Genomic DNA, 45,123 nt, shown 5'->3' on the forward strand with positions numbered 1-45,123 from the left:
CTTCGCGCATCGATCGGCAAATACGCCGAGCCGCCGAACGCCGCGTTCGAACAGTACAGCTCGCTGCAAGAGAACCTTCCGGGCGTTCTTGCCGCGTTCGTACCGTTCGGCTTTAACACGCCGGGCCACACGGTTCGTCCCGCAACCTCGATCAACGCGGACTTCTCGCTCGAGCACCACATCAAGAACACGGACTGGTCCTTCAAACTCTCCCCGTTCCTACGCAAGACGAAGGATCAAATCCAACAGTTCTTCCTGGATCAGCAGAGCGGATTCGTCTCCGGCCTCAACGTCGGCCGTCAGACGAGCGAAGGTCTCGAGTTCCAATTGAACAAGGGCGACTTCTCGCGTAACGGTCTCTCCGGTCAGCTGGCGTTCACGTACACGCACAGCGTCATCAGCTACGACAAGCTGGCGAACGGAAACACCGTGCTCGCGGGCATCAACTCCGACATCGACTCGTTCAATAAACTGACCCAGGCCGGCGGCGGCGCGGCGTGCTACGATTCCACCGGTGCGGCTGCTCCTTGCAGCGCGGCAACGATCGCGAATCCGTACTATGGCGCGACTCCTCAAGGCCACATCAGCGCTGACAACGTTCCGACCTACGACCTGCTGCCGGGCCCGATTGGCGCTTCGGCTGCATCGTACGGCGTACCGTACTTCGCAGCGTTGATCCTCAACTACAAACACGACAAGTTCGCGATCACCCCGACCGTCCAATTCCAGGGCGGCGGTCGTTACGGATCGCCCGAGTCGAACTACGGTATCGACCCGACCGCAGGCTGCAAGCCGCTTGCGGGAACTGTCTCCACCTCAGATCCGCGCTACATCTACGGCGGCCAGCCTGGCGCAGCCGGTTACGATGCAACGTCCTGCGCGGGCGTGCTTCCGGTTCCGAACACGTTCACGAAACAGTTCGATAACCTGGGCGCGTTCGTTCAGCCGTCGCAAATCGTAGCGAACGTCCAAGTGAGCTATGAGGCTTCGCCGAAGATCACCCTGATCGGGACCTTCGCGAACGTCGTCAACAGCTGCTTCGGCGGTTCGAAGACCGCGTGGACCTCGAACGACCACAACGTCTGCTCCTACAACATCGTAGGCGCCGGCGCAATTCCCCCGGTCGGGAACGTCTACAATCCGGGTACGCCGATTTCACAGTTTGTGAAGTATCCGTATCTAGCGAACCTCGGCAGCGTCAACGTTGACGGCAGCTCCACGAAGACGCCGTTCAACTTCTTCCTCGAAGCGAAGATCAAGCTCTAAGCTTCGATCCACCCTCGCGAAGAATGAAAGGCCTCTGCAAACGCAGAGGCCTTTTCATTTGCAGCGGTGTAGGACGCTCGCCGATGCAGTATGGATACTTTTGCGAGGATTGTGAAGTCTCGGTCTGGCCGAGCACCACGCGCTCGGAACTCAAGTGGCTGCGCGATCGCACGCACATCGTAACCGAGGTCTCAAAGCACACCGCCACCGGCCTCGACACCTGGATCGTCGAAGGCCTAGACTTCCTCGACACCCACCACGGCCACAGCGTCATGCTCGTCAGCAAGAAGTAACCTTTGTCATGCTGAGCCCGTCGAAGCACGAGCATGCTCCGGGCTTGTCATGCTGAGCCCGTCGAAGCACGAGCGTGCGACGGGGCCTGTCATGCTGAGCCTGTCGAAGCACGAGCGTGCCACGGGCCGTCCTTCGATAGGGCGTCGTCCTTCGACAGGCTCAGGATGACAAGGGGCGTCCTTCGACACGCTCAGGATGACAGGGGGCGGGGCTTTGCTTTTGTCAGGCTGCCCTGAGCGAGGTGTTGACGGGTCGAGGGACGACCTCGTCGTGATAGAATCGGCGTGGAGAGGTTGGTATGCGCGAGATCGTTTCGGATCGGACGGAGGTCGAGTACCTCGACGGGCGTCCCTACCCCAAGGTGAGCCCTAAGTGGTCGCACGGCGCGGCGCAGATGGCGATTGCGATGGCGCTCGCGCGCTGTGGTGAAACACTCGGGCATGTCGTCACCGAGGTTCGCTTTAAGCTGGAACCGGGTACGGAATTCGTGCCCGACGTTGCATTCGTTTCGTTCGATCGGTTGCGTGAACTGGGCGACCGCGACGCCGAAGAGCCGCCATTCGCGCCCGATATAGCGGTCGAGGTTCGCTCGCCATCGGCGCGAGGTACCTACGAGGCGCGCAAGGTTCGTGCGTACCTCGCGCATGGTGCGGTCCTCGTGTTGGATGTGGATCCGCAGAAGCGGCAGGTGGTGGCGTATGCGCGCGATGGCGGCGCTCGCACCTATTGCGAGGGTGAATCGTTCGAGCACGAGATCGTACCGTGGCTGCGGTTCGAGGTTGGCGAGGTGTTTGCGAACGTGCGCCGTCCTTCGACAGGCTCCCGTCCTTCGACAAGCTCAGGATGACAAGGGGGTCCTTCGCCGAGCTCTGTCCTTCGACGAGCTCAGGATGACAAGGGGAAGAAAAAAGAACCGGGGGCGGGAGGGTGCGACCCGGTTCTTTTTATCTGGGCGGACGCGCTATGCGTTAGTCCGGGATTTGGAGGTGCTCGCCGGGTTGGAGTGAGGCGGCGCCTAGGTGGTTGACTTCGGAGATGCGGTCGATCGTTTCTTGGACGTCGCCCGAGCCGGTGTGCGCGGCGGCAATCGTCCAGAGCGTGTCGCCCGGGTGCACGGTGACGGTCGTGTAATGTTGGGCGCCGGCTGCGTAGAGCCGCATGCCCGAGAGCGCCGGCAACGTGACCATCAAGCTGAGCGCGACCAGCGCGATCGCCGGCATCAACGTGAACTTCTTGCGCTTACCCACCGTGCTTGTCTCCTTACTCTATCTTGTGCCAAACATACGTTCGTGCCGGATTCGATCTACATGTTGTGCCAAACGCCTGTTCGTCCACTAGATTTTAGCATACCCATTCGAGCGGGTGTCAAGCGGTTCTCGAACATATGTTTGCCTTGCGGGTCGGTTTATGGTAGGGTTGTATGCAATGCAGGTGCCATACGGGTGGCATTTTACGGAACAGCTAACCAAACGGGGGAGTCATTGATGGAGGGAACGACCGAGCGCCAGCAGCGCATTCTCGAAGTCATCCGCGAATTTACCGCCGAGCAGGGCTATCCGCCCTCGGTTCGCGAGATCGGCGAGCGCGTCGGGCTCTCGTCCTCGTCTACGATCCACTCGCATCTCAAAACGCTCGAGCGTCACGGCCTGATCAGCCGCGACCCGACCAAGCCTCGCGCGCTCCGCTCCGACTTGGGCGTGAAGCGGCCTGCCGGTCCTGAGACCGTCACCCTGCCGATCGTCGGCAAAGTCGCCGCCGGCGTGCCGATCACCGCGACCGAGAACCTCGAAGGCGAGTTCGTGCTTCCCGCCTCGTTTACGCGAACCGCGGACGGCTTTATGCTGCGCGTCGCGGGCGATTCGATGATCGATGCCGCCATTCTCGACGGCGATCTCATTTTGGTCCGGCCGCAGCGTAATGCCAACAACGGCGAGATCGTGGTGGCCATGCTCGAAGGCGAAGCGACCGTCAAGCGCTTCTACAAAGAAGAGGGCCGGGTGCGCTTGCAGCCGGAGAATTCCGCAATGGCGCCAATCTACGCGAACGATGTTACCATCGTCGGACGCGTCGAAGCCGTGGTCCGTAAACTCTAGCCCGGAAACCACCTTCGTCCGCGTTCTGCGGCGCATCGGCGATGCGCCCGCGATGCTGGCGATCCGCGAGAGCCTGCCCTGGAGCTTCGTCGGCTTACTGGCCGGGCTCGTCGTCTTTCTCGCGATCGTTCGCGTGCCGCACGGATCCTTCGGCACCATGCTCGTAAAACGGCTCTCGCTCGCCGAATTGCCGGCCTTCGGCATCATGGGCTGCACGCTGGTCGTCATTCTGGCCGACCGGCTCGCCCGCAAACTCGATCTTTCGCGCCGTTGGGTGGTGCCGGTGGCGTCGATTGCCTTCGTGCTCGCCCTGCCGCGGCCGTACGCATTACGCGAGCCGATCGCGTACTTACATCGCGTCGGCGAGAGCGGGCTCTTTCTCGCGATCGTGGTCGCGCTGCTCGTCGCGGGCGCCTTCGTACTGGCGCGGCGCGCCGGTGCGCGCGGCGCGATCGTCAACATCGCGCCGGCTTTCGCGATTCTCGCGCTCGCGGGCGCGCTCTTTCTCGCGCACGTCTCGCTCGGTAACGCGCTTATCGCCTTGGTGCGTCCGCTCGGAACGCTCGGCGATACGTACGTCGCGCTCGTGCTCATCACGCTTGTCGAAACGCTGCTCTGGACGATCGGCGTACACGGGCCGGCGACGCTCGCCGCGATCGTCACGCCGATCTATTTTACGCTGCAACTGCAGAACACCGACGCATACGCGCACCATCGGCCGCTGCCGCACATCGTGGTCGTCTCGCTCTTTCTCTTCGTGTTCCCGGGCGGCGCGGGCGGTACGCTGCCGCTTTCGTTCATGTTGCTCTTTAGCCGGGTGCGGCGACTGCGCAAGATCGCGCGCTTGACGATCGTGCCGGCCCTGTTCAATATCAACGAACCGCTGCTCTTCGGCCTGCCCATCGTGTTCAATCCGTTTTTGGCCGTGCCGTTCGTGGTCGCGCCGCTGGTGCTCGCAACGGTCACCTATCTCGCCGTCGCGCACGAAGCGGTCGCGCGTCCGGCGTTTTACATTCCGTCGGGCGTTCCCACGGTGTTATCGAGTTATCTCGCCACGCTCGACCCGCGGGCGGTGCTCCTCGCGCTCGCGAACATCGCGATTGCAACCGCCATCTATTTTCCGTTCGTGCGCGCGTACGAACGACACGAGGAGCGCCGGGCCGGATGATCGATCTTCTCTGCGAGCGTTTTGCCATCGAGGGAACGCTGCGCGCCGCGGCGCGTCGCGCGTACGATCGCACCCGAGAGTTGCGCTACGACGCGCAGGCGCGCGTGAAACTCAACGTCATGCAAGCCTTCCTCGACGAAGGCGTCGCCGAGAGCGACTTCGCCGGCTCGACCGGCTACGGGTACGACGACGCCGCGCGCGCGCGCTACGAATCGCTGCTCGCGCGCGTCTTCGGTACCGAGGGTGCGCTCGCGCGGCTTTCGATCGTGAGCGGCACGCACGCGATCGTCACCTCGCTTGCGGCGTGCGTGCCGGCGGGTCGCGCACTCGTGAGTATCACCGGCCGCCCGTACGATACGCTGCGCAACGCGATCGTCGAACATCCGCTCGCACTCGCAACGGAGGGCGTGGTTTACCGCGAACTCGCGCTCGCCGGCGGCGCGCTCGATCGCGAAGGAATCGCGCGCGAGCTGGAACGCGACGATGTGGCGGCATTCTTCGTGCAGCGCTCGCGCGGCTACGCACCCCGGCCGGCGCTCGCGGTCGGAGCCTGCGAAGCGGCCTTCGCGGCGATCAAGGCTCGCCGTCCCGACGTGGCGATACTGGTCGACAATTGTTACGGCGAACTCGTAGAGGAGCGCGAGCCCACGCACGTGGGGGCCGATTTGGTGATGGGATCGCTCATCAAAAACCTCGGCGGATCGATCGCGCCCGCGGGCGGATACGTTGCGGGCCGGCGCGATCTGCTCGATCGCGTCGCGGCGCGCCTGTACGCACCGGGCTTGGGCGACGCATTGGGGCCCACGCTGGGCTTCGGCCGCAGCTTCATCCAGGGACTCTTTTTGGCCCCGCTGGTGGTCGAGCAGACGCTGCGCGGACTGGATTTTGCGGCGGCGCTCTTTGCGGAGTTAGGCTTTGCCGTCGATCCCCTGCCCGGGGCGACGCGCACCGATATCGTGCAGGCGATTCGGCTTGGCGATCCGCGCCGGCTGGCCGCCTTCGCGGCCGGACTTCAAACCGCGATGCCGGTCAACGCGCGTTTTCGGCCCGAGCCGGGGCCGGTGCCCGGGTATGTGGATCCGGTCATCATGTCGAGCGGCTCGTTCGTCGGCGGCGCCACCATCGAACTTTCATGCGACGCTCCGTTGCGCGAACCGTACGAAGTCTATCTTCAAGGCGGTCTCGTCGCCGAACACGCAATGCTCGGCGCCCTCAAAGCCGCCGAAGCCGTGCTCGCAACATAGGGACTATGTACCCTGAAGGCACAACGCGCGGCTTGAAGAACGTGTAGTCGCAGTGAGCACTGAGTCGGGTGGGCCGCAGCAGCGGCGATATTTCCGCGCCAGCGTTGATTTCCCGGTAACGGTGATCGTTCCGGGAGATGAGTTGGTCATGTATGGCGACGCCGTCGATCTGAGCGGCGGTGGCGTTCGCGTGTCCACCAAGAGCGATTTGAACTCCGGGCAGAACGTTACGCTACGCTTCACGCTTCCGCAGAGCGATCGCGAAGTGATGATACGGGGCCGCGTGGTGTTGTCGTTTTTCGATGGGGCCAAGCAGATCTTCGCTCACGGCATTGCGTTCACGCAGATCGCGCAGAACGATCAAGCCGCAATTGTGGAGTACATCCACGAGTTGCAACAGCAGGCGCGCGCCTAGCTCTGCGGGCCGCCCTCTCCAAGAAATCCGTAGAAGAAATACTTGCTGCCGTCCGAAAGCGTGAGGACGATGCGGGTGTCTTCAAGGTCGGCCGATGCGATGGTTTTGCCGGCCATCGTTTCGAGAATAGCCTGCGCCTGCATGAACTCAGCCTCGCGCAGCGCGTCGGGCTCCACCTCGATAAGATGTAGCAACTCGTCGATTCGGTCGTTCATTTGCTCGGTCTTGAGCCCCATTTCCTTGAGCCGTGCGGTCACTTACAAGTGTATCGTCCGCAGACCCTTATAAATTAACCGTCGGCGACAGATACCCTTACCCACCAGGGAGCCCGCCCTATCGGGGGAGAAGGGCGGTCGGCCATGTATCTCCTCGAGGTTTTAAGCGGGCCGCTGGACGGCAAGACCTGGTCGTTTGATGACGAGATCGTCATCGGTCGCGACGAGCAGGTCGCCGACGCGTGCATTACGATCGACCGGTACGTCTCCCGGCGGCATGCCAAGTTGCACGCCGCGGCCGGCTCGCTCGTGCTGACCGATCTCGAGAGCCGCAACGGAACCCGGCTCAATGATCTTCCGGTCACCGGCGACGCCGCGCTCGATATCGGCGCGCCGTTTCAGGTCGGCCGCACGGTGCTGCGCGTTACGCGCGGATAAACCAGCTGCCGATGATCGTCGCGGCCTCGATCGAAGAAGCGCGTGAAGCCGTGCGCGCGTTGCCGCGTCCGCTCGGCTTCGTACCCACGATGGGGGCTTTGCATGAGGGACACCGCCGGCTGGTAACCGCGGCTCGCGCCGCCTGTGCGAGCGTTGCCGCCTCGGTCTTCGTCAATCCGCTCCAATTCGGACCGGGCGAAGACTTCGAGCGCTACCCGCGCGATTTGGCGGCCGACCGCGCGATGCTGGAGGCGGCCGGAGTCGCCGTGCTCTTCGCGCCGGCACCGCAGACGATCTATCCGGCCGGGTTTTCCACCAGCGTCGACGTCGGTCCGATGGGCGCGAGCTTCGAAGGGAAGATCCGCCCGACGCACTTTCGCGGCGTCGCGACGGTCGTCACCAAGCTGCTGCAAATCATCGAACCCGATGCACTCTACCTCGGCCAGAAAGACGCTCAGCAAACCGCGGTTCTGCGCCGGGTGGTCCGCGATCTCGCGATTCCCGCGCGGGTCGAGGTGGTGCCGACGGTTCGCGAGGCCGACGGCCTCGCGCTCTCGAGCCGCAACGTCTATTTAAGCCCCCAGGAGCGCGCGGCCGCGCCCTCCTTACACGCAGCCCTCAACGCGATGCTCGCGGCGTTGCGCGGGGGCGCCACGCCCGCGCAGGCCCGTTCCACAGGGCTTGCGGCGCTCGACCCGCTCGGCCGCCCGGACTACCTGGAACTCGTCGACGCCGAATCGTTCGAGCGCATCGACCGGCTCGGAGTTCCGGCATTTTTGATCGCTGCGGCGGCCTTTGGAACGACCCGCCTGCTCGACAACCTGTGGGTGGCGGCGTGAGCGGGTCGCGCGTGCTGCTCTGCGTCACCGGCGGGATCGCGGCGTACAAGGCGGCCGCCCTTACCAGCACGCTCGTTCAGCGTGGCGATCTGGTCGACGTGATCATGACCGCCGAAGCCGAGAAATTCGTCGGGCCGCTGACCTTCGCCGCACTCACCGGACGACCGGTGTACTCGTCGCTTTGGGATGCGCCGGAACGCATTCCGCACATTCGGTTGGTACGTGAGGCGCAGGTGGCGCTGGTCGCTCCGGCAACGGCCAACGCGATCGCGAAGCTGGCAAACGGCATTGCGGACGATCTGCTCACGACGGCGCTGCTCGCCGCGCGCATTCCGGTGCTGCTCGCGCCGGCGATGAACGACGCGATGTATCGCAGCGCGCCGACGCAGGCGAATCTCGCGCGCCTGCGCGAACGCGGCTACGCGATCGTCGAGCCCGAGTCGGGATTTCTCGCGGAACGCGAACGCGGCGTCGGCCGTCTGGCGAGCGAAGAGGCGCTGTTGGAGGCGCTCGATCGCGCGCTCGCGCGCACGCAATCGATGAGCGGTCTGCGCGTCGCCATTACGGCCGGTCCGACGCGCGAAGCGTTCGACCCCGTGCGCTTCGTGAGCAATCCGTCGACCGGAGCGATGGGCATCGCGCTCGCGCGCGAAGCGCAGCTTCGCGGAGCCGAGGTTACGCTGATTCTCGGGCCGACGCATTTAGAGCCGCCCGCCAACGTGCGCACCGTTTCGATCGCAACCGCCGACGAAATGCTCGCCGCGGCGTTGCGCGACGTGGTCGGTGCCGATCTCATTATCGCAAGCGCCGCGGTGTCGGATTACCGGCCCGCCGAGATCGCATCGCAAAAAGTAAAGAAGGGCGATGCCGGCGAGCGCGTAGAGATGATTCGCACGCCCGACGTGCTGGCGGCGCTCGCCGAACGCAAAGGCACGAGCTTTCTGGTCGGCTTCGCTGCCGAGACGCAAGCGCACGAAACCAACGCGCGCGAGAAATTGACGCGCAAACGGCTCGACGCAATCGCCGTCAACGACGTCGCCGGCGGCCGCGGATTCGGCGCCGGCCGCAACGCACTCACGCTCCTCTGGGGAACCGACGGCCGTCGCGATCTCGGCGAAGCCGGCAAAGACGAGCTAGCCGCCCGCCTCCTCGACGCAATCGCCGTGCTTCGACAAGCTCATGCTTCGACAGGCTCCGTCCTTCGACAGGCTCAGGATGACAAAGGCTTGTGACCGACCTGACGGGTGCGACTTGTCATGCTGAGCTTGTCGAAGCATGAGCTTGTCGAAGCATGGGCGGGCGGCGTGGCGTGTTAGAGGGGGTGGGTGAATGCTGTTAGCGATTGATGTTGGGAATACGGAGACGAAGCTCGGGTGCTTTGAGAATGGGGCGGCTGCGCTCACGCACGATTGGCGCGTTACGACGGAGTCGAAGCGGACGGCCGATGAGTACGGCGTGTTTTTTTCGCAGCTCTTTGCCAGCGCCGGTCGTAAGACGAGCGAGGTGGAGGCGGTCGTGATCGCGAGTGTCGTTCCGAAGTTGGACGCGACGCTCGAGCAAGCGTGCGAACGGTATTTCGGTGTTGCGCCGGCCTTCTTTAAAGCACATCGCCAGCGGCTCATGCCGGTCTTGACCGAACGGCCGGGCGAAGTCGGCGCCGATCTGGTGGCCGCCGCAATCGGCGCGCGCGAGATCTACGGGTCGCCGCTCATCGTCGTGAGTTACGGAACGGCGACCGTCTTCATGGCGATCTCGCCGAAAGGTGAATACCTCGGCACGGCGATCGCGCCCGGCATCAACATTTCGATCGACGCACTCGTCGGTCGGACCGCGAAGCTGCCGCAGATCGCGCTCGAAGCACCCGGCCATGCGATCGGGCGAGACACGATCTCGTCGCTGCAGGCGGGCATCGTTTACGGTTTCGTCGGGCAAACTGAGGCGCTCGTCACACGAATGCGCGAGGAGATCGGCGTTCCGGCGCGCGTCATCGCCACCGGCGGTCTCGCGGACGCGATCGCCAAACATACGCACACGATCGACGAGGTCAACCCGCACTTGAGCCTGCTCGGTCTCCATTTGTTTCATCGAAGCTAAATCCGGGGTCGGCATTCCCCCGTTGTAGCGGTATACAAAAACCGCCCGATGGGAGGGTTGCATGCGGCCACTGCGGGCCTTCTCGGTAGTTGCCCTCTTCGTATGCATGGCCGTGCTTGGCGTACTGCCGGCCTCCGCACATCCGCTCGGCAATTTTACGATCAATCACTTAGCCAAGATCGCCGTGGCGCGCGACGCGCTGCGCGTGCACTACGTGCTCGATATCGCCGAGATCCCGACGTTCCAAATCATGCAAACCGCCGGCGGGAAATGGACGCCGGCCGTTTCGTCGGCCTGGGCGCAGAGCGAGATCGCGCTCGTGCAGCAGGGGCTGCAGATCTCCGTCGACGGCGCGCGCGCCGCGCTGCAACCCGACGGCCCGGCGCACGTACGCACGCGGCCCGGTTCCGGCGGACTCCCGATTTTGTATTGGACCGAAAATTTCGTCGTCCCGGTCGTTACCGGTTCGGCGCATAAGGTCGCCGTCTCCGACAGCACGTATTCGGACCGGCGCATCGGCTGGAAAGATATCGTCGTCGGCGCGCAGACCGAGCCGACGCAAGAGTTACGCGTCTATCCCAGCGCCCTAATCGGTACGCCGCGACGCGTAACGAGCGCGACGTTTTCGCTGGCACCCAGCGGCGCCATTTCGGCGATCGCCGATTCCGAAGACGCGCAGCCGCAGATCGCGAGCAGCGCGCCTTGGCTTTTTAATCCCGCCATTCTCTCGGGCATGTTTTCGCGCCAAAATCAGACGCCGGTATGGGTATTGCTGACGATCTTGGCGGCGTTCGGCCTGGGCGCGCTGCACGCGGTCGAGCCGGGACACGGGAAAGCGCTGCTCGCTTTCACGCTCGTTGGGTCGCGCGCCACGTCGAAGCAAGCCTTGATTCTGGCCGCATCGCTGACGTTCGCGCACACCGTCGGCGTGCTGATCCTCGGACTGCTCTTGCTCACCGCATCGAAGTTCGTTTCGGAGACGGTCTATCCGTGGATCACGCTGCTTTCGGGCGTCGCGGTTGCGGTGATCGGCGCGCGTGCGCTGGCGAAGTATATCGCGGCGCGGCGCGGGCTCAATCACGTTCACCAGCACGCTCACGATGGCGCGCATCCGCACGCGCACGGCCACGATCACGATCGCGACCACGATAGCGCGCACGGCCACGGACACTCGCACGGGATTCCCGGCTCGCAGCCGCTCAATTTCGGCAGCGCAATCTGGGCGGCGATGAGCGGCGGTATCGCGCCGTGTCCCGCTGCGATCGTGGTCATGCTCACGGCATTGCGCCTGCATCAATTGGGGTACGGCCTGCTGCTCATCGTCGTCTTCAGCATGGGGCTCGCCGCGGTGCTTAGCGGACTCGGCATCGGCGTGGTGCACGGCGCGTCGTGGCTCTCCAAGCGTTCGGGCTTCGAGCGGATCGTAAGGATCGGGCCGGTCGTTTCGGCGAGCGTCATCTCCGTCATCGGCGCGGTCATGGTCGGGCAAGGGTTCGTTCAGACCGGTTTTGCATCGTCGGCGGCGATCGTTGCGCTGCTCGTCATCGCGGCCGTCGCCGGCTACGCGTTCGCGCAGCAGGGGCACGGCCATCACCATCATGCGGCGCCCGCGCCCGAGGTGACGGCATGATTTTTTCGAGCGCCGCCACCGTCTTCACACTGGGTTTGCGTCACGGCGCCGATCCCGATCACCTCGCGGCGATCGATAACCTCACCCGCAATTCCGTCGAGCGACAACCGCTGTTCAGCCGCTTTATAGGCACGCTCTTCGCGGGCGGCCACACCGTGATGGTGCTCGCCATCGCGGCGCTCGTCGGATTTCTCGGCACAAAATTTTCCGCGAACCACGCGCTGATCGAAACGGTCGGAACGTGGATCAGCATCGTCGTGTTGCTGGTCATCGCGGGGATGAACCTGCGCCAATTGCGCAGCGGACAAACCGACCGGATTGCGGGCGCCAAAACGCGTCTGCTGCCGACCGCCCTACGCAACGGTACGAGTGCGTGGCTGGCCGTTCCGGTCGGATTGCTTTTCGGTTTCGGTTTTGAAACATCGAGTCAGATCGCGACGTACGCAGTGGCGTTCGGTGCGGACGCCGGCGTTGCCGGGGCGCTCGTCGTCGGCTCGATGTTTTGTGCCGGCATGGTCTGTACCGATACGCTCGACTCGGTGATGATTCACCGGCTCGTGACGTATCGCGCGGGTCGTCTTCCGCGCGTCATGCGTGTGTGGATTCTCTCCGTGACTATCTTCGCCGTCGCGGTTGCGGCGTACGAGCTCGTTCAAGTGCTCGGCTGGAAACCGCCAATTTCGGACTTAACGGTCAGTAGCATCCTCGTAGCCGGACTGCTGGGCGTCTTCGTCTGGATCTTCCTGTCGACGCGGCCAATGCGCCTCGTCGACACACCAATGGAGCAGCTACCATGAAACTCATCCGCGGAATCGCCGGTGTGTTCGCGGTTCTACTGTTGGCCGTAGCGATGTCGTTCTATTCGACACACGCTGCCCGCAGTTCGGACCACCAAGACTCGCCGACGGTCGTTAACAATCCGATGGAAGACGTCACCGACTCGTACGTCTTTCCAGCACCGGACAAACCGGGTAACGTCGTCTTCGTAATGGACTTCTGCCCGCTCATTCCGGTCGGCTGCAATTCGCAATTCGATCCGAACGTACTCTACCAGTTCAAGATCGCCAACGTCGCGGGCGATCCCAAAGAGCATCTGGTCATTCAGATGAAGGCTAATAGTGCCGGCGCGAACCCAACGTTCACGCTCTACGGGCCATCGGCGCCGAACGAAGTCAGCACCCAAAATACGCTCGTCGCGTCGAGCGGTACCTTCGGCTTGAGCCAAAATGCCACGTTGAGCAACGGCGTCTCGGTCTTCGTCGGACCGCGGCACGACCCGTTCTTCTTCGATTTGGCGAAGTTCTTCAAGATTCTCCCGGATCGCAACTACAAGAACCAGCCCAACCCACCGCCCGGTACGGCGAGTTCGTTCAACTTCACCGATCCCAACGCGCCGGTGAAAGACGTGCTCGGCAATTCGTACGGCAACGCCGGAGCGCTCGGCTGCGACGTTCCGGGATCGCCGAACTACAGCGCGCCGAACGATTTGCTCACGCCGTATAACGTGATGTCGCTCGTCGTGTCGGTCCCCAAAGCCATGCTCGGCACGGCCGGCAAAATGGGCTTCTGGGTAACAGCCTCGACGCCGTCGGGATCATAGGGAGATACGTACATGAAGAAACTATTGACCGGCGCCGCCGTAGCGGCAATGCTCGGCCTGGCGTTAACCGGCTGCAACGGAAACGGCCCACGCGTGCTCGGCACACCGACCTCGGGCAACAACACCGTCTACACGCAGACCGAACTCTTCGCCCGCCCCGCGGTTAAAGAAGGCCTCGAGATGTTCAAGGATCACGACGCGACCAATCGCGGCGAACCCTACAGCGATACGACCTTGACCAACGACATCGGCACCTTCGCCTCCACCGTTGCCAAGCGCGACGCGGCGACGACCGGTGCCCTGCAGAAGATCCTCGGACTCGACGAGATGATGTTCGATACGTCCTCGGCAGCCACGACCGCAGCCTATCTCGGCGTCGAGAGCGGCGGCGCGACGGGCAGTACGTTCGGCGGCCGCGCGCTTAACGACGACGTGATCGACCTCGATCTGGGAGCCGTGTTCGGGAACACGCTCTCCTTGCTCAAGGTCGTCCCGGACGACCATAAAGAGTCGCCCTGTTTGACGACCGATAACGTCGGATACGATAAGGCTAATACCGCCACGTTCCCCTACGTTCAACCGCCCGTCTAACCACCGAAGGAACTACAGGTGCGCCTCAGAGGCTCATTGGTCATCACGGCGGGCGCGATTCTCGCGCTCGCCGTCTGGCCGACCGTCATCGCGCTTCGCTCGCAGGCTCCGGCCGCGATCGTCGCGCCGGTGCCCGTCAATACCGACTACCTGCAGCGCGACAAAGTCATCTCGTTCGAAGAGCGGATCGTGCGTCGCGACCCGCAGGATCAGATTACCTCGCGCATGCTCGCGCTCCAATATCTGCAGCGGTTTCGCGAGCAGGGCGACGTGGGCGATATCGAGCGCGCGCAAGCGATGGCCGAGCGTTCGATCCGCCTTCAGCCGCAAGGCAACACCGCCGGACAGATGGGGCTCGCCTCGGCGCTGCTCGACTATCATAAGTTTCGCGCGGCCATCGGACACGAACAGGACGCGATCGACGGCGAACCGTTCAATCAGAACGCGATCGCGCAAAAAGCGTCACTGCTCATGGAGCTGGGGCACTATCGCGATGCCGGCCGCATTCTCGCACGCACGCCGCCGGGTCCCGAGAACCCGACCTGGGAGTCGATTCAGGCGCGCTACGACGAATTGACTGGCCGCATGAACGAGGCGCGCGCGCTGATCGCCCGTGCGGAGCGGCGCGTCGATCAAAATTATTACGAACCCGCCTACGATCGCTCGTGGTATCACATGCGCGGCGCCCAGCTCGCGTTTGAAACCGGCGACAACGCCGCCGCCGAAAAAGAATTCGCGACCTCGCTCGCGCTGTTTCCGAATAATTACATGGCCCTGCTCTGGGAAGCGCGCTACTACCGCTCGCGCAAAGAGTGGCAGAAGTCGCTGGATGCGGCAACCAAAGGCGCGAATCTTTATCCGCTCCCGCAGTTGCTTGGCTACAAGGCCGACGCGCAGCGCGGACTGGGCGATACGAAGGGTGCGGCGCAGACCGACGCGCTGATCCGCGCGGAGCAGCGCCTGTTTAACGTTCAGGGAATCAACGACCGGCTGCTCGCCAACTACTACGCTCAACGCCGCATCTACCTTGGCGACGCCGTTCGCTTTGCGAAACTGGACTACCGACAGCGCGGCGACGAGATCTATTCGGACGACACCATGGGTTGGGTGCTGGCCACGACCGGAAAGTGGGCCGAGGCCCGCACCTACGCCGAGCGTGCCGTCCGTTTCAATACGCAGGACGCCGACGTACAGTACCATGCCGGGATCGTCGCGATGCACACCGGCCACGCCGCCGAGGCGAAGCGACGGCTCGAGTACGCCCTCAAACTCAATCCGCAATTCGACCCGTTCGACGCCGCCGACGCGCGCGCGCAGTTAGCAAAACGTTCGATGGCGTCTCGCTAAAAAAGAATCCGGCGGGGCCGCCCGAGCGTTGACGGATATTCACTCCGCTTCGCACACGAAGCACTTTCGGGAGGGCTCCCTCGTGAAACGGCTCGCAGCCATTCTCTTATCGGCGTTTGCGATCGTGGCGCTGGCCATTACCGCGACGCTCTACACGGCTCCAAAAGCAACCAGCTCGGACCATCAAGACTCACCGCTGACGGTGAGCCGGCCCGGTGCCGATATTACCGACGTCTTCGTTTTCCCCGCCGCCAACCCGCACAACGTAGTCTTGGCGATGGACGTTCATCCGCTCATTCCACGAGGCATGTCCGGCGGCGTCGCATTCGATCCTGCCGTCATGTACCAGCTCAAGATCGACACGACCGGCGATTTTAGAGAAGACAAGGTCATCCAGTTCCGCGCCGTCGGCGAGGGAACCGGACAACGTCTGGAAATGTACGGGCCAGTCGCGCCCGCAATGCAGGGGACTCGCTCGCGCTGGGTGGGACCGGCGGCCACGTTCTCGTTTAACCGGCGCAAGAGCTTTAGTAACGGCGTGCAAGTTTTTGCCGGACCGCGCAAGGATCCGTTCTACTTCGATCTCGCGCAGTTCTTCAAAATTATCCCCGACCGCAATTACAAGAATCATCCTAACGTGCCCGCGCCGAGCGCGAAGTGCTTCCGCAATCCCGGCGTGGATTTCTTGAAGGACTACAACGTTCTCTCGTTCGTGGTCGAAGTTCCGCGCATTCTGCTCGCTAACCCGAAGGGCCGCGTCGGCGTCGTGCGCGTTTATGCGACGACGTCGCTCGCCAGCGGCAACAGCACCTACACGCAGGTCGAGCGTCTTGGGCGCCCGGCGATCAAGGAAGCCTTCGAAGCGTTTGGACGCCACGACACGACCAATCGCAGCGCACCGTGGGCCGATCCGTATCTCGGCAAGGACATTCTCTCGTTTATGACCTCGCCGAAGGGCGCCGGCCGCTCCATGCAACTTGGCAAGGCCGTGGAAAAAGTCCTGATCCCCGACGAACTAGCCGCCGATCTCTCGCAGGCCGGACCGGCTCGTTACCTCGCGGTTGAAACCAACGGCAAGAGCGCTCTGCCGACCGGCATCGTCCGCGTCGTACCCGAAGCCGCACTCGGCGGCTTGAAGAAGGCGATCGGCGATCCGTACCGCCACTTCGGCGGCCGCGATCCGTCGAGTCCGGTCATCGATCTCTCGCTCGGCGTGATCTTCGGCACGCTCGGCCAGAAAGTTGGCCTCGCACCCGACGATCACAAAGACACCGCGTGCCTCACGAGCGATAACGTCACGGCCGGCGATCGCGGAACGACCGATACGTTCCCGTATATCGGCAAACCGATCTAATCAATCGGCCGCAGCCGCAGTCGCGCGTAATTCGCGCGTGCGGCTGCGGCGCAAGGTTGCGCCGTTTCTGCGCGGGTCGTCGGTGTTTTGGGCGACGTATGCCGCTACCGCAAGTTCGACGATTGAGGAAACCGAGACGCGATGCGTGTCGCGCAGGTGCGCGAGTTTGTCGGCTAGGGGGCGCGGCAAGGTCACCGTCACCCGGCAAAGTGGTGCGTGGTTTTTCATAAAGACGTAAGACGAAACGGTGCGCGGGGACGTGTGGATTGCACGCCTGCGCGCGCGGTATGCAGGTAAAGCAAGCAGGCTTTAGACCGTTCTCAGCATTGGTTAATCATACGGTGCCCGGGTACAGTATTGCTCGTATGGTAGAGCTGGGTGCTTTCGACGAGTTATACGCGACGTATCGATCGCTCGTCTTTGGCGTGGCTCTGCGCGTGCTGCGCAGTTCGATCGAGGCCGAGGACGTCGTGCAGATCATTTTTTTGAAGGCCTGGATGCACCCCGAGTCGTTTCGCGGCGGCAATATCGAGAGTTGGCTGACGACGCTTGCGAAAAATTGCTCGATCGACGTGCTGCGGAAACGCCGCCACGAACTCGCGGCCCTACCGATGGAGTCGCTGCGCCTTTCCGCATCGTCGAACGATACCGAACAAGATGCGCTCGCCACCCTGCGCGCGAGCGCGGTTCGCGAAGCGCTGCGCTCGCTGCGCGTCGATCAGCGCGACGTCGTGGTGGCCTGTTTTTTGGATGGACAATCGCACGAACACATCGCGCGGGCGACGGCATTGCCGCTGGGTACGGTCAAGACGCGAATTCGCAGCGGCCTGCGGCATCTGCGCCGCCAGGCTACGAACTTATAGCGTAAAAGACCAAACCGGTTAGAGCGACAAACGCGCCGCTTAGCACTTCGCCGTACCGCTCGAGATTGCCGAGGTTCACGCGCGAAGAATGGGACCGGTCGCGGGCACCTGCGTTACGGCGCCGGTTCGCTCGGTGCGCTGATGACGGTTACGAGCTTTGAAAGGCCCGCGACTTCGAACATGCGTCGTATTCCCGCGCTTGCGATGACAATCATATCGAGCGGGTCTTTTCCGCTTTGTTGGAACCGGCGGCGATAACGCATCAGTACGGTCAGGATCGATGAGTCGATCGAGGTTGCCGCCGAGCAGTCGATGACGACGCGATCGGCGCTGTTCACGTCGGGCAACTGCGACTCGATCTCTTGGCGCCTGCTGATGTCTAAGTCACCGGTCAAGACCACACTGATGCTGCGTTCGTTAGCGGCCACTACTCTTTTGGGCTCCTAGGGACGAGATGGTTGCCGACTAAAAGGACGGCGTATCGGAGGCCTATTCCCGGCTACGCCGTCCAATAAACTGGAGGTTCAACCGCCTGCTTGGCGGGTTCTGGCTCGCGCTAGAGCCACCAATGCGCCCCGATCGTGGTATTCAGCGTGACGCCGAAGGTGAGATAGATCAGCCAAATGCCGGTGAGGAACTGCCAAAGTCCGACCAACCGGCGTCCCTCGAAGACGCCGAAGCTCGTGGGAACTTCGGTGATGTAGATCAGGCAAAGCCCGATAAACAGAATGCCCGCCGGCACATCGCCGGCTCCGAAGAAGACCATCGCGCCCAGCAGCGAGAGTAGGAAAAACGCGATCGCCATCCAGGCATCGGGTTGCGAACTCGAGCCGATGAAGCGGCGATGCGAAAGCGCAAACCAATGCACGCCGTAGGCCGTAAACGCGAGTGCTGCCATGTACAGCGGTGGGGAATTGGTGAAGACGCCGAACCACGTGAGGCCGACCATGAGGTAGACTCCGGTGATGAATTGCATGAACCCGTTCATCCAAATGCCCCAGAGCCCGATCGTGCGATCGACCTCGGGCGACGCTTGCGGGTAACCGAAGAGTGCCTGGCCGCCCCAGATGAAGTATCCGGTTCCGAGTCCGAAGAAGCCGATGGCGAGCGGCGCGAATGCCGAATGGGCGAATGTCAGTGGTGACATTGCGTTCCTTTCACGAAAAGAGTGACGTAGGTTATTGAAATGCCGACGAGAGTCTACCGCGAAATGATTGAACCTTCTGCTATTACCCATGCAGCGGATCGAATAGCACCCTACGTACGCGAAACGCCGATCGTACGCTTGGAGCCCGATGCGTTCGGATCGAGCGCGCGCATTTCGCTCAAGCTCGAATCGCTGCAGCATGCGGGTTCGTTCAAAACGCGCGGCGCATTCAATTGCGTTTTGGGAAGCGATACCGGCCAAGCCGGAGTGATCGCCGCGTCGGGCGGCAATCACGGACTCGCGGTTGCGTACGTTGCCAAGACCCTCGGCTTGCGCGCGGAGATCTTCGTGCCGACGGTGAGTCCGGCGATTAAAGTGGAGCGGCTGCGCCACTACGGTGCGACCGTCAACGTGGTGGGCGCAAACTATAACGAGGCGCTCGATGCCAGCCGCGAGCGTGCGGCGCAGACCGGCGCGCTCGAGATTCACGCCTTCGATCACCCGGCCATCGTGGCCGGCGCCGGAACGACCGGGCGAGAATTCGAGATGCAGGCCGAGGGGCTCGACACGGTCCTGGCCGGCGTCGGCGGCGGCGGATTCATCGCCGGGATTGCGGCCTGGTTCGCCGGGCGCGTGCGGGTGATCGGCGTCGAGCCGGCGGCGTGCCCGACGCTCCACGCGGCGCTGGCGGCCGGGCATCCGGTAGAGGTAGCGACCTCGGGCGTAGCCTCGGATTCGCTGGGCGCGAAGCGCGTGGGCGAGATTGCGTTCGAGGTGGCGAGCTGCTACGTGGAGCGCTCCGTGCTCGTGCCCGACGACGCGATCGGACTCGCGCAGCGCGCGCTCTGGAGCGAACTGCGGGTGGTGGCCGAGCCCGGCGGAGCGGCGGCGCTCTCGGCGCTGCTCTGCGGTGCGTACGTGCCGGAGCCGGGCGAACGCGTCGGCGTGCTGGTCTGCGGAGGTAACGCCGACCTCACGCGCCTGCTCTAAGCCCGTGTGTTATACTACGGTCGCTATGCCGCGCTCCGTCCCCCCGCTGGTCATTGGACCGCACGAAATCTGGCCGCCGCTGATCTTGGCCCCGATGTCCGGCGTGACCAATCGCACCATGCGGGCCCTCTACAAGCCGTTCGGACTCGGGCTGACGGTGACCGAGTTCGTTTCGGCCAACGCCCTGCGATATGCATCGAGCGCCAAGCGGACGATGGAGATGATCGACCAGCACGGCATGGAGAAGCCGGTCTCCACGCAGCTCTGGGGCGACGATCCGGCGGTGATGGCGCAGGCCGCGCGAGTGGTGCGCGAATGCGGCGCCGATATCGTCGATATCAATTTCGGCTGTCCGGCTCCGAAGGTGACGAAGATCAACGGCGGCTCCGCGTGTTTGCGCGATATCGATCGCTGCGAGGCCATCATGCGCGCTGTGGTTGAAGCCGTCGATTGCCCGGTGACCATGAAGATGCGCTTGGGCTGGAGCGAAGACCAGATCGTATACGTGGAAGTCGCCAAGCGCGCGCAACACGTGGGCGTGCGGGCGGTTACGCTGCACGCGCGTACCGCGCGGCAATTCTACAAAGGCACCGCCGATTGGGAGCACATCGCGCGCCTCAAACGCGCGGTCGATATTCCGGTGATCGGCAACGGCGATCTCGATGACGCGGAAGGCGCGATGCGCCGCATGCGCGACGCGGGAGTCGATGCGATCATGCTCGGGCGCGCGACGCTCGGTAATCCATGGCTGATCTCGCAGATTCGCGACCTCATGGAAGGCCGCGACGCGCAGCCGGTTCCTAGTGCCGCCGATCGTTTGCGGTTCGCGCTCGTGCATTACCGAACGATGGTGGACGAACTCGGGGAATCGCGTGCCGTTCCGCAGATGCGCAAACATTTGGCACTCTATTTCAAGGGCATTGCGAACGCGGCGATTCTGCGCGAGCGCATCATGCATCTCGATCGCGCGGAGGAGGTTATCGCGGTGGTAGAAGAAACGATCGCCGATCTCGAGCGAGCGGTGGCGGCGTGACCGCCCTTGCGAACGACAAGTCGCAAGCGCAAGAGCTCTATGCGGAGACCTACGAGAATTACCGGCAGTTCGTGAATCCGCCGCTGGCACGCGTGATGAAACTTTCGGGAAGTCCCGTGGAAGTGCGCGCGCGAGGCTGCACCATTTGGGATCAGAACGGCAAGGCGTATCTCGATTTCGCCGGCGGGTACGGCGTCTTTACGCTCGGGCACAGCCATCCCAAAGTGATCGCGGCGGTGCAAGCGCAGCTCGAGCTGATGTCGCTCTCGGGAAAAACGATGTTCAACGTCATGCTCGGCCGCGCGTCGCGCAAACTCGCCGAGATGACGCCGGGCGATCTGCAGATTTCGTTTTGGGCCAATAGCGGAACCGAGGCCGTTGAAGGCGCCATCAAGCTCGCGCGCGCCGCGACGAAGCGTTCCAAGATCGTGGGAACCGAGAACGGCTATCACGGCAAAACGATGGGCGCGCTCTCGGCGAGCGGCCGCGAGTATTTCAAGACCGAGTATCGCCCGCTCGTGCCCGATATGACGCACGTTGCCTTCGGCGACGCAGCGTGTTTAGAGGAGGCGCTGCGCGACGCGGCGGCCTTCATCGTCGAACCCGTGCAGGGCGAAGGCGGCGTCAATATTCCAGCCGCCGGCTATTTGCGGGCGGCTCGAGAGGCCTGCGATCGCGCGGGCGCGCTCTTGATCGCCGACGAGGTGCAGACCGGGCTCGGCCGCTGCGGCTTGGCGTTCGGCTGCGATCGCGATGGCGTGGTGCCCGACATCATGGCGCTGGCGAAGGGGCTCTCGGGCGGAATCGTGCCGGTCGGAGCGTTTATCGTGCGGCCGACCGTGTGGAACGCGGCCTACGCGAAGGCGCCGCTCATGCACACCTCGACGTTCGGCGGCAACGAACTCGCGTGCGCTGCCGCGCTCGCCGCGATGCACGTGTTAGAAGAAGATGGGCTGATCGAGAACGCGCGCGTGCGCGGCGAACAACTGCTCGCCGGCGTCCGCGGCTTGGCGCACAACTATCCTGGCGTGGTGCGCGACGTTCGCGGCCTCGGGTTACTCGTCGGCGTCGAACTCACGAACGAAGGCTACGGCGGCTGGATCATTCCCGAGATGCTCAAGGCCGGCGTAACGGCGGCGTGGACGCTCAACATGCAGCGCGTCATTCGACTCGAACCGCCGCTCGTCGTTACGCAAGCCGAGGTTGAAGTAGCGCTGCGCGCGCTCGAAGCAGGGCTGGCGACCGCCTACGAGAAGCTCGGGCAGTTGTAATGACCCCGAAGTATTCCGTCATCCCGAGCCCCTCGAAGGGCGAGCCTCCCGACGAGCCGAGCGGTGAGGGCGCTTCGGGTTAATGCCGTATGTTGAAACGACAATCGTGATTGCCGCCCCCGCGCGCACGGTGTACGAGCTTGCCAAAGAGCAGGAGCGTTTTCCGCAGTTCATGCCCGACGTCGAGACGGTGACGGTGCTCGAACGGCACGCCGACCACATCATCACCCGTTGGAAGACGCTGGTCGAAGAGGCGCCCATCGAGTGGACCGAAGAGGATCGCTTCGACGACGGCGCGCTGCGCATCGACTACAAGCTGCTCGAAGGCGACCTCGATACGTTCGAAGGCGCGTGGACGTTTACCGAAAACGACGGCCGGACGCACGTGGTGCTCGGGGTCGAATACGATTTCGGCGTTCCGACGCTCGCCGAATTGATCGGCCCGACGCTGCATAAGAAGGTTCAGGAGAACAGCGCGATGATGCTGGCCGCATTAAAGAGCGAGGCCGAAAAAGCGTGACTGCCGCGCCGACCGCCAAATTTTGCTTCGTCGTGCATCCGCTTTCGCTTGAGGATGTGGTTCGCTACGAACCGGGAGCGAAGGGCAAAGGCGAGGCGATCGTTCGCAAGATTATGGAATGGATGCCGTCGTGGGCGGCGGTACACGTGACCGGCGTGCGCGCGCCCGACGGCCGCGAGACCGAAGGCTGGTTCGTCAGCGCCGCGCTGCTGCCCGAACAGATGCTCGAACTCCCGCGTGAGAAGGTGTACGAGCGCATCCTGCGCGCGATCGAGATCGGCGTGGAACTCGGAGCCGAGGTGGCGGGGCTGGGTGCGTTCACCGGCGTCGTAGGCGACGGTGGCATAACGATCGCGGAGCGCTCGCCGATTCCGGTAACGACCGGCAACTCGTTGACGATCGCCGCCGGGATTCAAAGTTTTTTCCGCGGCGCCGCAGAGATGGGCATCGATCCGTCGCAATCGACGGCCGTCGTGATCGGCGCGACCGGTTCGATCGGTGCGGCCTGCGCCAAGTTGATCGCACCGAAAGTTGCGCATCTCATCCTGGTCGCGCGCAACAATACGCGCCTGGCAAAATTTCACGATTCGGTTAAAGACGAGCTGCCCTGCACGTCGTCGTACACGACCGACGTCGGCGCCGCCGTGCGTCAGGCGCAATTGATTCTGACCGCGACCAGTTCGACGCAGGAGATCATCCAACCGGAAGATCTGCAGACGGGCGCCGTGGTCTGCGAGCTTTCGCTCCCGCACGACGTGAGCCGCCGCGTCGCGCAGGAACGGCCCGACGTGCTCGTGACCGAGGGCGGCAATATGATGGTTCCCGGCGATCCCATCTTCGATCGCGTGCGCGAACCCGGCACGCCCTTCGATCTCAATCTCCCGCCGCGCACGGCGCTCGCGTGCATGAGCGAGACGATGATCCTGGCGCTCGAGAATCGGCGCGAATCGTACACGCTCGGGCGCGGCATCGATATCGCGAAGGTCGTCGAGATCGAGGGTTTGGCCGCCAAAAACGGCTTTACGCTAGCCGACATGCGCGCGTTCGATACGGCCATCACACCGGAGAAGATCGAAGCCACTCGCCGCGCGGCGCAAGCGCGCAGAAATTCGGCGGTCGCGTGAAAACCATCGTCTCGGTCTCGCTCGGCAGCAGCACGCGCGATCATCACGCCACCGCGGATTTGCTCGGCGAACGGTTCGAGATCTCGCGCGTCGGCACCGACGGAAAACTCGACGTGGCGATTGCCAAGGTCAAAGAACTCGACGGCAAGGTCGACGCGATCGGCCTAGGCGGCATCGACGTGTATCTCTACGCCGGCAAGCACCGCTTCGCGCTGCGCGACGGCCTCCGCTTGCTCGAGGCGGCGAAGATCACGCCGGTCGTCGACGGGAGCGGCCTCAAAAACACGCTCGAACGCGAAGCGATCCGTTTCATGCAAGACGATCTGCACATCGATCTCAAAGGCCGGCGCGTACTGATGGTCAGCGCGCTCGATCGCTTCGGCATGGCGCAAGCCTTGGTCGATGCCGGCGCCGACGTGCTCTTCGGCGACTTCATCTTCGCCCTCGACAAAGACATGCCGGTCCGCAGCCTCGCCGAATTCGAGGAAATGGCCGAGAAGTATCTGCCCGACGCGTGCAAGCTGCCGTTTCAATTCTTCTATCCGACCGGCAAGAAACAAGAGAAGCCCCCCGAGCCGAAATATCCGCAGTACTATCACGACGCGGAGATCATCGCCGGCGACTTCCACTTCATGCGCCAATTCATGCCCGACGATCTCGGCGGCAAGATCGTCCTCACGAACACCGTGACCGAAAACGACGTCAACGAACTGCGCAAACGCGGAGTCGCGCAATTAATCACGACGACGCCGGATTTCCAAGGCCGCTCCTTCGGAACCAACGTCGTCGAAGCCGCGCTCCTCGCCCTCCTCAACAAAACCTGGACCGACGTAACCCCCGCCGACTACGAACGCGTCCTGCACGAACTCCACCTAAAACCCCGAGTCATCACCCTCTCCTAGCAAGGGGAGCCCGCTTCTTCCAGCATGACAGGCGCGGAGTCCGCTTGTCATCCTGAGCCTGTCGAAGGACAACGCACCGAACGCACCGATGCTTCAAGCCCGCTCATGCTTCGAGCCCGCTCATGCTTCGACAAGCTCAGCATGACAAAAAAAAAGGGCGGCGCGGGAGTCTGCTTGTCATCCTGAGCCTGTCGAAGGACGACGCACCGAACGCACCAATGCTTCAAGCGGCTCATGCTTCGACAAGCCCATGCTTCGACAAGCTCAGCATGACAAAAAAAAAGCCCGCCGCTTGTCATCCTGAGCCTGTCGAAGGACGACGCACCGAACGCACCGATGCTTCAAACCGCTCATGCTTCGACAGGCTCATGCTTCGACAAGCTCATGCTTCGACAGGCTCAGCATGACAAAAAAAGGGCGGCGCGGGAGTCGGCTTGTCATCCTGAGCCTGTCGAAGGACGACGCACCGAACGCACCGATGCTTCGAGCGGCTCATGCTTCGACAAGCTCAGTATGACAAAAAGGGCGGCGCGAGAGCTGCTTGTCATCCTGAGCCTGTCGAAGGACGACGCACCGAACGCACCGATGCTTCGACAAGCTCAGCATGACAAAAAACGGAGGATGAGGTGGGCGGGGTAGCGATAGTTCGGGGGGTGCGGCGGCTTCCGCGTGTGTTGCGCTTTTTTGATGTTTCGGTATTGGCGTCGGCCTCGATGGGGCCGGCGTATAGTCTCGCGGCGACGATGGGGCCGATGGTTGCCACGGCGGGTGCGGCCGCGCCGGTTGCGCTGCTCGCCGTTAGCGCCATCATGCTGTGCGTCGCGATCGCGTTCGCGCAATTAAGTCGCGTCGCACCCAATGCCGGTTCGTCGTATTCGTGGATTCGCATGGCGTTCGGCGGGCGGATCGGCGCGTACGGTGCGTGGCTGCTGCTGCTTTCGAACTTTTTTGCAACGATGGCGACGGCGGTTCCGGCCGGAATCTACACGCTCGATTTGCTGGCGCCACGCTACGCGCAAAACCCGCTCGCCGATGCCGGCGTCGGAGCGATTTGGATCCTCGGAAGTGCCGTGCTCCTCTACGTCGGCATACGCCCGACGGCGCTGGTGACGGCGATCGCACTCGCCATCGAATTGAGCGTACTTGCAGCGAGCGCGATCGTCGCCGCGCTGTCGCCGCATCACGCCGTCATCGCGCACGCGCCGCAGAGCGCGCACGTCTCGCTCTTCGCGCTCACGTTTTTCGGGTTCGTCAATGCGATGACGCTCGGAATCTGGATGAGCGACGGATGGGAAGTCTCCGCCTCGGCCGCCGAAGAGGTTCGCGACGATGCGCGCGCCTCGGGTCGCGGCGGCGTCACGGGATTGATCGCGACCACCGTGGTGCTCTGCCTCTGCATGATCGGCTATCTTCATCTCGGCAGCGTCGCGGGGTTTTCGGAAAACCAGGACGACTCGATGCGCTACGTGGGCGATCTGCTGGGCGGCGGTGCGTGGCGCTTCGCGATCGTCGCGACCGTGCTCGTCTCCACGTGCTCGGCGCTTTGGACGACGATCCTCTACCTCTCGCGTTCCGTCTACGCGATGGGGCGCGACGGACTGCTGCCGCCGGCTCTTGGAAAACTCGACGCGCGCGACGAGCCGCTGGCCTCGCTTGCGGCCGTCGCCGTTCTGGCAGCGGCGTTCGAACTCGCCACCGGGTTCTCGCCCACCGCGGCCGATGCGTTGCAGACCGTGCTCAATGCGAGCTCAATTTTTCTGGGGCTGCTCTTCGCGCTCAGCGCCGCGGCCGCGATCCGGACCTTTTTGCGAAAGCGTGAGAGCCGGCTCGCCGGCGTGGTGATCCCGGCTATCGGCTTGGTTGCCCTGGCGCTCGTCCTGACTGCCACCATTCTATTGGAGGACCGGGTTCTGCAGTATTACGCGGCCGGCGGGGTAGTACTGGGAATACCGTTCGCCCTCTGGCGGGGTGGTCGCCGGCTCGCTCCGGCAGGCGAGCTCCCTGGGGGGTACGAATGAACCGCGCTGGCGCCGCCTCATGGGCGCCTTTCTCACACGCTCGAGGGTCTGTACTTGAACGAAAAAGAGATCGTCCTTACCAAAGAGGGTTTGGCTAAGCTCGAGCATGAGCTCGACGATCTGAAGACCGTCCACCGCAAAGAAGTGAACGACCGCATCCGTCAGGCGAAAGAATTCGGCGACCTGAGCGAAAACGCGGAGTACGAAGACGCCAAGCAGGAGCAGGCGTTTATCGAAGGCCGCATTCTCAAGCTCGAGTCGATGATTCGTAACGCACGCCTGATCGATGAGTCGGACTATTCTGCCGACGAAGTGCATCTCGGATCGACGGTAAAGGTCAAAGACGTGAAGAACAGCTCGAGTCACGAGTTTTCGATCGTCGGGTCGGCCGAATCCGATCCACCGAACCATCGCATCAGCAACGAGTCGCCGCTGGGACGCGCCGTCTTGGGCCGCAAAAAAGGCGACACCGTCGACGTGGCCACGCCACGCGGCGTCGTCAAGTACAAGATCGAGGCGATCAAAAGCCTCGCTGCCCCCAAAAAAGCCGCCAAAAAAGCCAGCTAAAAAACGCACGCGAAGCCTAGGGCGGAGCGCCTTTTACTATGCACGATCCGGGGAAAACCGAAGCGCAACTCATAGCGGCCAGACAGACGAATCTGGCCGCTATGCGTTCGCGCGGGAACGATCCGTTCGCGCAGACGCGCTTTGACTCGAATGCCGACGCAGCGCAGCTCGCCGAGCGTTACGCACCGCTCGCGCCCGAAGAGCGCGCGCAGGCGCAGGAGTGGTCGCTCGCCGGACGCGTGATGTCGAAGCGGCGCATGGGCAAGACGATCTTCGCCGATCTGCGCGATCGAACGGGGCGCCTGCAGATCTACGTGCGTAAGGACGAAATCGGCGACGAGCTTTTCGCGGATTGGATCGATCTCGATATCGGCGACATCGTCGGCGTGCGCGGCTTCATGTTCCGTTCGAAGATGGGCGAACTGACGTTGCACGTTACCTCGTTTGCCGTGCTCGGCAAGACGATGCTGCCGCTGCCCGACAAGTGGCACGGCCTCACCGACGTAGAGAAACGCTATCGCCAGCGCTACGTCGACCTCATCATGAACCCCGAGGTTCGCGAGACGTTCGTGCTGCGCAGCCGCATCATCGCGGAGACGCGGCGCTTTATCGACGCGGCCGGCTTTTACGAAGTCGAAACGCCGACGCTGCTGCACGTAGCGGGCGGCGCGGCGGCGCGGCCATTTCTCACCCATACCAACGCCCTCGACGCGCAGATGCAGATGCGTATCGCGACCGAACTCAATCTCAAGCGCCTGATCGTCGGCGGTCTCGAGCGCGTCTACGAGATCGGCCGAATCTTTCGCAACGAGGGTATCGACACCACGCACAATCCCGAGTTCACGATGCTCGAGCTGTATGCGGCGTACTGGGACGTCCACGATATGCTCGAGTTCAACGAATCGCTCGTCGCGCATTTGGTCGCGCTCGTGAGCGGCGGGGGCGACGCACTCCCGGTCGGCGATAAGATGATCTCGTTCAAACGCCCCTTCAAACGCATCTCGTATCTCGACGGCATAAAAGAGCACGGCGGCTACACGCGCGAGCAGCTGCTCGATCCCGCCGGCGCGCGGGCGATCCTTGCCGAACTGGGCCTGCCGGCCTCGCCGACGCACGGCCACGCGCTCGATAAAATCTTCGAGCGCGTCCTCGAGCCGCATTTGATCGAGCCAACCTTCGTGATGGACTATCCGGTTATCATCTCGCCGCTGGCCAAACGCAAAAAAGACGATCCCGACCTCGTCGATCGTTACGAACTCTTCTGCGCGAACTTCGAAGTAAGCAACGCGTTTACCGAATTGAACGATCCCGACGACCAGCGCTCGCGATTCGAAGCGCAGATGAGCGATCGCGCGAAGGGCGACGACGAGATTCCCGAGCCCGACTGGGATTTCGTGCGCGCGCTGGAATACGGCATGCCGCCGACCGCCGGCATCGGTATCGGCGTCGACCGCCTCGTGATGCTGCTTACGAACAATCCGAGCATCCGCGACGTGATTCTCTTTCCGCTGCAGCGGCAGCACGGGTAGGGCGTGGACGGCTTAAAATGCGGTCACGAACCGTGTACCTGTTTCGTCGATCTCGGCGAACGGTATTGCGGCCCGGAGTGCCGCGAAGACGTGAACGCCGACGCCGAGATACAACCGCGCAGCCATTGCCGATGCAGGCACGTGGATTGCGAAGCGCGCTAGCGATGGCGCGATATGAACGATTCTTCGGAACGCTGGCGCTGCTCTGCGCGCTAGCGTCCCCGGCGGCATTCGCGACCGAGCCGCCCTCCATTGGCGTAACGCTCAACGGTTTGCTTGGAAGCTACAACACCGGCCAAGGCGCGACGACCCTCCCGCTCGTACCGCTGCCGATCTTCGAAGCGCACGTTCCGCTCGGGCGCTTGTCGATCGACGCGGAGGGCTTGCCGCCCATCGGACCGATCAGCTACGACGACGGCCGCGGCGCGACGCAGGCCACGCGAATCGGGTATGCATCGGCGGAGGTGCACTACGCGTTTCGCGGCGATCGATACGCCATCGGTATGGGCGAGACGCTGATCACGCAAGCGACGACGTTTCCCACGCTCTTCGTGCGCCGCATGAGTTCGCGCGTCGCCGGGTTCCGATTCTCGGGGCGCATTCGGCTGCAGAGCAATCGCGCCGGTCATACCGATCTCGAAATCGGGGCGAGTCCGCGCATGCATGCCGTGCAGCGATCGGTCGCGGCGGTCAGCGTCTGCGGCCCGCAGGGCTGCGTGCCGCGCTACTTCGGCTTCAACGATCCCGAGGTTGCGTCGCTCGCCGACGTAAAGCTGACGCACGAACGCCCGCTTGGCCGGTATGGGCTGCTCTACGGGATACGCTACTTCAATTATGTCGCGCACTACCCAGCCGCTCCGCGTCAGCTTGCCGACCACGACCGCTTCGTTATGCCGTTTGTGGGGATAACTGCGAAGCTCGGCCCCTGAAACCGTACTTACTTTTGGTGGGTCAAGTTGGAAGCGGACCGGTTTTCCGGCCACCGCGCAACATTTAAGGAGTTGTTTTACCGTGGATCTGACCAAAGAATATCCCCGCAGCGTGCACGATACCTGGCACGGCATCGTGCAACTCGGACGCACCTACGATAAGGCCGTCGCGCTCGCGCACGGAAACATCGGCGAATACCATTACAACTGCCCGATGGATCAAAAAGTCTTCGCGTTTCTCGGTATCGACCACGAAGAGTTTTTGGACATCGTCAAAAAGAACGGCGACATCAACAGCTACGTGCACGACCACGTCGACAAGAAGTCGCCGGCCGAACTCGAGAAGTGGAACCGCGAATACGTGAGTACCCCGCCGACCGGCGATTCGTTGAACTACATGACCGAACTGCGCAATCAAATCGCGCCGGATCGTGACGACGTCACGACGTGGCCCGACGTGCTCGACCTCGACGAGAAGCGCAGCGTGCCGCAGCGCGTCGCCGTCTGAGCGTCGTTCGCGCCGTCGTCGAGTACGACGGAACGAATTTCTGCGGGCTGCAGTATCAGCCGACCGTGCGTAGCGTCGCCGGTGAGTTGGAACGTTGTTTGAGCAAACTGTTCTCGCACGACGTTAAACTCACCGCGGCGGGCCGCACCGACGCCGGCGTCCACGCGACCGGCCAGGTCGTGACCTTTTCAACCGAGCGCGAGTTCCCGTTCGAACGGCTCGCGCTCGCCCTCAATGCGAACCTTCCCAACGACATTACCGTCCGCGACGTGAGCCTCGTGGACGAACGTTTTTCCGCGCGCTTCTCGGCCGTGGAGCGCACCTACGTCTACGCGATTCTCAACCGCCGCATGCCATCGGCCTTGCTCGGCCGGTATGCGTATCACGTATGGCACGACCTCGATCTCGACCGCTTCGCAACCGGCGCGCGCGCGTTGATCGGCGAGCACGACTTCCGCTCGTTCTGCGGCATGCTCCCGGAGAGCGGTCCCACGCTGCGCAACGTCAACGCGATCGACGTGCGGCGTTGCGGCGACTTGATTCGCGTGCGGATCACGGCCGACGGGTTCTTGCATCGAATGGTTCGCAACATCGTTGGTACGCTCGTCGACTGCGCGCGCGGGCGTCGCGATGCGTCGGCGATTCCGGCGATGCTCGAGGCTCGGGCGCGTGCGGCGGCGGGGCATACGGCTCCGGCGCACGGGCTGTACCTTGCCGGCGTGCTCTATCGCGATGGGTTTGATTCGTTTTCTGAGCCCGCGCTGTTTGGTGGTGGGGGCGATGACGGCGTTGGCGGGCGTTGAGGCGACCCTGCCGCGCCGGGACGCCCGCTTTTTCGCATCGTGCGAAAAAGCTGCTCGCTGACTCGTCGCTCTCGCCATCCTGGCTTCGCTCCTCGCTCAGACGCCCGGCGCGGCAGGGTCGCCTCAACGCCCGCCAACGCCGCCATTACTGGGATTGCGTGGCGTAGCCCAGGCGTTCGAAGAAGCCTAAGACCGTTAGGCGGGCGGCGGGGGTTTGTTCGAAATCGAAGGCTTCGCTGATGGTGCGTTCGGCGGTTTCGAGGGTTTCGGCGAGGCGTTGTTTGCCCGATTCGGTGAGGGTGATGTAGGTTGAGCGGGCGTCGCGTTCGTGTCTGGTTCGGTGGATGAGGCCGAGCTTTTCGAGCGGGATGAGTGCTCGGGTGATGCCGGAGGGGGTGAGGAGCAGGCGCTTCGCAAGATCGACGGCTCGGATGCGGCCGCCGATGACCGATGAGATTTCGAAGAGGATGAGGAAGTCGGTGTAGCCGATGCCGTGCGCGCCGCCGACGGCGGCTTCGAGACGGCGGCGGATCCAGGCGTCGGCTCGCGAGATGCCGATCGCGAGAGCCAGATTCTGGGTGATCATGGGTGGATTATAGTTGACTGTTCAACTATAAGTCAACGAGAGTTTTGACGATTATCCTTGACGGACGCCGGGTCATACCGTATGCTGTCTCGGTTGCCAAAGGCTCCGGCCTTCGGTAACTTCTCACGTTGACCCGTCCGTTCTTAAAGGAACTCGATAGAGAATGCGTACCTACCAACAGAAGACCGCGGAGACCCAGCACGACTGGTATATCGTCGATGCTACCGGACAGCGTTTAGGCACGTTGGCCGTGCGGATCGCGCGCGCACTCTCCGGCAAGCACAAGCCGACCTGGACCCCGCACATCGACGACGGCGATCACGTGATCGTCATCAACGCGGACAAGGTCGAGCTGGGCGGCAACAAGTGGGATCAAAAAGTGTACTATCGCCACAGCGGCTTTCCGGGCGGTCTGCGCGTCGAGACGGCGCGTTCGGTCCGGGACAAGCATCCGGAGCGCCTCATCGAGCGCGCGGTTCGCGGAATGCTTCCCACCAACCGTATGCGTGACGTGCACCTCGGACGCCTGATCGTCAACGCAGGTTCGTCGCATACACACACCGCCCAAGCACCCAAACCCCTCGCGTAGGAGCCATTTGTGAGCGAATCGTTTCAAGGTACCGGCCGTCGTAAGCGCTCGATCGCGCGAGTGAGACTCACCCTCGGTCAGGGCATCATCACGGTCAACAAGAAGCCCGTTGAAGAGTATCTTCCGCGCCCGACGCTGCAGCAGATCGTGCGGCAGCCGTTGGAAGCGACGCAGAGCCTGACGCGCTTCAACATCGACGTTAAAGCCGAAGGCGGCGGTATCGCCGGTCAAGCCGGCGCCATCCGTCACGGCATCGCTCGCGCGCTGCTCGCGATGGACGAATCGCTGCGCGAAGTGCTGCGCCGACAGGGCCTGCTCACCCGCGACCCGCGCGAAAAAGAATCGAAGAAGTACGGCCGCAAGCGCGCCCGCAAACGCTTCCAGTTCTCGAAGCGCTAATTCCCGAGTCGATCATCCGCCGGGTGTCGAAAAATGGAACGGAGCCGCGTTATCGCGGCTCCGTTTTGTTATGGCTGGAGTTGGTCACGATCGCGGCGGGCGCGTTCGCGCTTGCGTGGCATCCGTCGAGCGCGTGGGTGGAACGCGCTTTCAGCAACGGCTACTATCCGGTTTGGCAGCACGCGCTCTCCGCGATAACACTGCATCTGCCGTTCGCTTTGGGCGATTTCATCGTGCTCGCGGGAGCGGGCGTTACGCTCTGGCGAGTCGTCGTTGCGGTTCGCCGGCGGCGCCTGCGCCCCGTCCTCGATGCGCTCGCGCTCGTCGCGCTCTACGCGTGCTGGTTCTACGCCGGGTGGGGCTGGGGCTACGAACGAGCGCCGGTCCAAGATCGCGTCGCGTACGATGCGGCCGCCGTAACGCCGGCGGCGATCGACGCCCTGCGCCTAAAAGCGATCGCCGAGTTGAATCGGCTCGCGCCGCTCGCTCACGCGCAGCATCGCGCCGCTGCCGATCGCGCGGCGCTCTATGCGGCCTGGGTGCCCGTGGTGCGGCGGCTCGGCGACGGCTGGACGCCGCGCGTCGGCGCGCCGAAACCGACGCTCGCGGCGCCCTTCATGGATGCGAGCGGCACCAGCGGGTTCATCGATCCGTTTTCGCTTGAATCGCAGCTCGCACCGGATCTGCTCTGGTTCGAACGGCCGTTCTCGCTCGCGCACGAATGGACGCACGCCGCCGGCTACAATCGCGAAGACGAAGCGAACTACGCCGCGGTGCTCACCTGCCTGCGCGATCCGAACGCCGTGGCGCGATACTCGGGCTGGCTCGAGCTGTTTCTCTATCTGCCGTCGCCGCGACACTACGATCGGCGCACGTTCGCAACGCTCGTCTGGCAAGACTTCGCGGCTTTGCGCGCGCGCAACGCGCGCTTCGTTAACCTCGATCTCTCCCGCTTCTCGTGGCGCGTTTACGACCGGTATTTGCAGAGCAACCACATCGCCGCCGGCATTGAAAACTACAACGAAGTCACGCGATTGATGACGGGCATTCCGCTCGACGCCGACGGCTTGCCCATCCCGCGCTAGACCCGCTCGGACATACCCGGGCAACACCTCCGGCACGCATCGTACACATCGCGCCTTTAGCGTTGCACGATGGTATTCGATATAGCCGCGCCCTTGATGCAGGGGCTCGCCAACGCCCGCGATCGTCTGACCGCCGCCGCCGCCGCAACCGCCCGCGCCCAAACCGTACCCGGCGCCCCGCAAACCGACGCCGCAATGGCGGACGTCGCCGAACGAGCCGTCTTCACCGAAGCCCTCCTAGCCGCCACCCACGCGCGACTTGAAGAACTAAAAACCGTCACCAAATAACCCTAGCCGCGAGTTGTCATCCTGAACCAGTCAAAGGACGACGCACCGAACGCGCCGCTGCTTCGACAAGCTCATGCTTCGACAAGCTCATGCTTCGACAAGCTCAGCATGACAACAAGAAAAAAAGCGCGGCGCGGGTGTGCCCCTTGTCATCCTGAGCCTGTCGAAGGACGACGCACCGAACGCGCCGCTGCTTGGAGAAGCCCATGCTTCGACAAGCTCCCGTCCTTCGACAAGCTCAGGATGACAAAGGGGGCCTCGACAAGCTCCCGTCAGCGTGACCCGCCGCGTCTTTTTGTCATCCTGAGCCTGTCGAAGGACGACGCGCCGAACGCACCGATGCTTCGCGCCTTGGCAGGCTGGGGCGTTAGTGGGGGTGCGTTTCAATGTAGGGTCACCGCCGCAATTTGGTAATGGTTTCGATGCGCTTGCGTCATATCGTTCGCATACCTTGCCTATAGTAATCCAAAGACGCGGGAGGAAACAATGGATAGCATCGGCTTGCTCGAGACGGCTGCCAGCGGTATGGCGGCGCAGCGCGCCGCGCTCGACGTTGAGGCGCGCAACGTGGCGGCGGCGGAGGCGGCGGGGCCGACGGGTTCGTACGAACGGCTCGTTCCGCAATTCGAGGAGCGCGAGAGCGAAAGCGGTACGCCGCAGATCGCCTACTCGGGCGCACATCTGCAGCGCGGCAGCAGCGTCGATGTCCTGACCGAGATGATCGCCGTTATGAACGCGTCGCGCGCGTACGAGGCCAATGCGTCGATCTTCGACGTCGGGAAGCGCCTCGCCGAGCGGACGATCGACATGGGGCGGCTATGATCGTCGAACCGTTCGTACCCGACGCGCCGGCGATGCAGAAGAGCGCGGACCGCGGCGACGCAGGGGCGTTTGGAAAGCTGCTCGACGATCTCGGCGGCGTGTTGGATCGTGCGGAGCGCAGCGAGGATGCGCTGGCTGCCGGGCGCGGCGATCTGCAAGACGCGGCCTACGAACGCGCGCGCGCCGACGTCGCGCTTTCGATTGCAACCGCCGCCGCGCAACGGACCGCTGCGGCTCTTACCACCGTGCTCGGCATGCAGGTGTAGACGATGACCCTCGCTGGAGCGCTCGCGCGATGGCACGCGCTCGCCAAACCAACGCGTACCTCGATACTCGCGCTCGCCGGCGCGGCGATCGTCGTGCTGCTGCTCTCGAGCGCGTTCGCGCACCCAATGCAGACCGCGCTCTTCGCGAGCCCGCTACAGGCCGAGCAGCTCGCGGAGGTTCAGGAACGCTTGGCGGGCTGGAATGTGAGCTTTACGCCGACGGCCGACAACGTCGTCGTGAACGCGAAGCAGCGCAACGAGCTGCTTTTGCGACTCTCGCTTGCCGGCGTGCCGCACGCGCACGTGGAAAGCTCGGGGGATCTGCTGGCGAAGGTGGGCGCGTTGACGCCGCAGGCCGTGATCGACGCGCAGACGCGCGCCGGGCTAGCGGGCGACATTCAACTCGGTCTACGCGGTATCGATGGCATCGACGATGCTCGCGTGATCGTGGCTCCCGCGAAGCCCGGATATTTTGCCGACGAGCCCTCGCACGACGCAAGCGCGAGCGTGCGAGTGCAGCTGCGCCCCGGGGCGCAACTCAACCGCGATGCGGTGGCCGGGATTCGCGCGTTCGTCGCCGCGAGCGTGCCGGGACTCGATGCCGCGCACGTTACGCTCGTGGACGATCGCGGGGTTGCGCTCGGAACGGGCGCGGGCGGCGGCGATGCCGGCGAACTCCAACGATCGCTCCAAAGCGCACTCGACGCAGCGTTCGGTGCGAGCGCCTCGATCGTGCGCGTTCGCTTCGAGTACGACGAGCGTTCCGCGCAAAGCCGCGAGGTTCGCCGCGTTCCGATCGCGGCAATGCCGATTTCGTCGACGACCGACGACGAGCGCTACAACGGCTCGGGGAAGAACTACGATCGTACGCAAGCGCAGATCGAACGCGGAAGCGAGACGCGCGAAACGACGATCTCGTCGCAGCCGGGGCGCGTCGCGCGCATTTCCGTTGCGATCTTCGTCGACGCCGCGCGCGGCATCGATCTCTACAAAGTGCGCGCGCTCGCGCAGGCGAGTGCCGGGCTCGACCCGCGCCGAGGGGATGCGATCAGCGTGCAGGCGATGGATTTCGCACGCGCGCCGATCGCAAAAAAAGATGGCTGGTGGCTCGCATACGGCGCGCTCGTTCCGCTGCTTCCGGCGCTCGCGCTCGTGACCGGCGGGCTGATCGCGTTGCGGTGGTGCCTGAACCCGGCCGGCGATCTGCTGCGGAGCCTGGCCGAACGCGCGAACATCGCGCGCACCGCGGCGGCCGTCTCCGGGGCGGCGCCGGCGCGGGTGCGCGGCGCGCTGCAGGGCGAACCGCCGCATGCCGCGGCCGCGATCATCAGCGCGCTGCCGGCCGCGACCGCGGCCGCCGTTCTCGATATGTATCCCGAACACGAACGCAGTGCGATCGTGCGGCGCATGCAGCGGCACCACACACCGCTGCTCGCCGATGCCGAAGGACTGGTCGCCGATGCCTGAGTTTCAAACGCTTGCGTCATTGCTGCGTCCGCAAACCGCGGACGTCGCGAACCAACCAGATAAAGCCGAGCCCGCCGTGGAGGTGCAGCCGCCCGACCGCGTACAACCGGAGCCGCCGGAACTCGAAGAGGCGGCGCGTGAGATTCGCCTGTTCCACGCACACGTTCGCGAAGCGCTCGACCGAGCCGTGGAGCGACTCGTGTGCGAGATTGCAACCGATGTGGTCGCTCGCGAACTTCGGCTGGCGCCGGTCGAGATCGAGCGCATCGTCGATCGCGTGAGCCGCGAGTTCTTCGCCGAAGAGCCGATCCGCGTGTGCCTGCACCCCGACGACGTTTTGTCCGTCCTCACGCACGACGTCGCGCTCGTCGCGGATCGAACGCTGCGGCGCGGCGACGTGCGGCTCGAGGTTCGCAACGGCTCGATCGATGCGTCGCTGGGCGTGCGCCTCGCCGGCGTCGTGGAACGCGCGCTACGATGATCGCACGCGGCATCGTCATGGCGGCTTCGGGCGGCGTGCTCGCGGCGCGCCTACCGATTTCCCGCATCGGCGAACGGGTTGAAATTACCGGCACGCACGGCATAGTCCGCGGAACGGTTACCGCGCTGCATCGGGATCGCGCGACGATCGCGCCGCACGGATCGCTGGACGGCGTTACCGTCGGCGACGTCGTCTCGATCGATCCGTCGGCGATCGTGCCGCCGCCGGGACTCGCGGCGCTCGATCGCACGATCGACGATTGTTCGGCGTTTCGCGCAACCTGCGAGAGCATCGCGCCGGCGAATCGTCGCGCGATCGTGCAGCCGTTCTGGACCGGCGTGCGCGCGATCGACGGATTGCTTACGCTCGGGCGCGGAGCGCGCGTCGGGCTCTTCGGGCCGCCGGGAGCCGGCAAATCGACGCTTCTGCAGAGTCTGGCGCGCGGTGCGCGCGCCGATGCCGTCGTCGTCGGACTCGTCGGCGAACGCGGACGCGAGGCCGAAGCGTGGATGCGCGCTCGGCCGCCGCGAACCGCGGTCGTCTGCGCGACGGGCGATCGTTCGGCTGCCGAGCGCGTTCATGCGGCGCGCGTCGCGCTCGCACAGGCGCACGCGCTGCGCGCGCGCGGCCTGCACGTGCTGGTGATTCTCGATAGCCTGGCGCGCTTCGGCAACGCGTTGCGCGAGGTGGCCGTCGCGGCCGGCGAGAGCGTGGGCCGCGGCGGATATCCGGCGAGCGTCTTCGCCGACTTGGCCCGACTCGTTGAAATTGCGGGTACGACGGCGCACGGATCGATCACGCTGATCGCCACGGTACTCTCCGACGGTGACGAACGCGATCCCATCAGCGACGCCGCGCGTTCGCTGCTCGACGGTCACATCGAGCTTGCCGCGGCGCGCGCGCAAGCCGGACGCTTTCCGGCCATCGACGTTCCGGGCAGCGCCAGCCGTACCGCGCTCGACGTAATCGACGCCGGGCACGCGCGTCACGCGCGCGCTGTGCGCGGCGCGATCGCCGCTCTCGCGCAGACCGCCGATGCCCGATCCCTCGGCATGGTGCCGGCCGACCCGTTCGCCGCACGAGCCGTGATGATGGAAGAAGCAATCGAGGGCTTTCTGTGCCAAGGCGGCGAGCCGAGCCCCGTGGCGGCGACCCGTGCGGAGCTGGCCCGACTTGCCGATAACCTATTGAGTACCGCATGGATATCACCACCGATTTAGCCGCCGTCCAGACCCGCATCGCCCAAATTACGGGCGCTCCGCTTCCGGCTGCCCCGGTTCCGGCCGCTCCCGCGGCTCCGGGCGCTGCCGGCGCGCCAGCCGGGATTGACGGCGTGCCGCTGCTCGATGCCTCGGCACCGGGCAGTTTCGCCGGCTTGGTGCAAGCCGCGCTCGCCGGGAATTCGGCCGCCCCGGCCGTGCAACCGGCCGCTCCGGCGGCCTATAACGCTCCCGCGATGGTGCCTCCCGCCCAGATCGACAGCCTCGTACAGGCCAACTCGGCGGCGTGGGGCGTCGACCCCGCGTTGGTCAAAGCGATCATCGCCAACGAGTCGGGATTCAACGCGAACGCGACGTCGCGAACCGGCGCGCAGGGGCTCATGCAGCTCGAGCCGGGAACCGCGGCCGGCCTCGGCGTGAGCAACTCCTACGACCCCGCCCAAAATATTTGGGGCGGCACGCGTTACATTAGGGGGTTGTTGGATCGTTTCCATGGAGACATGCGTCTGGCCGTCGCGGCCTACAACGCCGGACCGGGCGCGGTCGAGAAGTATTCGGGGATTCCACCCTATGCGGAGACCCAAAATTACGTTCAAAACGTGCTCTCGAGTTACGACAAATATAAGGCCGGACCGGCACGATAATCGCGCGCTCCTTTGCGCGTTGCTCGGCGTACTGCTCGTGGCTGCGGCGCCCGCAGCGGTGCCGACCTCCAGCATCCTCGGCGTCTTCGACGCTCGCAAGAGCGCGTTAGCGCAACTCGGTCAGCACGAGCCGCAATCCATCGAGATGACCGGCACGCTCAACGGGTACGCGCTCGACGGCACGTTCCACAGCTGGCACGACGGAGAGAGCGATCGTTTCGTGCAAGAGCTCGGCGTTCGCGACGAACAAACGCTGCGCGTCGGCGATCGCGAGTATGCGATCGATTCGAGCGGCGACGTACGCGAACTGCGCGGGTTGCTCTCGCAGCGTCAAAAGACCGAAGACTTCATCGACTCGGGCGAGTTCTTAAATCGGCCGCAGTACTCCACGTTGATCGGCCCCGCTGCGCTGCCGGACGGCCGCGCCGTCGTGCAGGTTTTGGTGCAGCCGCCGGGCGGCGAGGCCGAAACCGTCTCTCTCGACGCGCGCACGTCGATGATCGATCGCCTGAGTTTTGCCGACGACGACGGCACCTCCACCATCGACTTCTACGATTATCGCGCGGTTCACGGCGCGCTCGTTGCCTACAAACGCGTCGACTCGAACGGGGATCACGCATACGACGTGACCGAGACGACGACCGACGTGCGCGTGGATAAACCGATCCCGGCGACGGTGTTCGCGGTACCGGCCAGCGTCCAGATTCAAACCGACCGTCCGATTACGGTGCCGCTCGCGCGACGAGCCGGACACTATTACGCGCAAGTGACGATCCACGGCCACGACTACCAATTCTTGGTAGACACCGGCGCGCAAGGTGTGGTCATCGATTCGCGCGTTGCGGCCGAACTCGTGCTGATGCCGGCCGGCCGGCTCGAAGTCTCGGGCGCGACGCGCACCGGGGGCCTGGGCATCGCGCCGCTCGGAAGCATCGGCATCGGCTCGGCCCGGCTGCCCGTGCGCGTCGTCAGCGTTCTCGATCTCAACAGCGCGACCAACGGTGCCTTTCCAATCGACGGCATTCTCGGCTACCCGTTCTTTGCCGAGTCCGAGGTGCGCATCGATCCCGACCGGCTCACGATGACGATCGGAAAGCCCGGCTCGCTGCCGGCGCTCGGCGCCAAGTTCGATGTGGACGTCGATCGCCAACTCGCCGAGATCTCGGGAACGATCGATGGCGTGACCGGGCGCTTCGTCGTTGACACCGGAAACTCGACCGAGCTGCTCGTCTTCCAACCGTTCTTACGAAAACACGTCGGCCTAATCTCGTACGCGGGACACTCGCAGATTCCGAACTTCGGTATCGGCGGTTCGATGAACGCCGTCGGTGCGATCGTTAACGAACTCGATCTGGGACCGTTCCGGTTCTTCAATCGGAATGCGAACATGATGCTGACGAGTTCGGGTGCCTTCGCCGATAAGTTCGATGCCGGCAACATCGGCATGGGGACGATGCAGAATTTCATCAGCACCTTCGACCTAGCGAACAACGCGCTGTATTTCGAGCGCGGAGCCGGCTTCGACGATGGCCGGTACCGCCCGGTAACCGAGTAACGCACGCGTAACGCCGCGTTCATAACTGCGGCGTACGCTTGCGTGCATGACGATTTCGGAACATCTCGAGTTCAGCGTCTTGACGACGCCGCTGGCCGCCGTGGACCGGCGCGCGCTCTCGCAAGCATGGTATTCCGCCCTCTACTCACAGCACCAAGCGGCTCCCAAACCGCCGCCGCGCACGGCGACATCGGACGCGGGCCCGGCAGCCGCGCGCCCATCGTTTGCCGACGCGCGCGACGGCGCGGCACGCACGGCGCCGACCGCGCCGCGTCGGTTCGCGGGCGAACCGGGCGTTTCTCGAGTGGTACCGATTGCCGGCGATCGGCGCGCGGCGCGTTCGCCGCTCGCGCGCAGAATCGAATGCGTCTTCGTGCGTCCGCAGGTGCCCGCACGCCGGGCAACATTCGCGCTCGCCGGTAGCCGCGGACGCGTGCAGATTCTCTTGCGGCAAGCCGGTCCTCGCGTCGCGCTCGTCGCGATCTGTGCGGCCGGCGCTCGCGAACACGTTGCGGCCGCCTTAGCGCAGGCGCGTTACGCACTCGCCGCACGCGGCGTTACGCTCGATGCACGGACGCGCGTGAACGCATGCTGATATCGCCGCCGATCGCTCAGGCCTTTACCGATATCTCGGCGCGCGAACGGGATCTCTCGCGCGCTTTCACGCCCGGCGCCGTGCCGGAAAAGAGCGACGTCGCGAAAGGATCGAGCAGCACGTACGCGCTCGATCCGCTCGCCGTTGCGGCTCCGCCGGACGCGTACTTCGTAACCGTCGGCGAAGCCGGCAAACTCCGCTACGATCGTGCCGGCACGCTGCAATTTCGCGACGGCGCGTTGCTCGGCGCGGGAGGCCGCCCGATGATGGGCTATCGCGACGCTCGAAGCACCCTCGCTCCGCTGCGCGCCGATCCGGTGGACGTCGCGCTCGGTTACGCGAGCGATCCGCGCGTCGACGGCGACGGGGCCGTCACGTATGCGCGCGAGACGATCGATCCGCGCACGGGCGCGCGCGAGGTTCGGCGCGTGTGTCTGGGTCGCATCGCGCTCGCACGCTTCGCCGCCGGTACCAAGCTGCAGCCGTTCGATGGAACGAGTTTCGGCGCGCCGCCCGAAACCGCACCGCATCTGGGTCGCGCGCGCGACGATAATTTTGGTCCGTTGACGCCGCACGCGCGCGCGGGCAGCGGCATCGACATCGACCTCGGTCTGCAGCGACTGCAGGAGGCCTATCTCGCGTTCGACGCGTTGCGCGTCGCCGATCACGCCAAAACCGGCGTCGAAAAGACGGCGATGGATCTCTTAAAATGATGGTTCTCACGTTCGATACGCAACGCGAACGCGCCGGCGGCCGCCGCATTCGCCGGGCGCGATTCGAACCGCGCTCGTCGCTTCCGATAGCGGCGGCATGCGTGGTCGCAAACGGCATCCGCGAAACGCTCGGATCGCTGCTGCAAGGACCGGTTGTCGTGCGCTTGCTCGAACCGCGACTTCCCGGCCCCGGCGCCTGGACCGCCATCGCCGCCGGTGCGCGCTGCTTTCGCGTCTGCGGACCGATCGCCGCCGCCGCCTTCGTCCTGCGTCCGAACGACGCACTCGCGCTTGCATGCTGCGCGTTCGGCGAGTCGCCCGACGCTCCGCGCGATCTCTCGACGATCGAAGATCGCGTCCTCACCCGTGCGATCGGCGCCTTAACGAGCACGCTCGCGCCGGTCTGCGACGCGCGCGACGGCGCCGCAGCCGAGCCGGTCGATGAGCTGCGCGGCTACACCACCTACTTCGAAGTCTTGCTCGAACGGCCGGTCGCCGCGCGCATCGGCATCGCACTCTCGCGCGACCCTATCCCAACGGGCTCGGCCCGGCTCCAACCGTCGGATCTGCTCGATCTCGAAGTGGAGATCAGCGCGGAGTTCGCCCGGGGAACGATCTCCGGCTCGGCCATGCTCGCCTTACATCCGGGGGGCGAGGTGCCGATGACCACAAAGGTGGCCGAACTTGGCACACTTAAGGTGGGTGGAACGATTGTGGCGCGCGGTGAGTGTGGCGCAATCGCCGGCCGGTACGCACTTCTCGTACGCGACGGTCTTGGGGGTCGGTGAGGATGACGATGGCAGCAGAACAGCACAACAACGGGATCGATCGGCAGAACTTGGATCTGCTGATGAACGTCCCTTTGCAAGTCACGGCCGAACTCGGAAAATGTAAGATGTCGGTTGCCGACATCCTCAAGCTTGCGACCGGCTCGATCGTCGAACTCGATCGCCTCGCCGGTGGGCCCGTGGATCTGCTCGTTAACAACAAGCTCGTGGCGCGGGGAGAGGTTGTTGCCATCGACGAGAACTTTGGCGTGCGCGTTACGGAGCTGATTCAGAAACCGACTGGGTAGGGGGGCGTTCTCGGCGGCCCGCGCGGAGGGTGGGGCTCCCGGGCAAGGACGTTCGAAAAACGCCATCCTGGCGTTTTTCTACTTCGCCGCTTTTTCGACTAACGAAGTTTTGAAGATCGACATCCTGTCGATTTGTCGAAAAAGTCGGAGACCTTGCCCGGGAGTCCCACCCTCCGCGCGGGCCGCCGATAGCGGTTGTGCGGAATGGCTATTGCGTGGTCATGGCGTGGTAACGTGAGGGCGCGACAATCCATTTGTATGGATGGACTGTTGCGGATTGCGGGGCACGTGCATGGGGCGCTTCCGTTGGATGTGTTGGCGGGATTGACGGTGCTTTCGGTGGCGCCGTTTTTGCTGGTGATGTGTACGGCGTTCGTGCGGATCGTGGTGGTGCTCTCGCTCGTGCGCTCGGCGATTGGGGCGGCGGCGCTGCCGCCGAATGCGGTTTTGACCGGCGTGGCGCTCGTGTTGACGCTCGTGATTATGGCGCCGACGATGAATCGGATTTCGCGCGAGGCGGTGCAGCCGTATTCGGTGGGGCGGATTTCGCAGGCGCAGTTTTTGGATCGGGCGGTAGCGCCGCTGCGGACGTTTATGCTGCGGCAGACACGCTCGTCGGACGTTGCGCTGTTCTCGCGGGTTGCGCGGCGGGAGCCGGAGCGGAGTGAGTCGGCGCCGATGTACGTGATTATTCCGGCGTTTGTGGTTGGGGAGTTGCGGGATGCGTTTGCGATCGGGTTCGCGCTCTACCTGCCGTTCGTCGCGATCGACTTGGCGGTGGCTTCGATCTTAATGGGGCTCGGAATGTTCATGCTGAGTCCACCGGTGATCTCGCTGCCCGCCAAGCTGCTGCTCTTCGTGATGGTCGACGGGTGGGCGCTCGTCTGCGGAGGCGTGGTCTCCAGCTTTAGATAATGGGACCTCATGCGTATTAGCGACGCGCTGACCGCGGTACGGCCGTTCTTTTCCTTCGAGTTCTTTCCGCCGCGCAGCGACGAGGCGCACGCGCAGCTGCTCGAAACGCTGCAGGCGTTGCGCGCTTTTCGGCCGGCCTTCGTTTCGGTCACCTATGGGGCCGGCGGCTCGACGCGGGCCAAGACGGTGGATCTGGCGCGCGAGATCCGCGACGGGCTCGGGCTGAACTTCATGGCGCACGTGACGTGCGTCGGCAATTCGCGCGCCGAGTTGCGAGCGCTCTTTAACGATCTCGAAGCGGCCGGTATCGAGAACGTCATGGCGCTGCGCGGCGATCCGCCGCGCGGGAGCGCGGCGTTCGTGCCGGTCGAGAACGGGTTTGCGTACGCGAGCGAACTGGTCGCGATGCTGCGCCGGACGTACGGGTTTTGCGTCGGCGGCGCGTGTTACCCCGAGAAGCACGTGGAGGCGCCGGACGCGGCGACCGATCTCGCGCATCTGGTGGAGAAGGTTCGCGCCGGCGCCGAATTCTTGGTAACGCAGTTTTTCTTCGACAACGATAAATATTTCGCGTTCGTGCAACGCGCGCGCGACGCGGGCATCTCGGTGCCGATTTTGCCGGGGATCATGCCGATTACCAACTACGCGCAAATCGCGCGGATGGCGGCGATGGGCGGCGGAACGATCCCTCCGAAATTGCGGGTGGAGCTCGACGCGCGCGCGGATCAGCCCAAGGCCGTTGAGGATCTCGGGGTGGCGTACGCGGCGCTGCAGTGCGCCGATCTCTTGGCGCGCGGCGCGCCGGGTATTCATTTCTACACGCTCAACCGATCGCCGGCAACGCGCGCGATCGTGAGTTCGCTGCTGGCCGCGACCGCCTGGCAGAATTCGTTTCGTCCCGCCGCCACCACGCTTTGGTAGCATCCCGGTAACACGCCCCCGGTAGCATCGGCGCATGGATGCGTTCGATGGGTTGCTGCGCGAGGGGCTGGTGGTAACGGCGGTGCTGTGCGTGCCGGTCTTGCTGCTCGCGACCCTGGTCGGCACGGCGGTCGCGGTGATGCAGGCCGCCACGCAGATTCAGGAGCAGACCCTTTCGCTTTTGCCGAAGCTGCTTGCCGTAGGTATCGCCGTTACGCTTTTCGGGGGTTTCGGCATGCACTTGTGCGCCGGACTCTTTACCGACGTGCTCGCTCAGATACCGGTGCTCGTGCGTGGGTAGCGCCGCGGAGTTACTGGTATTCGGACGGTGCGTCGGATTCGTTTCGCGCGCGCCGGGGTTCTCGCACCCGAGCGTGCCGCACGCGGCGCGCGCCGGACTCGCCCTCGTGCTCGCCGTAGGACTGACGCCCGCGGTGCGCGAGATGCACGCGCCCGACGGGATGGCATTCGTTCTCGCATTGGCGATCGAAGTCGGCATCGGCGCGGCGATCGGCGTTGCGGCGTCGGTGCTGTACGACGGCGCGTATGCGGGCGGCCGCGCGCTCGATGACTACGTCGGCATTCGCGCAAGCGTGCCGACCGCGCAGTTGTACGCGCCCAGCGGCTTCGGGCGGATCTGGTCCAACGTGTTCCTGGCCGGATTCTTTTTGCTCGGCGGCTATCGGATCGTGATTCTGATGTTCGCGAGA

53 protein-coding genes and 1 pseudogene are annotated in these 45,123 nt (G+C 64.2%); 48 read left to right on the plus strand and 6 right to left on the minus strand.

The genetic code is table 11. The features are described 5' to 3' along the window. The 3 genes from VIG32_03990 to VIG32_04000 form a co-directional block, all read left to right on the plus strand. A partial coding sequence (locus VIG32_03990) for a TonB-dependent receptor (GenBank protein HEY8297166.1) occupies positions 1 to 1,266 on the plus strand: 1,266 nt, incomplete at its 5' end. An 83-nt stretch (positions 1,267 to 1,349) separates the two neighbouring features. Continuing rightward, positions 1,350 to 1,559 carry a hypothetical protein gene (locus VIG32_03995; GenBank protein HEY8297167.1) on the plus strand — a complete coding sequence of 70 codons (210 nt, stop codon included), beginning with the start codon at positions 1,350 to 1,352 and terminating at the stop codon, positions 1,557 to 1,559. Between the two features lie 299 nt (positions 1,560 to 1,858). Continuing rightward, positions 1,859 to 2,407, plus strand: a complete 549-nt coding sequence (locus VIG32_04000) for a Uma2 family endonuclease (protein ID HEY8297168.1) — start codon at positions 1,859 to 1,861, stop codon at positions 2,405 to 2,407. Positions 2,408 to 2,528: 121 nt separating this feature from the next. Here VIG32_04000 and VIG32_04005 read toward each other — a convergent pair whose 3' ends face one another. After that, positions 2,529 to 2,807, minus strand: coding sequence for a LysM peptidoglycan-binding domain-containing protein (locus tag VIG32_04005; protein ID HEY8297169.1), 279 nt, complete (start codon positions 2,805 to 2,807; stop codon positions 2,529 to 2,531). 237 nt (positions 2,808 to 3,044) lie between these two features. Here VIG32_04005 and lexA point away from each other — a divergent pair, with 237 nt between their 5' ends. From lexA to VIG32_04025, 4 genes are read left to right on the plus strand one after another with little or no spacing between them, the layout of a single operon-like run. After that, positions 3,045 to 3,653, plus strand: a complete 609-nt coding sequence (gene lexA / locus VIG32_04010; protein HEY8297170.1) for a transcriptional repressor LexA — start codon at positions 3,045 to 3,047, stop codon at positions 3,651 to 3,653. Beyond that, complete coding sequence (locus VIG32_04015; protein ID HEY8297171.1) at positions 3,607 to 4,821, plus strand: PTS transporter subunit EIIC; 1,215 nt, start codon at positions 3,607 to 3,609, stop codon at positions 4,819 to 4,821. Before lexA ends, VIG32_04015 begins: the two co-directional genes overlap by 47 nt. Further along, entirely contained in the window at positions 4,818 to 6,065 is a 1,248-nt protein-coding gene (locus VIG32_04020; GenBank protein ID HEY8297172.1) for a methionine gamma-lyase family protein, read from the plus strand. Before VIG32_04015 ends, VIG32_04020 begins: the two co-directional genes overlap by 4 nt. Positions 6,066 to 6,117: 52 nt before the next feature. Next, positions 6,118 to 6,480: a PilZ domain-containing protein gene (locus tag VIG32_04025; protein ID HEY8297173.1), complete on the plus strand. Its 363-nt coding sequence runs from the start codon at positions 6,118 to 6,120 to the stop codon at positions 6,478 to 6,480. Here the strand turns inward: VIG32_04025 and VIG32_04030 are convergent. Next, positions 6,477 to 6,737 carry a hypothetical protein gene (locus VIG32_04030; protein ID HEY8297174.1) on the minus strand — a complete coding sequence of 87 codons (261 nt, stop codon included), beginning with the start codon at positions 6,735 to 6,737 and terminating at the stop codon, positions 6,477 to 6,479. The two genes, VIG32_04025 and VIG32_04030, sit on opposite strands and share 4 nt — an antisense overlap. A gap of 102 nt (positions 6,738 to 6,839) precedes the next feature. Between VIG32_04030 and VIG32_04035 the strand changes: the two genes are divergently transcribed. From VIG32_04035 to VIG32_04075, 9 genes and pseudogenes are all read left to right on the plus strand, one after another. After that, positions 6,840 to 7,133, plus strand: coding sequence for an FHA domain-containing protein (locus VIG32_04035; GenBank protein HEY8297175.1), 294 nt, complete (start codon positions 6,840 to 6,842; stop codon positions 7,131 to 7,133). 11 nt (positions 7,134 to 7,144) lie between these two features. Next, on the plus strand, positions 7,145 to 7,972 hold the full coding sequence (gene panC, locus VIG32_04040; GenBank protein ID HEY8297176.1) for a pantoate--beta-alanine ligase: 828 nt from the start codon (positions 7,145 to 7,147) through the stop codon (positions 7,970 to 7,972). Beyond that, entirely contained in the window at positions 7,969 to 9,204 is a 1,236-nt protein-coding gene (gene coaBC, locus VIG32_04045; GenBank protein ID HEY8297177.1) for a bifunctional phosphopantothenoylcysteine decarboxylase/phosphopantothenate--cysteine ligase CoaBC, read from the plus strand. The genes panC and coaBC overlap by 4 nt, the downstream gene beginning before the upstream one ends. Before the next feature lie 97 nt (positions 9,205 to 9,301). After that, on the plus strand, positions 9,302 to 10,066 hold the full coding sequence (locus tag VIG32_04050; GenBank protein ID HEY8297178.1) for a type III pantothenate kinase: 765 nt from the start codon (positions 9,302 to 9,304) through the stop codon (positions 10,064 to 10,066). Between the two features lie 106 nt (positions 10,067 to 10,172). Continuing rightward, a complete protein-coding gene (locus VIG32_04055) occupies positions 10,173 to 11,696 on the plus strand; it encodes a hypothetical protein (GenBank protein ID HEY8297179.1) in 1,524 nt (507 codons plus the stop codon). After that, positions 11,693 to 12,493, plus strand: a complete 801-nt coding sequence (locus VIG32_04060) for a hypothetical protein (GenBank protein HEY8297180.1) — start codon at positions 11,693 to 11,695, stop codon at positions 12,491 to 12,493. Before VIG32_04055 ends, VIG32_04060 begins: the two co-directional genes overlap by 4 nt. A gap of 53 nt (positions 12,494 to 12,546) precedes the next feature. Next, a pseudogene (locus VIG32_04065) lies at positions 12,547 to 13,887 on the plus strand (DUF4331 family protein). Positions 13,888 to 13,905: 18 nt separating this feature from the next. Continuing rightward, positions 13,906 to 15,234, plus strand: coding sequence for a tetratricopeptide repeat protein (locus VIG32_04070; protein HEY8297181.1), 1,329 nt, complete (start codon positions 13,906 to 13,908; stop codon positions 15,232 to 15,234). Positions 15,235 to 15,316: 82 nt separating this feature from the next. Next, complete coding sequence (locus VIG32_04075; protein ID HEY8297182.1) at positions 15,317 to 16,588, plus strand: DUF4331 family protein; 1,272 nt, start codon at positions 15,317 to 15,319, stop codon at positions 16,586 to 16,588. Here VIG32_04075 and VIG32_04080 read toward each other — a convergent pair whose 3' ends face one another. Then, on the minus strand, positions 16,589 to 16,816 hold the full coding sequence (locus VIG32_04080) for a ribbon-helix-helix domain-containing protein (GenBank protein ID HEY8297183.1): 228 nt from the start codon (positions 16,814 to 16,816) through the stop codon (positions 16,589 to 16,591). 137 nt (positions 16,817 to 16,953) lie between these two features. Between VIG32_04080 and VIG32_04085 the strand changes: the two genes are divergently transcribed. Continuing rightward, positions 16,954 to 17,451, plus strand: coding sequence for a sigma-70 family RNA polymerase sigma factor (locus VIG32_04085; GenBank protein ID HEY8297184.1), 498 nt, complete (start codon positions 16,954 to 16,956; stop codon positions 17,449 to 17,451). 113 nt (positions 17,452 to 17,564) lie between these two features. Here VIG32_04085 and VIG32_04090 read toward each other — a convergent pair whose 3' ends face one another. Both VIG32_04090 and VIG32_04095 read right to left on the minus strand, forming a co-directional pair. Further along, on the minus strand, positions 17,565 to 17,879 hold the full coding sequence (locus VIG32_04090; protein HEY8297185.1) for an STAS domain-containing protein: 315 nt from the start codon (positions 17,877 to 17,879) through the stop codon (positions 17,565 to 17,567). Between the two features lie 128 nt (positions 17,880 to 18,007). Continuing rightward, positions 18,008 to 18,598, minus strand: coding sequence for a hypothetical protein (locus VIG32_04095; protein HEY8297186.1), 591 nt, complete (start codon positions 18,596 to 18,598; stop codon positions 18,008 to 18,010). 63 nt (positions 18,599 to 18,661) lie between these two features. Between VIG32_04095 and VIG32_04100 the strand changes: the two genes are divergently transcribed. The 12 genes from VIG32_04100 to truA all read left to right on the plus strand — a co-directional run bounded on the left by VIG32_04100 (position 18,662) and on the right by truA (position 30,792). Then, positions 18,662 to 19,588: a threonine/serine dehydratase gene (locus tag VIG32_04100; GenBank protein HEY8297187.1), complete on the plus strand. Its 927-nt coding sequence runs from the start codon at positions 18,662 to 18,664 to the stop codon at positions 19,586 to 19,588. Between the two features lie 25 nt (positions 19,589 to 19,613). Then, positions 19,614 to 20,621 (plus strand): tRNA dihydrouridine synthase DusB, encoded by a 1,008-nt coding sequence (dusB, locus tag VIG32_04105; GenBank protein HEY8297188.1) that lies wholly within the window; start codon positions 19,614 to 19,616, stop codon positions 20,619 to 20,621. Beyond that, complete coding sequence (locus tag VIG32_04110) at positions 20,618 to 21,892, plus strand: aspartate aminotransferase family protein (GenBank protein HEY8297189.1); 1,275 nt, start codon at positions 20,618 to 20,620, stop codon at positions 21,890 to 21,892. The genes dusB and VIG32_04110 overlap by 4 nt, the downstream gene beginning before the upstream one ends. An 82-nt stretch (positions 21,893 to 21,974) precedes the next feature. Then, positions 21,975 to 22,412, plus strand: a complete 438-nt coding sequence (locus VIG32_04115; GenBank protein HEY8297190.1) for an aromatase/cyclase — start codon at positions 21,975 to 21,977, stop codon at positions 22,410 to 22,412. Further along, complete coding sequence (locus tag VIG32_04120) at positions 22,409 to 23,536, plus strand: hypothetical protein (GenBank protein ID HEY8297191.1); 1,128 nt, start codon at positions 22,409 to 22,411, stop codon at positions 23,534 to 23,536. Before VIG32_04115 ends, VIG32_04120 begins: the two co-directional genes overlap by 4 nt. Then, positions 23,533 to 24,438: a hypothetical protein gene (locus VIG32_04125; protein HEY8297192.1), complete on the plus strand. Its 906-nt coding sequence runs from the start codon at positions 23,533 to 23,535 to the stop codon at positions 24,436 to 24,438. Before VIG32_04120 ends, VIG32_04125 begins: the two co-directional genes overlap by 4 nt. Positions 24,439 to 25,109: 671 nt before the next feature. Beyond that, on the plus strand, positions 25,110 to 26,456 hold the full coding sequence (locus VIG32_04130) for an APC family permease (protein HEY8297193.1): 1,347 nt from the start codon (positions 25,110 to 25,112) through the stop codon (positions 26,454 to 26,456). 54 nt (positions 26,457 to 26,510) lie between these two features. Next, on the plus strand, positions 26,511 to 27,023 hold the full coding sequence (gene greA / locus VIG32_04135; GenBank protein ID HEY8297194.1) for a transcription elongation factor GreA: 513 nt from the start codon (positions 26,511 to 26,513) through the stop codon (positions 27,021 to 27,023). A gap of 38 nt (positions 27,024 to 27,061) precedes the next feature. Then, the gene (gene lysS, locus VIG32_04140; GenBank protein HEY8297195.1) at positions 27,062 to 28,552 is read left to right on the plus strand and encodes a lysine--tRNA ligase; all 1,491 of its coding nucleotides are present in this window, start codon (positions 27,062 to 27,064) and stop codon (positions 28,550 to 28,552) included. A gap of 164 nt (positions 28,553 to 28,716) precedes the next feature. Next, on the plus strand, positions 28,717 to 29,481 hold the full coding sequence (locus VIG32_04145; GenBank protein ID HEY8297196.1) for a hypothetical protein: 765 nt from the start codon (positions 28,717 to 28,719) through the stop codon (positions 29,479 to 29,481). Positions 29,482 to 29,563: 82 nt separating this feature from the next. Beyond that, the gene (locus VIG32_04150; GenBank protein HEY8297197.1) at positions 29,564 to 29,989 is read left to right on the plus strand and encodes a DUF5069 domain-containing protein; all 426 of its coding nucleotides are present in this window, start codon (positions 29,564 to 29,566) and stop codon (positions 29,987 to 29,989) included. Further along, entirely contained in the window at positions 29,929 to 30,792 is an 864-nt protein-coding gene (truA, locus tag VIG32_04155; GenBank protein ID HEY8297198.1) for a tRNA pseudouridine(38-40) synthase TruA, read from the plus strand. The genes VIG32_04150 and truA overlap by 61 nt, the downstream gene beginning before the upstream one ends. A gap of 145 nt (positions 30,793 to 30,937) precedes the next feature. On the opposite strand, the gene VIG32_04160 is transcribed toward truA, so the two are convergent. Continuing rightward, positions 30,938 to 31,378, minus strand: coding sequence for a MarR family transcriptional regulator (locus VIG32_04160; protein ID HEY8297199.1), 441 nt, complete (start codon positions 31,376 to 31,378; stop codon positions 30,938 to 30,940). Positions 31,379 to 31,541: 163 nt separating this feature from the next. Between VIG32_04160 and rplM the strand changes: the two genes are divergently transcribed. The 19 genes from rplM to VIG32_04255 form a co-directional block, all read left to right on the plus strand. Continuing rightward, entirely contained in the window at positions 31,542 to 31,967 is a 426-nt protein-coding gene (gene rplM, locus VIG32_04165; protein HEY8297200.1) for a 50S ribosomal protein L13, read from the plus strand. 9 nt (positions 31,968 to 31,976) lie between these two features. Beyond that, entirely contained in the window at positions 31,977 to 32,366 is a 390-nt protein-coding gene (gene rpsI / locus VIG32_04170; protein ID HEY8297201.1) for a 30S ribosomal protein S9, read from the plus strand. A 65-nt stretch (positions 32,367 to 32,431) separates the two neighbouring features. Beyond that, the gene (locus VIG32_04175; GenBank protein HEY8297202.1) at positions 32,432 to 33,451 is read left to right on the plus strand and encodes a DUF3810 family protein; all 1,020 of its coding nucleotides are present in this window, start codon (positions 32,432 to 32,434) and stop codon (positions 33,449 to 33,451) included. A gap of 69 nt (positions 33,452 to 33,520) precedes the next feature. After that, positions 33,521 to 33,739 (plus strand): hypothetical protein, encoded by a 219-nt coding sequence (locus VIG32_04180; protein ID HEY8297203.1) that lies wholly within the window; start codon positions 33,521 to 33,523, stop codon positions 33,737 to 33,739. Between the two features lie 486 nt (positions 33,740 to 34,225). Next, positions 34,226 to 34,561, plus strand: coding sequence for a flagellar basal body rod C-terminal domain-containing protein (locus VIG32_04185; protein HEY8297204.1), 336 nt, complete (start codon positions 34,226 to 34,228; stop codon positions 34,559 to 34,561). Continuing rightward, positions 34,558 to 34,827, plus strand: coding sequence for a hypothetical protein (locus tag VIG32_04190; protein HEY8297205.1), 270 nt, complete (start codon positions 34,558 to 34,560; stop codon positions 34,825 to 34,827). Before VIG32_04185 ends, VIG32_04190 begins: the two co-directional genes overlap by 4 nt. A 3-nt stretch (positions 34,828 to 34,830) precedes the next feature. After that, entirely contained in the window at positions 34,831 to 36,294 is a 1,464-nt protein-coding gene (locus VIG32_04195; protein ID HEY8297206.1) for a flagellar M-ring protein FliF C-terminal domain-containing protein, read from the plus strand. Continuing rightward, the gene (locus VIG32_04200; protein ID HEY8297207.1) at positions 36,287 to 36,775 is read left to right on the plus strand and encodes a FliH/SctL family protein; all 489 of its coding nucleotides are present in this window, start codon (positions 36,287 to 36,289) and stop codon (positions 36,773 to 36,775) included. Before VIG32_04195 ends, VIG32_04200 begins: the two co-directional genes overlap by 8 nt. Further along, entirely contained in the window at positions 36,772 to 37,995 is a 1,224-nt protein-coding gene (locus VIG32_04205) for an ATP-binding cassette domain-containing protein (GenBank protein ID HEY8297208.1), read from the plus strand. The genes VIG32_04200 and VIG32_04205 overlap by 4 nt, the downstream gene beginning before the upstream one ends. Further along, on the plus strand, positions 37,974 to 38,639 hold the full coding sequence (locus VIG32_04210; protein ID HEY8297209.1) for a lytic transglycosylase domain-containing protein: 666 nt from the start codon (positions 37,974 to 37,976) through the stop codon (positions 38,637 to 38,639). The genes VIG32_04205 and VIG32_04210 overlap by 22 nt, the downstream gene beginning before the upstream one ends. A gap of 19 nt (positions 38,640 to 38,658) precedes the next feature. Next, the gene (locus VIG32_04215; protein ID HEY8297210.1) at positions 38,659 to 40,194 is read left to right on the plus strand and encodes a retroviral-like aspartic protease family protein; all 1,536 of its coding nucleotides are present in this window, start codon (positions 38,659 to 38,661) and stop codon (positions 40,192 to 40,194) included. Positions 40,195 to 40,240: 46 nt separating this feature from the next. Then, positions 40,241 to 40,789, plus strand: a complete 549-nt coding sequence (locus tag VIG32_04220) for a hypothetical protein (GenBank protein ID HEY8297211.1) — start codon at positions 40,241 to 40,243, stop codon at positions 40,787 to 40,789. Next, positions 40,783 to 41,502, plus strand: coding sequence for a hypothetical protein (locus VIG32_04225; GenBank protein HEY8297212.1), 720 nt, complete (start codon positions 40,783 to 40,785; stop codon positions 41,500 to 41,502). The genes VIG32_04220 and VIG32_04225 overlap by 7 nt, the downstream gene beginning before the upstream one ends. After that, positions 41,499 to 42,290, plus strand: a complete 792-nt coding sequence (locus tag VIG32_04230; GenBank protein HEY8297213.1) for a FliM/FliN family flagellar motor C-terminal domain-containing protein — start codon at positions 41,499 to 41,501, stop codon at positions 42,288 to 42,290. Before VIG32_04225 ends, VIG32_04230 begins: the two co-directional genes overlap by 4 nt. An 8-nt stretch (positions 42,291 to 42,298) precedes the next feature. Continuing rightward, a complete protein-coding gene (gene fliN / locus VIG32_04235) occupies positions 42,299 to 42,577 on the plus strand; it encodes a flagellar motor switch protein FliN (protein HEY8297214.1) in 279 nt (92 codons plus the stop codon). 258 nt (positions 42,578 to 42,835) lie between these two features. Beyond that, positions 42,836 to 43,492 (plus strand): flagellar type III secretion system pore protein FliP, encoded by a 657-nt coding sequence (gene fliP / locus VIG32_04240; protein ID HEY8297215.1) that lies wholly within the window; start codon positions 42,836 to 42,838, stop codon positions 43,490 to 43,492. Between the two features lie 9 nt (positions 43,493 to 43,501). Further along, complete coding sequence (gene metF / locus VIG32_04245) at positions 43,502 to 44,413, plus strand: methylenetetrahydrofolate reductase [NAD(P)H] (GenBank protein ID HEY8297216.1); 912 nt, start codon at positions 43,502 to 43,504, stop codon at positions 44,411 to 44,413. Between the two features lie 34 nt (positions 44,414 to 44,447). After that, positions 44,448 to 44,714 carry a flagellar biosynthetic protein FliQ gene (locus VIG32_04250; GenBank protein HEY8297217.1) on the plus strand — a complete coding sequence of 89 codons (267 nt, stop codon included), beginning with the start codon at positions 44,448 to 44,450 and terminating at the stop codon, positions 44,712 to 44,714. Next, a partial coding sequence (locus tag VIG32_04255; GenBank protein ID HEY8297218.1) for a flagellar biosynthetic protein FliR occupies positions 44,707 to 45,123 on the plus strand: 417 nt, incomplete at its 3' end. The genes VIG32_04250 and VIG32_04255, both read left to right, overlap by 8 nt.

Source organism: Candidatus Baltobacteraceae bacterium (assembly GCA_036559195.1).
GTDB lineage: Bacteria > Vulcanimicrobiota > Vulcanimicrobiia > Vulcanimicrobiales > Vulcanimicrobiaceae > JALYTZ01.

Excerpts from the sequence above, each read along its gene's own strand:
- panC (HEY8297176.1), top strand. The coding sequence starts at position 7,145 with ATGATCGTCGCGGCCTCGATCGAAGAAGCGCGTGAAGCCGTGCGCGCG.
- VIG32_04220 (HEY8297211.1), top strand. The coding sequence starts at position 40,241 with ATGACGATTTCGGAACATCTCGAGTTCAGCGTCTTGACGACGCCGCTG.
- rplM (HEY8297200.1), top strand. The coding sequence starts at position 31,542 with ATGCGTACCTACCAACAGAAGACCGCGGAGACCCAGCACGACTGGTAT.
- VIG32_04100 (HEY8297187.1), top strand. The coding sequence starts at position 18,662 with ATGATTGAACCTTCTGCTATTACCCATGCAGCGGATCGAATAGCACCC.
- lysS (HEY8297195.1), top strand. The coding sequence starts at position 27,062 with ATGCACGATCCGGGGAAAACCGAAGCGCAACTCATAGCGGCCAGACAG.
- VIG32_04190 (HEY8297205.1), top strand. The coding sequence starts at position 34,558 with ATGATCGTCGAACCGTTCGTACCCGACGCGCCGGCGATGCAGAAGAGC.
- VIG32_04145 (HEY8297196.1), top strand. The coding sequence starts at position 28,717 with ATGGCGCGATATGAACGATTCTTCGGAACGCTGGCGCTGCTCTGCGCG.
- VIG32_04015 (HEY8297171.1), top strand. The coding sequence starts at position 3,607 with ATGTTACCATCGTCGGACGCGTCGAAGCCGTGGTCCGTAAACTCTAGC.
- lexA (HEY8297170.1), top strand. The coding sequence starts at position 3,045 with ATGGAGGGAACGACCGAGCGCCAGCAGCGCATTCTCGAAGTCATCCGC.
- VIG32_04210 (HEY8297209.1), top strand. The coding sequence starts at position 37,974 with ATGGATATCACCACCGATTTAGCCGCCGTCCAGACCCGCATCGCCCAA.
- VIG32_04035 (HEY8297175.1), top strand. The coding sequence starts at position 6,840 with ATGTATCTCCTCGAGGTTTTAAGCGGGCCGCTGGACGGCAAGACCTGG.
- VIG32_04050 (HEY8297178.1), top strand. The coding sequence starts at position 9,302 with ATGCTGTTAGCGATTGATGTTGGGAATACGGAGACGAAGCTCGGGTGC.
- VIG32_04000 (HEY8297168.1), top strand. The coding sequence starts at position 1,859 with ATGCGCGAGATCGTTTCGGATCGGACGGAGGTCGAGTACCTCGACGGG.
- VIG32_04080 (HEY8297183.1), bottom strand. The coding sequence starts at position 16,816 with ATGAAAAACCACGCACCACTTTGCCGGGTGACGGTGACCTTGCCGCGC.
- VIG32_03995 (HEY8297167.1), top strand. The coding sequence starts at position 1,350 with ATGCAGTATGGATACTTTTGCGAGGATTGTGAAGTCTCGGTCTGGCCG.
- VIG32_04230 (HEY8297213.1), top strand. The coding sequence starts at position 41,499 with ATGATGGTTCTCACGTTCGATACGCAACGCGAACGCGCCGGCGGCCGC.
- VIG32_04180 (HEY8297203.1), top strand. The coding sequence starts at position 33,521 with ATGGTATTCGATATAGCCGCGCCCTTGATGCAGGGGCTCGCCAACGCC.
- VIG32_04020 (HEY8297172.1), top strand. The coding sequence starts at position 4,818 with ATGATCGATCTTCTCTGCGAGCGTTTTGCCATCGAGGGAACGCTGCGC.
- dusB (HEY8297188.1), top strand. The coding sequence starts at position 19,614 with ATGCCGCGCTCCGTCCCCCCGCTGGTCATTGGACCGCACGAAATCTGG.
- VIG32_04195 (HEY8297206.1), top strand. The coding sequence starts at position 34,831 with ATGACCCTCGCTGGAGCGCTCGCGCGATGGCACGCGCTCGCCAAACCA.
- fliN (HEY8297214.1), top strand. The coding sequence starts at position 42,299 with ATGGCAGCAGAACAGCACAACAACGGGATCGATCGGCAGAACTTGGAT.
- VIG32_04095 (HEY8297186.1), bottom strand. The coding sequence starts at position 18,598 with ATGTCACCACTGACATTCGCCCATTCGGCATTCGCGCCGCTCGCCATC.
- VIG32_04200 (HEY8297207.1), top strand. The coding sequence starts at position 36,287 with ATGCCTGAGTTTCAAACGCTTGCGTCATTGCTGCGTCCGCAAACCGCG.
- metF (HEY8297216.1), top strand. The coding sequence starts at position 43,502 with ATGCGTATTAGCGACGCGCTGACCGCGGTACGGCCGTTCTTTTCCTTC.
- VIG32_04115 (HEY8297190.1), top strand. The coding sequence starts at position 21,975 with ATGCCGTATGTTGAAACGACAATCGTGATTGCCGCCCCCGCGCGCACG.
- VIG32_04055 (HEY8297179.1), top strand. The coding sequence starts at position 10,173 with ATGGCCGTGCTTGGCGTACTGCCGGCCTCCGCACATCCGCTCGGCAAT.
- VIG32_04085 (HEY8297184.1), top strand. The coding sequence starts at position 16,954 with ATGGTAGAGCTGGGTGCTTTCGACGAGTTATACGCGACGTATCGATCG.
- VIG32_04185 (HEY8297204.1), top strand. The coding sequence starts at position 34,226 with ATGGATAGCATCGGCTTGCTCGAGACGGCTGCCAGCGGTATGGCGGCG.
- VIG32_04205 (HEY8297208.1), top strand. The coding sequence starts at position 36,772 with ATGATCGCACGCGGCATCGTCATGGCGGCTTCGGGCGGCGTGCTCGCG.
- VIG32_04160 (HEY8297199.1), bottom strand. The coding sequence starts at position 31,378 with ATGATCACCCAGAATCTGGCTCTCGCGATCGGCATCTCGCGAGCCGAC.
- VIG32_04060 (HEY8297180.1), top strand. The coding sequence starts at position 11,693 with ATGATTTTTTCGAGCGCCGCCACCGTCTTCACACTGGGTTTGCGTCAC.
- fliP (HEY8297215.1), top strand. The coding sequence starts at position 42,836 with ATGGATGGACTGTTGCGGATTGCGGGGCACGTGCATGGGGCGCTTCCG.
- VIG32_04250 (HEY8297217.1), top strand. The coding sequence starts at position 44,448 with ATGGATGCGTTCGATGGGTTGCTGCGCGAGGGGCTGGTGGTAACGGCG.
- VIG32_04225 (HEY8297212.1), top strand. The coding sequence starts at position 40,783 with ATGCTGATATCGCCGCCGATCGCTCAGGCCTTTACCGATATCTCGGCG.